Annotated in this window: 55 protein-coding genes, 2 rRNA genes, 1 pseudogene and 1 riboswitch (1 of these 59 running past the window's edge); of the genes and pseudogenes, 31 read left to right on the top strand and 27 right to left on the bottom strand. The window is 69.6% G+C overall.

Annotation, left to right across the window (positions count from 1 at the left end):
- Positions 1 to 231, top strand: partial view of an ABC transporter permease gene (locus Q7X29_RS08990; protein WP_316573784.1) — the 3' portion only. 270 nt of this gene lie to the left of the window's left edge; 231 of the gene's 501 nt are visible here — the last part of the coding sequence; its start codon lies beyond the left edge, outside the window; it ends in the stop codon at positions 229 to 231.
- Between the two features lie 51 nt (positions 232 to 282).
- On the opposite strand, the gene Q7X29_RS08985 is transcribed toward Q7X29_RS08990, so the two are convergent.
- Positions 283 to 1083 (bottom strand): alpha/beta fold hydrolase, encoded by an 801-nt coding sequence (locus tag Q7X29_RS08985; RefSeq protein ID WP_316573783.1) that lies wholly within the window; start codon positions 1081 to 1083, stop codon positions 283 to 285.
- A 232-nt stretch (positions 1084 to 1315) separates the two neighbouring features.
- On the opposite strand from Q7X29_RS08985, the gene Q7X29_RS08980 reads away from it, so the two are divergent.
- Positions 1316 to 1513 carry a three-helix bundle dimerization domain-containing protein gene (locus Q7X29_RS08980; RefSeq protein ID WP_316573782.1) on the top strand — a complete coding sequence of 66 codons (198 nt, stop codon included), beginning with the start codon at positions 1316 to 1318 and terminating at the stop codon, positions 1511 to 1513.
- Positions 1514 to 1593: 80 nt separating this feature from the next.
- The gene (locus Q7X29_RS08975) at positions 1594 to 2583 is read left to right on the top strand and encodes an Acg family FMN-binding oxidoreductase (RefSeq protein WP_316573781.1); all 990 of its coding nucleotides are present in this window, start codon (positions 1594 to 1596) and stop codon (positions 2581 to 2583) included.
- 5 nt (positions 2584 to 2588) lie between these two features.
- Here Q7X29_RS08975 and Q7X29_RS08970 read toward each other — a convergent pair whose 3' ends face one another.
- Complete coding sequence (locus tag Q7X29_RS08970; protein WP_316573780.1) at positions 2589 to 4271, bottom strand: SulP family inorganic anion transporter; 1683 nt, start codon at positions 4269 to 4271, stop codon at positions 2589 to 2591.
- A gap of 44 nt (positions 4272 to 4315) precedes the next feature.
- Positions 4316 to 4573, bottom strand: a complete 258-nt coding sequence (locus tag Q7X29_RS08965; RefSeq protein ID WP_316573779.1) for a hypothetical protein — start codon at positions 4571 to 4573, stop codon at positions 4316 to 4318.
- A 234-nt stretch (positions 4574 to 4807) separates the two neighbouring features.
- Here Q7X29_RS08965 and Q7X29_RS08960 point away from each other — a divergent pair, with 234 nt between their 5' ends.
- The gene (locus tag Q7X29_RS08960) at positions 4808 to 5665 is read left to right on the top strand and encodes a universal stress protein (RefSeq protein ID WP_316573778.1); all 858 of its coding nucleotides are present in this window, start codon (positions 4808 to 4810) and stop codon (positions 5663 to 5665) included.
- 13 nt (positions 5666 to 5678) lie between these two features.
- Here Q7X29_RS08960 and Q7X29_RS08955 read toward each other — a convergent pair whose 3' ends face one another.
- The gene (locus tag Q7X29_RS08955; protein ID WP_316573777.1) at positions 5679 to 6386 is read right to left on the bottom strand and encodes a hypothetical protein; all 708 of its coding nucleotides are present in this window, start codon (positions 6384 to 6386) and stop codon (positions 5679 to 5681) included.
- A gap of 153 nt (positions 6387 to 6539) precedes the next feature.
- A riboswitch (M-box (ykoK) riboswitch) is annotated at positions 6540 to 6721 on the top strand.
- Between the two features lie 136 nt (positions 6722 to 6857).
- Here Q7X29_RS08955 and Q7X29_RS08950 point away from each other — a divergent pair.
- Positions 6858 to 7277, top strand: a pseudogene (locus Q7X29_RS08950) (MgtC/SapB family protein); the annotation flags it as partial.
- A 76-nt stretch (positions 7278 to 7353) separates the two neighbouring features.
- Positions 7354 to 7935: a TerD family protein gene (locus Q7X29_RS08945; RefSeq protein ID WP_218717965.1), complete on the top strand. Its 582-nt coding sequence runs from the start codon at positions 7354 to 7356 to the stop codon at positions 7933 to 7935.
- On the opposite strand, the gene Q7X29_RS08940 is transcribed toward Q7X29_RS08945, so the two are convergent.
- Positions 7936 to 8790 carry an AraC family transcriptional regulator gene (locus Q7X29_RS08940; RefSeq protein ID WP_218717966.1) on the bottom strand — a complete coding sequence of 285 codons (855 nt, stop codon included), beginning with the start codon at positions 8788 to 8790 and terminating at the stop codon, positions 7936 to 7938.
- Between the two features lie 79 nt (positions 8791 to 8869).
- Between Q7X29_RS08940 and Q7X29_RS08935 the strand changes: the two genes are divergently transcribed.
- The 3 genes from Q7X29_RS08935 (at position 8870) to Q7X29_RS08925 (ending at position 10479) form a co-directional block, all read left to right on the top strand.
- On the top strand, positions 8870 to 9469 hold the full coding sequence (locus tag Q7X29_RS08935) for a carboxymuconolactone decarboxylase family protein (RefSeq protein ID WP_316573776.1): 600 nt from the start codon (positions 8870 to 8872) through the stop codon (positions 9467 to 9469).
- Positions 9470 to 9589: 120 nt separating this feature from the next.
- On the top strand, positions 9590 to 9925 hold the full coding sequence (locus Q7X29_RS08930; protein ID WP_316573775.1) for a hypothetical protein: 336 nt from the start codon (positions 9590 to 9592) through the stop codon (positions 9923 to 9925).
- A gap of 41 nt (positions 9926 to 9966) precedes the next feature.
- Entirely contained in the window at positions 9967 to 10479 is a 513-nt protein-coding gene (locus tag Q7X29_RS08925; RefSeq protein WP_218717968.1) for a DUF1990 family protein, read from the top strand.
- A 7-nt stretch (positions 10480 to 10486) separates the two neighbouring features.
- Here Q7X29_RS08925 and Q7X29_RS08920 read toward each other — a convergent pair whose 3' ends face one another.
- Positions 10487 to 11524: a beta-ketoacyl-ACP synthase 3 gene (locus tag Q7X29_RS08920; RefSeq protein WP_218717969.1), complete on the bottom strand. Its 1038-nt coding sequence runs from the start codon at positions 11522 to 11524 to the stop codon at positions 10487 to 10489.
- An 89-nt stretch (positions 11525 to 11613) separates the two neighbouring features.
- On the opposite strand from Q7X29_RS08920, the gene Q7X29_RS08915 reads away from it, so the two are divergent.
- Positions 11614 to 12195 (top strand): TetR/AcrR family transcriptional regulator, encoded by a 582-nt coding sequence (locus tag Q7X29_RS08915; RefSeq protein ID WP_218717970.1) that lies wholly within the window; start codon positions 11614 to 11616, stop codon positions 12193 to 12195.
- Here the strand turns inward: Q7X29_RS08915 and Q7X29_RS08910 are convergent.
- Together Q7X29_RS08910 and Q7X29_RS08905 are read right to left on the bottom strand one after the other, a co-directional pair.
- Complete coding sequence (locus Q7X29_RS08910) at positions 12192 to 13088, bottom strand: alpha/beta hydrolase (RefSeq protein WP_316573774.1); 897 nt, start codon at positions 13086 to 13088, stop codon at positions 12192 to 12194. The two genes, Q7X29_RS08915 and Q7X29_RS08910, sit on opposite strands and share 4 nt — an antisense overlap.
- A gap of 58 nt (positions 13089 to 13146) precedes the next feature.
- Positions 13147 to 13695 (bottom strand): YaeQ family protein, encoded by a 549-nt coding sequence (locus tag Q7X29_RS08905; protein ID WP_218717972.1) that lies wholly within the window; start codon positions 13693 to 13695, stop codon positions 13147 to 13149.
- Between the two features lie 118 nt (positions 13696 to 13813).
- Here Q7X29_RS08905 and Q7X29_RS08900 point away from each other — a divergent pair, with 118 nt between their 5' ends.
- Positions 13814 to 14185: a hypothetical protein gene (locus Q7X29_RS08900; protein WP_316573773.1), complete on the top strand. Its 372-nt coding sequence runs from the start codon at positions 13814 to 13816 to the stop codon at positions 14183 to 14185.
- Here Q7X29_RS08900 and Q7X29_RS08895 read toward each other — a convergent pair.
- The 6 genes from Q7X29_RS08895 to Q7X29_RS08870 all read right to left on the bottom strand — a co-directional run bounded on the left by Q7X29_RS08895 (position 14179) and on the right by Q7X29_RS08870 (position 18225).
- Positions 14179 to 14520, bottom strand: coding sequence for an MmcQ/YjbR family DNA-binding protein (locus Q7X29_RS08895; RefSeq protein ID WP_218717974.1), 342 nt, complete (start codon positions 14518 to 14520; stop codon positions 14179 to 14181). The genes Q7X29_RS08900 and Q7X29_RS08895 overlap by 7 nt on opposite strands.
- A gap of 39 nt (positions 14521 to 14559) precedes the next feature.
- Positions 14560 to 15078: a hypothetical protein gene (locus Q7X29_RS08890; RefSeq protein WP_316573772.1), complete on the bottom strand. Its 519-nt coding sequence runs from the start codon at positions 15076 to 15078 to the stop codon at positions 14560 to 14562.
- Positions 15079 to 15188: 110 nt separating this feature from the next.
- Positions 15189 to 16064 carry a metal ABC transporter permease gene (locus Q7X29_RS08885; protein ID WP_218717976.1) on the bottom strand — a complete coding sequence of 292 codons (876 nt, stop codon included), beginning with the start codon at positions 16062 to 16064 and terminating at the stop codon, positions 15189 to 15191.
- A gap of 10 nt (positions 16065 to 16074) precedes the next feature.
- The gene (locus Q7X29_RS08880) at positions 16075 to 16806 is read right to left on the bottom strand and encodes a metal ABC transporter ATP-binding protein (protein ID WP_218717977.1); all 732 of its coding nucleotides are present in this window, start codon (positions 16804 to 16806) and stop codon (positions 16075 to 16077) included.
- Complete coding sequence (locus tag Q7X29_RS08875) at positions 16803 to 17747, bottom strand: metal ABC transporter substrate-binding protein (RefSeq protein WP_394358670.1); 945 nt, start codon at positions 17745 to 17747, stop codon at positions 16803 to 16805. The genes Q7X29_RS08880 and Q7X29_RS08875 overlap by 4 nt, the downstream gene beginning before the upstream one ends.
- A gap of 67 nt (positions 17748 to 17814) precedes the next feature.
- Complete coding sequence (locus tag Q7X29_RS08870) at positions 17815 to 18225, bottom strand: cupin domain-containing protein (protein WP_316573771.1); 411 nt, start codon at positions 18223 to 18225, stop codon at positions 17815 to 17817.
- A gap of 37 nt (positions 18226 to 18262) precedes the next feature.
- Here Q7X29_RS08870 and Q7X29_RS08865 point away from each other — a divergent pair, with 37 nt between their 5' ends.
- Positions 18263 to 18724: a MarR family winged helix-turn-helix transcriptional regulator gene (locus Q7X29_RS08865; protein WP_218717979.1), complete on the top strand. Its 462-nt coding sequence runs from the start codon at positions 18263 to 18265 to the stop codon at positions 18722 to 18724.
- Positions 18725 to 18910: 186 nt separating this feature from the next.
- Positions 18911 to 19141 (top strand): hypothetical protein, encoded by a 231-nt coding sequence (locus tag Q7X29_RS08860; protein WP_218717980.1) that lies wholly within the window; start codon positions 18911 to 18913, stop codon positions 19139 to 19141.
- On the opposite strand, the gene Q7X29_RS08855 is transcribed toward Q7X29_RS08860, so the two are convergent.
- Entirely contained in the window at positions 19142 to 20566 is a 1425-nt protein-coding gene (locus Q7X29_RS08855; RefSeq protein WP_316573770.1) for an amidase, read from the bottom strand.
- Positions 20567 to 20667: 101 nt separating this feature from the next.
- Positions 20668 to 21363 (bottom strand): hypothetical protein, encoded by a 696-nt coding sequence (locus tag Q7X29_RS08850; protein WP_394358669.1) that lies wholly within the window; start codon positions 21361 to 21363, stop codon positions 20668 to 20670.
- A gap of 103 nt (positions 21364 to 21466) precedes the next feature.
- Between Q7X29_RS08850 and Q7X29_RS08845 the strand changes: the two genes are divergently transcribed.
- The 10 genes from Q7X29_RS08845 to Q7X29_RS08800 all read left to right on the top strand — a co-directional run bounded on the left by Q7X29_RS08845 (position 21467) and on the right by Q7X29_RS08800 (position 32187).
- Complete coding sequence (locus Q7X29_RS08845; RefSeq protein WP_316573768.1) at positions 21467 to 22732, top strand: ATP-grasp domain-containing protein; 1266 nt, start codon at positions 21467 to 21469, stop codon at positions 22730 to 22732.
- A complete protein-coding gene (locus tag Q7X29_RS08840) occupies positions 22729 to 23553 on the top strand; it encodes a hypothetical protein (protein ID WP_316573767.1) in 825 nt (274 codons plus the stop codon). Before Q7X29_RS08845 ends, Q7X29_RS08840 begins: the two co-directional genes overlap by 4 nt.
- Positions 23550 to 24590, top strand: a complete 1041-nt coding sequence (locus Q7X29_RS08835) for a PLP-dependent cysteine synthase family protein (RefSeq protein ID WP_316573766.1) — start codon at positions 23550 to 23552, stop codon at positions 24588 to 24590. Before Q7X29_RS08840 ends, Q7X29_RS08835 begins: the two co-directional genes overlap by 4 nt.
- On the top strand, positions 24587 to 26170 hold the full coding sequence (locus Q7X29_RS08830; protein ID WP_316573765.1) for an MFS transporter: 1584 nt from the start codon (positions 24587 to 24589) through the stop codon (positions 26168 to 26170). Before Q7X29_RS08835 ends, Q7X29_RS08830 begins: the two co-directional genes overlap by 4 nt.
- Positions 26171 to 26175: 5 nt before the next feature.
- Positions 26176 to 27117 (top strand): GHMP family kinase ATP-binding protein, encoded by a 942-nt coding sequence (locus Q7X29_RS08825; RefSeq protein ID WP_316573764.1) that lies wholly within the window; start codon positions 26176 to 26178, stop codon positions 27115 to 27117.
- On the top strand, positions 27114 to 28022 hold the full coding sequence (locus Q7X29_RS08820) for an ABC transporter ATP-binding protein (RefSeq protein WP_316573763.1): 909 nt from the start codon (positions 27114 to 27116) through the stop codon (positions 28020 to 28022). The genes Q7X29_RS08825 and Q7X29_RS08820 overlap by 4 nt, the downstream gene beginning before the upstream one ends.
- The gene (locus Q7X29_RS08815; protein WP_316573762.1) at positions 28019 to 29104 is read left to right on the top strand and encodes a FecCD family ABC transporter permease; all 1086 of its coding nucleotides are present in this window, start codon (positions 28019 to 28021) and stop codon (positions 29102 to 29104) included. The genes Q7X29_RS08820 and Q7X29_RS08815 overlap by 4 nt, the downstream gene beginning before the upstream one ends.
- Before the next feature lie 33 nt (positions 29105 to 29137).
- Entirely contained in the window at positions 29138 to 30115 is a 978-nt protein-coding gene (locus Q7X29_RS08810; RefSeq protein WP_218716566.1) for an ABC transporter substrate-binding protein, read from the top strand.
- A complete protein-coding gene (locus Q7X29_RS08805; RefSeq protein ID WP_316573761.1) occupies positions 30112 to 30663 on the top strand; it encodes a GNAT family N-acetyltransferase in 552 nt (183 codons plus the stop codon). The genes Q7X29_RS08810 and Q7X29_RS08805 overlap by 4 nt, the downstream gene beginning before the upstream one ends.
- A gap of 81 nt (positions 30664 to 30744) precedes the next feature.
- Positions 30745 to 32187 carry an AIM24 family protein gene (locus Q7X29_RS08800; protein ID WP_316573760.1) on the top strand — a complete coding sequence of 481 codons (1443 nt, stop codon included), beginning with the start codon at positions 30745 to 30747 and terminating at the stop codon, positions 32185 to 32187.
- Here the strand turns inward: Q7X29_RS08800 and Q7X29_RS08795 are convergent.
- The gene (locus Q7X29_RS08795) at positions 32184 to 33449 is read right to left on the bottom strand and encodes a hypothetical protein (RefSeq protein WP_316573759.1); all 1266 of its coding nucleotides are present in this window, start codon (positions 33447 to 33449) and stop codon (positions 32184 to 32186) included. The two genes, Q7X29_RS08800 and Q7X29_RS08795, sit on opposite strands and share 4 nt — an antisense overlap.
- 64 nt (positions 33450 to 33513) lie before the next feature.
- Entirely contained in the window at positions 33514 to 34812 is a 1299-nt protein-coding gene (locus Q7X29_RS08790; RefSeq protein ID WP_218716570.1) for a hypothetical protein, read from the bottom strand.
- 419 nt (positions 34813 to 35231) lie between these two features.
- Between Q7X29_RS08790 and Q7X29_RS08785 the strand changes: the two genes are divergently transcribed.
- Positions 35232 to 36377, top strand: coding sequence for an acyl-CoA dehydrogenase family protein (locus Q7X29_RS08785; protein ID WP_218716571.1), 1146 nt, complete (start codon positions 35232 to 35234; stop codon positions 36375 to 36377).
- A 235-nt stretch (positions 36378 to 36612) separates the two neighbouring features.
- Complete coding sequence (locus Q7X29_RS08780) at positions 36613 to 37068, top strand: DUF4254 domain-containing protein (RefSeq protein WP_218716572.1); 456 nt, start codon at positions 36613 to 36615, stop codon at positions 37066 to 37068.
- Between the two features lie 937 nt (positions 37069 to 38005).
- Here the strand turns inward: Q7X29_RS08780 and Q7X29_RS08775 are convergent.
- Positions 38006 to 38518 (bottom strand): Rv3235 family protein, encoded by a 513-nt coding sequence (locus Q7X29_RS08775; protein ID WP_218716573.1) that lies wholly within the window; start codon positions 38516 to 38518, stop codon positions 38006 to 38008.
- A gap of 84 nt (positions 38519 to 38602) precedes the next feature.
- Positions 38603 to 39445, bottom strand: a complete 843-nt coding sequence (locus Q7X29_RS08770; protein ID WP_316573758.1) for a DUF72 domain-containing protein — start codon at positions 39443 to 39445, stop codon at positions 38603 to 38605.
- A 104-nt stretch (positions 39446 to 39549) separates the two neighbouring features.
- Between Q7X29_RS08770 and Q7X29_RS08765 the strand changes: the two genes are divergently transcribed.
- The 5 genes from Q7X29_RS08765 to Q7X29_RS08745 all read left to right on the top strand — a co-directional run bounded on the left by Q7X29_RS08765 (position 39550) and on the right by Q7X29_RS08745 (position 44423).
- On the top strand, positions 39550 to 40779 hold the full coding sequence (locus Q7X29_RS08765; RefSeq protein WP_218716575.1) for an MFS transporter: 1230 nt from the start codon (positions 39550 to 39552) through the stop codon (positions 40777 to 40779).
- A complete protein-coding gene (locus Q7X29_RS08760) occupies positions 40776 to 40964 on the top strand; it encodes a hypothetical protein (protein ID WP_316573757.1) in 189 nt (62 codons plus the stop codon). Before Q7X29_RS08765 ends, Q7X29_RS08760 begins: the two co-directional genes overlap by 4 nt.
- Positions 40965 to 41041: 77 nt before the next feature.
- Complete coding sequence (locus tag Q7X29_RS08755; protein ID WP_316573756.1) at positions 41042 to 41587, top strand: YceI family protein; 546 nt, start codon at positions 41042 to 41044, stop codon at positions 41585 to 41587.
- Positions 41588 to 41613: 26 nt separating this feature from the next.
- Positions 41614 to 42822, top strand: a complete 1209-nt coding sequence (locus Q7X29_RS08750) for a L,D-transpeptidase (RefSeq protein WP_316573755.1) — start codon at positions 41614 to 41616, stop codon at positions 42820 to 42822.
- A complete protein-coding gene (locus tag Q7X29_RS08745; RefSeq protein ID WP_218716579.1) occupies positions 42819 to 44423 on the top strand; it encodes an LCP family protein in 1605 nt (534 codons plus the stop codon). The genes Q7X29_RS08750 and Q7X29_RS08745 overlap by 4 nt, the downstream gene beginning before the upstream one ends.
- Positions 44424 to 44473: 50 nt before the next feature.
- Here Q7X29_RS08745 and fadD32 read toward each other — a convergent pair whose 3' ends face one another.
- Both fadD32 and Q7X29_RS08735 read right to left on the bottom strand, forming a co-directional pair.
- Positions 44474 to 46357, bottom strand: a complete 1884-nt coding sequence (gene fadD32, locus Q7X29_RS08740) for a long-chain-fatty-acid--AMP ligase FadD32 (protein ID WP_218716580.1) — start codon at positions 46355 to 46357, stop codon at positions 44474 to 44476.
- A gap of 116 nt (positions 46358 to 46473) precedes the next feature.
- A complete protein-coding gene (locus Q7X29_RS08735; RefSeq protein WP_218716581.1) occupies positions 46474 to 47694 on the bottom strand; it encodes a KasA/KasB family beta-ketoacyl-ACP synthase in 1221 nt (406 codons plus the stop codon).
- Positions 47695 to 47951: 257 nt separating this feature from the next.
- On the opposite strand from Q7X29_RS08735, the gene Q7X29_RS08730 reads away from it, so the two are divergent.
- The gene (locus tag Q7X29_RS08730; protein WP_316573754.1) at positions 47952 to 48944 is read left to right on the top strand and encodes an acyl-ACP desaturase; all 993 of its coding nucleotides are present in this window, start codon (positions 47952 to 47954) and stop codon (positions 48942 to 48944) included.
- Positions 48945 to 48971: 27 nt separating this feature from the next.
- Here Q7X29_RS08730 and Q7X29_RS08725 read toward each other — a convergent pair whose 3' ends face one another.
- From Q7X29_RS08725 to Q7X29_RS08705, 5 genes are all read right to left on the bottom strand, one after another.
- A complete protein-coding gene (locus Q7X29_RS08725) occupies positions 48972 to 50252 on the bottom strand; it encodes a sensor domain-containing diguanylate cyclase (RefSeq protein WP_316573753.1) in 1281 nt (426 codons plus the stop codon).
- Positions 50253 to 50296: 44 nt separating this feature from the next.
- Positions 50297 to 51106, bottom strand: a complete 810-nt coding sequence (locus tag Q7X29_RS08720; protein WP_218716584.1) for an SAM-dependent methyltransferase — start codon at positions 51104 to 51106, stop codon at positions 50297 to 50299.
- Between the two features lie 85 nt (positions 51107 to 51191).
- Positions 51192 to 51827, bottom strand: a complete 636-nt coding sequence (locus Q7X29_RS08715; RefSeq protein ID WP_316573752.1) for a YdcF family protein — start codon at positions 51825 to 51827, stop codon at positions 51192 to 51194.
- A gap of 205 nt (positions 51828 to 52032) precedes the next feature.
- Positions 52033 to 52149: ribosomal RNA gene (rrf, locus tag Q7X29_RS08710) — 5S ribosomal RNA — on the bottom strand.
- Between the two features lie 117 nt (positions 52150 to 52266).
- Positions 52267 to 55380 (bottom strand): 23S ribosomal RNA (locus tag Q7X29_RS08705).
- Between the last annotated feature and the right edge of the window lie 23 nt (positions 55381 to 55403).

Genomic DNA, 55403 nt, shown 5'->3' with positions numbered 1-55403 from the left:
CTGCTGTGGCCCACCGGTTCGGGCCTGATCGTCGGCCTGCTCTATCTCGCCGGCGGCGCCGCCTACCGCGACGTCCTGCAATACGCGCTCGGCGCCTGGCTGGCCCTCACCTCCACGGCCGCCCTCCTCCTCGACGGCGCGAGCCCGTACTGGGTGCTGGCCGTCGCGGGCGGCGGCAGCTACCTGCTCGCCGCGGCGATCGAACCCCGGCGGCGGGCCATGGCCGCCTGACGCCACTCCCCCGACTGCCCGCCCGGCCACGCCGCGCGGGCAGTCGGCGGGTCAGCTCCCGGCGGCCCGCTCGATGACCTCGGCCACAGCCTGCGGCTGCGCGACGAGAGAGGCGTGCGAGGCGGGGATCTCGCTCGTGGTGGCGCCGATCCGGCCCGCCATGAAGCGCTGGGACGCGGGCGGGATGACCCGGTCCTCGCCGGAGACCAGATACCAGCTCGGCAGGTGCTGCCAGGCGGCGGGACCCGACAGCTCCAGGTTGGCGGCGACGGCGATCGAGCGCTGGTGGGCGATCATCTCGGCGGCGGTCGCGTCGTCGACGTCCTGGGCGAACACCTCGTGGAACGAGGCCGGATCGACGTAGCCGTCGAGGTTCTTGCCCGCGACGCCCTGGCTGTCGTCGACCAGCTCGAGTTGCAGGACCGGGGGCAGCAGCCTGCTGCCGGGGAAGCGGATCGGGTCGAGCAGGAGTTGGGTCGGTTCGCCCGGCACCGGGGCGAAGGCCGCGATGTAGACCAGGGCGGTGACATCGGGATCGTCGACATTGGTGATCACCGCACCCCCGTAGGAGTGGCCGACCAGCACGATCGGCCCGTCGATCCCGGCGATGGCGCGCTCGACGGCCGCGGCGTCGTTGGCCGGTCCGCGCAGCGGATTGTCCGGCACGACCACGCGATAGCCGTCGGCGCGCAGGGCGGTGGCGACACCGTCCCAGCTGGTGGTGTCGGCGAACGCGCCGTGCACCAGCACCACGGTCGGGTTCTCGGCGGCCAGGGCGGGCGCGGCGGTGAGCACGCAGGCGCTCAGCCCGGCGGCCAGCGCGACGGCTGTAGTCGGTCGGATTCTGCTCATGATCGGTCTACCTCTCCCGGCGATCTCGGATTCAGTTGACGTGCGGCGCGGATCCGGGCGACGTGGCGACATCGGCGATCGCCCGCCGCCCAGTATCGTCGTGCCCCGGCGGGCCCCGCGCACCGGACCACCTCCACGGTCGCCCGCGGGACCAGGTACCGCTCCGGCAACATCTGGCAAACGATCCGCGCGATCCATTGACCCCCGATCGACCCACACTGACCATGGACTCATGGCCACCGACGAAGCCCAGCAGATCGACGAAGTCGTCATCCGACTCACGCAGCGATATCCCGGCATCGCCCCCGAATACATCGCCGACACCGTCCACACGGCCTACGACCGATTCGCCGACGTGCACGTCCGCGACTTCGTTCCGCTGCTGGTCGAGCGCCGCGCCACCCGCAGCCTGTCCGCCCCACCGGCCTGAGCCGATGAGTGACTTCGGTCCCCGCCGAAAGGGCGTAACGACCGTATCGGCCGCGGGCATCGCGAATCAGGCTCGATGACATGACCGAGCAGCCGGTGCTCCCGATCCCCGACCATCCCACGGTGCGCGCGGCGATCCGGCTCGGATGCCGGGCACCGTCGGTGCACAACACCCAGCCGTGGCGCTGGGTCTTCGACGGCACCACCCTGGAGCTGTGCCGCGACACCACCCGCGGGCTGACGGCCGCGGACCCGACCGGACGCCAGGCGGTGATCAGCTGCGGGGCGGTGCTGCACCATGTGCGGACCGCGTTCGCCGCGGCCCACTGGCACACCGACGTCACCCGGCTGCCCGAGCCGGATCGCCCGGATCTGTTGGCCCGCGTCCGGTTCCAGCCGTGGCCCGATCCACCGATCGGCGAGCTGCGCCGCGCGGAGGCGATCGACCGCCGCTACACCGACCGGCTGCCGATGGCGGCACCGATCGGCTTGTCCTCGGTCATGTCCACCATCGGGGCACTCGTCGCGCCGCACGATCTGGATGTGGATCTGCTGCCGGAGGACTCGCGCCCCCGGATGACCACCGCGTCCGAGCAGGCGAGCGCACTACGCCAGTACGACAGGCAATACCAGGCCGAACTCCGCTGGTGGGCTGGACATTCCGACCAACCCGACGGCGTGCCGCCCACGGCGCTGCCCTCGGAATCCGAGCTGGCCCGGGTGGGCGTCGCGCGCGCGTTCCCGGCACCGGGGCGCTCGGCGCGTCGCGGAGATCTCGACGACGATCACGCCCGCCTGGCCGTGCTGACCACCGGCGCGGAGTCCCCGCTGGACTGGCTGCGCGCGGGTGAGGCGCTCTCGGCGGTGCTGCTCGAGTGCACCGCGTCGGGCCTGTCGACCTGCGCGCTGACCCATATCACCGAACTCGCCGCGAACCGGCGCCTGCTGGCCGGTCTGGCCGGGCGGCCCGGTGTCCCGCAGGTCGTCGTCCGGATCGGCATCGCCCCCGTCGACGTGCGCCGTCCGCCCACGCCGCGTCGACCGCTGGCCGAGGTACTCACCGAGAAGTGACACCGCTACGTGGCCTTCCGGAAGGCCTCGATCGCGGTCGGCAGGGTGGGAAACAGGCGATCGGTGCCGACGCGCTCGGTGAGACCGGCCGCGTCCAAGTCGTCGCGCAGATCCTGTTTGACCCGGGCCATCGCGAAAACCACACCGCGCGCGGCCAGTTCGTCGCGAACCTGCTCCACGGCGTCGAGGGCGGTGAGGTCGACCTCGACGTTGGCTTCGGCGTTGAGCACGAACCAGCGCACGGGTTCACCGCTGCGCTCGGCCCACCAGTCGACGGCGGCCAGCGCGCGCTTGCGGAAGTCCTCGGCGTTGGCGAAGCACAAGGGCGCGTCGTAGCGGTACACCACCAGTCCGGCAAGGGGTTTCGCCTCGGGATAGTCGTCCACGTCGTGCATGCCCTCGAGGCCGGGGACGAAACCGAGGATGGCGTCGTGCCCGCGCGCGATCCGGCGCAGCAGGTCGAACACCGACAGCGCGATCGCAACGAGCACGCCGTAGAGGACACCGAACACCAGCACCGCGACGACGGTGCCGAGCGCGAGAAGGAGTTCGCTGCGCCGGAACCGGGCGATCCGGCGGAACTCCCGCACATCGATCAGCCGCAGCGCCGCGTAGACGACCAGCGCGCCCAGCGCCGCCATCGGGAACTCGGCCAGCACCCCGGTCGCGCCGAACAGCACGATCAGCACTGCGGCGAGGGTCACCAGGGCGTAGAGCTGGCTGCGGGCGCCCATCAGGTCGGCGATGGTGGTGCGGCTACCGCTGCAGCTCACCGGGAATCCGTGGGTGAACGCGGCCGCCACATTCGTCGCGCCGAGGGCGGCGAGCTCGGTATTGGCCTGGATCCGCTCGCCGTGCCGGGCGGCGAAGGCCCGCGCGGTCAGCGCGTTGTCGGAGAAACCGACGACCGCGATGCCCGCGGCGGGTAGCACCAGGGCCGCCATATCGGCGAACGCGAGGGCGGGCAGACCCGGCGTCGGCAGGCCTGCGGGCACCTCCCCCACCACCTCGATACCGAAGTCCTGCAACGAGAACACCGACACCGCCACCGTCGCGGCCAGCACCGCCAGCAGCGGCCCCGGCGCCCGCGGCGCCCACTTCGCCAGGATCAGCAGGGCGACCAGGACGGTGCCGGCCAGCAGGGCGGTCGCCGGATGCCACGCGGCGATACCGGCCGCGAACGAACGCACCTGCTCGATCACCGAGGTGCCGGCCACCGGCACGCCGGTGACCCGCCCCAGCTGCCCGGCGATCATCAGCCCGGCGGTGCCCGCCAGGTAGCCGACCAGGACCGGCCGCGACAGCAGATCGGCCAGCACCCCGAGCCGGGCCACCGCGCCCACCAGGCACAACGCCCCGACCAGCAGGGCGAGTAGCGCGGCCAGCGCGGCATAGCGCGACGGGTCGCCCGCGGCCAGCGGCGCCAGCGCGACCGCGGTCAGCAGCGCCGTCGTCGACTCGGGGCCGACGGAGAGCTGCCGCGAGGTCGCCAGCAGCACGTACACCGCCAGCGGTGCGATCGTGGCCCACAGCCCGACCACGGGCGGCAGCCCGGCGACGGTCGCGTAGGCCATCACCTGCGGGATCAGGTACGCGGCAACGGTCACACCCGCGACCACGTCCGACCGCAGCCAGGCGCGCTGATAGTTCCGGAACTGCCGCAATCCGGGCAGTACGTGCTCCAACACAGTGCCGATATTGTGCGCCGTCGCGCGCGTGGGCGGCGGAGACGTCACCGGATCGGGACGCGAGTCTCCGATCCCCCCGACCACGAGCCGGACTTCGTCTCGATCGCGGACCTCGGGCCCGTGCTCACCCTGCCGCTGCGCGCGAACGGACCGGTCACCGGCGTCCTGACCACCGTGCTGCCGACCGCGACCGGATCGCGCGCGGGCTGGGGTACCGCGGTGAGCAACGTCGTGCGGCACGCGAAGGCGCGCACGGTCGCGGCGGAACTCGTGGTGTGCGACGAGGTGACCGACGACGGCATCGGCGTCGCCCCCCGAGGTGATCCGGCGCAGCGGGCCGGCCGATCCGGCTGCCAGGGCCGCGGCCGCGGGCGCGGGCGGTGCCTTCGCCGCGATCACACGGCCCGAGGGCGGCACCCTCCTACGCTGGTCGGCGCCGCTGGGCTGAAGGGACCGAAGTCCCTGGCGCTCAGGTCCTGCGGCCCTGTTCCGGCGCGAAGCCCGGAACGCAGGGTGAACGGGACAGAGAGGCCGTCATGTCCCTTTCCGAACACTCTTGCCGCCCGGTCGTCGTCGGTGTCGATGGTTCGGCACAGTCGCTGTTCGCGGTGCGCTGGGCCGCGGCGTACGCCGCCCACCATCGAGCGCCGCTGGTGATCGGCTACGCCGTCGAGGTCCCGATCGAGTACGGGCCCGGCCTCAGCGGTCCGCTCTTCGACGGTGCGGCGCTCTACGCTCACGGCGAATCCGTGGTCGCGGAGGCGGCGGCGCTCGTCGCCGCCGATCAGCTCGTCGTGAACACCTTCGTCGAGGTCGGTGACGCGCGCGCGGTGCTGCGGGACCGCAGCGAGCGGGCCCGGCTGGTGGTGGTCGGCAGCCGGGGACTCGGCGCCCTGCGGCGCACCCTGCTCGGCTCGGTCAGCACCGCCATCGCCCGGCACGCGTCCTGCCCGGTGGCCGTGGTGCCGGAAGCGCCGGTCGCCGGCGGCGCGGTGGTGGTGGGCGTGGCCGGTTCCGGCGCCGACGCGGACGCGATCGCGCAGGGCTTCGACGAGGCGAGCCGACGCGATGTCCGGGTGATCGCGGTGCACGCCTGGTCGGAGTTCTTCCGCTACGACTCGCGGGCGACGATGCGCGCCGAGGCCGAGGCCGAGCTCTCGGCGAGCCTGGCGGGCTATCGCGAGAAGTACCCCGACGTGCGCGTCGAGCGCATCGTCGTCGAGGACCGCCCGGCCAGAGCCATCCTCACCGCCGCCGCGGGCGCCCAGCTGATCGTCGTCGGCAGCCACGGCCGCGGTGGTGCCGCCCGCACCACCCTCGGCTCGGTCGCCCAGGCCGTCCTCCACGGCACCACCCGACCCCTCCTCATCACCCGCCCGGAGTCCCTGCGCTGACCGCGTCCCTTCCTCACCGTGACTCGGTCTGCGGGCGTGGTGTCCCGCCCGGCACGCCGGCCTCCCTGGCGAGGTCGGCGAGGAAGGATTTCCAGGTGAACAACGCGACACCCGCCGAGCAGGCCGTGTCGCGGGCGTCGGGGCCGAACCCCCTGGTCGCGGGGTTGCTCGACGCGATGGAGTCGAGGGCGAGCGTGCGGTGTTCGGCCACGAGTCCGCTCACCTCCTCGGCGGACAGTTCGGGTTCCTTCGTGATCACGACCCGCCTGGTCCGGGCGTCCGCGGCTCGGAGCACGATCTCGTACGCCCGCTTCGCGATCCGGCCGAAACTCTCCACGCCCGTATGGCCGGCGAACCCGTTCTCGACGAAGACACGTTCCTTCGTCCGCGCGCTCGCCACATCCTCGTGACGCAGCGCGAACAACAGGTCGCCGAGAGATCCGATCCCGATGCCGAGCATGTCGGCACGGTGGTAGGTCTGATGCGCGATCGGACTCGACCGCGTTCCCACCACGAAGTCGACTTCCGGGACCTGCGTACAGATCGCATCCAGATCCGCGGCGGTGAAGTCGGCGGGCGAGCGCTCCAGGCACAACACGGTGGCGGGCGAGAGACCGTGTGTCCGCTCGACGACCAGCACCTGCTCGCCCCGCAGGTGCACCTTGTAGGTGGCTTCCCTGGACTCCTCCACCTTCTCGGCAATCCACTCGCGTGTGCCCATCTCACCCCTCGAAAATCGTCTGAACCCGGCGAGGAAAGCGAAGGCTGCCCGCATCGATTGTAGATTGCGAAACATATTGGTAATCAACGTAACTCGGGAAATACACAAACTGGGTTGCGGGAATCGGTAGCCGGGGGTTTACTGGTGGGCGCAAGGTGCCGTCGTTCGCTGAGGCTCCTTCACGGATACAGGCCAGCGACCCCGAACGTCGAGAGACGCCCCGGGTCAGGACAGGTTTCCCCGGCTTAAGGGGTTGCCCCGATTGGCTCCCGGCACCGAGCGGTGCGCGGGTTCACGCCGTCGAGTGCCGAAGGTCTTACGAGGAAGTGGCAGCGGCCGGGAGGTCGCGTGAGGAGGTGGTTGTCGTGCCCGACGGAAGTCATAGAGCTGTGCTGTCCCTCGTTCACACGGTGATCGCCGCCGCGTCCGCGCGCTGAGCGACACCGCCGCACGCCGGAAGGTGTGGTCGTCATGTCGACTCTGGAAATGCTGCTCCGCCTCGGCGCGGGGATCGGTCTCGGTGCGCTGATCGGGATCGAGCGTCAGTATCGTGCCCGGATGGCCGGGCTGCGGACCAATGCGCTCGTCGCCGCCGGGTCCGCGTTGTTCGTTCTCCTGTCCGCCAACGGTTTTCACGGCGCCGATGCCGATCCGACGCGGGTGGCGGCGCAGATCGTCTCCGGCATCGGGTTTCTCGGGGCCGGGGTGATCCTGCGCGACGGCGTCAATATCCGCGGCTTGAACACCGCGGCCACGCTGTGGTGCGCGGCGGCGGTGGGCGCGCTCGCCGGCGCGGGCATGTACGCCACCGCGGCGGCGGGCACGGTCGCCGTCGTCGTCACCAACGTGGCGCTACGGGCGGCGGGACGCGCGGTGGACCGGCAGCCGGAGCCCGAAACAGCCGCGCACCGGTCGGTGTGAATTCTGTTGCCCTGCAGCCCGCTCCACCAGTCCGTAGCCTGGAATCGTGATTACGCTGAAGAAGGAAGACGGCGCGGCCGACCTCGCCGGCATCACCAAGATGAGCGTGGGGGTGAGCTGGGACCCGTCGGCCGGATCCAGCGGCGGGCTGCTCGGGATCGCGCGGCGCAAGCGCGGTGTCGACCTGGATCTGATCGCGGTCCTGTTGCAGGGTGGGGAGCCGGTCCGGTTCGCCGGATTGGATTCCCTGAACCCACTGGGCAACGGCGCGGTGGTGCACACCGGTGACGAACAGACCGGTGCGGCCGCGGGCGACGACGAGACCGTGCACGTGACCTTCGCCGATGTCCCGCCCGGCATCGACGCGATCGTGTTCGTCGCCGCCGCCTTCAAGAAGGGGTCCTCGTTCGAGAAGGCCAACAACGTCTCGTTCAAGATCTACGACGCCACCGGCGCCGACAGCCAGCCGGTCGCCGACATCTGGCCCTCCCTGCTCGGCCAGGAGAACGCCAACGCGATCGCCAGGGCGTTCCGCAACGGCCCGGTCTGGCAGCTGGAAGTACTCGACCGCAAGGGCAAGATCAAGCAGGGCGACCGCCAGGCCCTGCTGCGCTTCGCGATCCAGTAGTCAGTCACCCAGCTCGGCCAGCCAAGCCGTCGGCGACCTGCCGACCCGCTGGGTGAACACCCGCGACAGGGCCGAGCTGTTGGCGTAGCCGAGCTCGGCGGCGACGGCTTTCACCGAGTGCCCGGTCTGCAGACGCAGCTGGGCGAGCGTGAGCCGCCACGCGGTCAGATAGTCCAGCGGCGTCTGCCCGAGGACGGCCCGGAAGCGGGCGGCGAAGGCACTGCGCGACATGGCGGCGTGCCGGGCCATGCTCGCCAGCGTCCAGTTGTCGCCCGGCGCTTCGTGCATCGCGAGCAAGGTGGGGGCGAGCTGGGGATCGGCGATCCCGGTGAGCAGGCCGGGCGGCATCGCGATGTCGTCCGGGTGGTCGAGCAGCCAGCGCAGCAGTTGCAGGAGCACCACTTCGAAGAGGCGATCCGCGAGCACCCGATGTCCGCACCGATGCCGGTCGATCTCGCCGAACAGCAACTCCAGCGCCTGATCGAGCCCGTCGACCCGCGCGAGCGGAACGACCACCACCGCGGGCAGCGCCCGGGCCAGGGGATGGTTCGACCCGCCATCGAAATCGACTGTGGCACAGGCGAAATCATTATCGCCGTGGGCATCGGTATGGAAGATGTGCGCCAGCGGCCGGGGGTAGAACAGCACGCTCGGCTCGGCCACCGCCAGCCGCTGCGGCGCACCGAGCGGATCGCGATGCTCGACCGTCAGCGCGCCGGCGCGGATCAGGTGCAGGAACCCGCGCCCCTGCTCGGCACCGAATCGCGTGACGCCGCACAGCGGTCCGGTGTGCAGCACGTGCGCCCGCACCCGGAACTGTTCGAGCAGAGGTGACAGGCGATCGACCGAAGACATCCCTCAAAGTTAGACGATCCGGTAATCATCGCGGACTTTTCGTATCTATTCAGCCCGTATCGCCGACGAAGCTGGAGTCATGCCACGGCATCCGCCGGAGCCGATCGGCCCGGCGGCACCCCTGCACCACGGAGGAATCACCATGTCGCATGTCTCGCTCATCGCCCGGACCGACACCACGGGCGGCACGCGCGAGCTGCTCGATCAGATCGACGGCGCCTTCGGGACCACCCCGGCCATGTTCCGGGCGGTGGCGAATTCGCCCGCGGCGCTGCGCAGTATGTGGGGATCGTTCCAGGCACTCGGCGACGGCACCTTCGGCCCGGCACTGTCCGAACAGATCGCGGTAGCCGTGGCCAATCGCAATAGTTGCGAATACTGCCTGGCCGCGCACACCGGCCTCGGCCGCAAGGCCGGGCTGTCCACCGCGGCGCTGGCCTCGGCACAGGTCGGCGAGGCCGACGACCCCAAGACCGCGGCACTGCTCGGCCTCGCACTGGCGCTGGTCGAGCAGCGCGGAGCCGTCCACGACGAGCAGCTCGACCGAGCGCGCGCACTGGGCTGGACCGATGCCGACATCGTCGAACTCATCGCGCACGTGGCACTGAATCTGTTCACCAACTACGTGAACGTGGCGCTGCGCGTGCCGGTCGACTTCCCGGCCGTCGCCCTGCGCTAGCGCGCCCGCGATCCGCCGGGCGGACTGCCCGTCCGGCGGATCGGAGTGACTTTGCGAAGTTCGGTCAAGGGCACTCGATTTCCGTGTTCCCTGAATAGTTGCCGAGTTACCGTTTCCGGCATGGACGACATCGAGTTGGATTTGCCGAGCGTCGCTTCTGCCCATAACGCCGGACGAATTCTGGAAATCGGCGCGGTCGGTCTGCGCAACCCGCTTCCCGTCGACGGCGAGCGGACACACGCCTATGTTTCCTGCGTCGACGGCACCACCCTGCGGCTGCCGGATTCGCTGCAGAACTGGGCGATGCAGACCCTGGCGGCGAACTACGACCTACGCTCCACCGGCCTACCCTCACTGTTCCCGTGCCGGTTCGAATTCGGCATTCGCGACGGCGCCGCCTACGCGATCCCCGTCACCGAGAAGCGAGCCGGACGCACCCCGCAGCCGACCGCCTGACCACCCCACAGCGGCGGGCGCCGAGGCTTATCGTCGACCCTATGCCCGAGGCACTCACCTATCACCCGGCGGGGGCGACCTGCCCCGCCGAGCACTCCTGGACGGCGGAACTCCCCGGGTTCCGCCGGTTCGAGACATCGGTGGTGATCGGGCACGGCGATCGTGTCTGGACCGCCGCGACCGAAACCATCCTGCGCTGGGGCGTCAAGCGCCGCAGCGGCTTTCGCGTGGCGCCCGACACTCCCGTGGCGACGGGCGCCGACTACCGGATCACCGCGGGCATCGGCCCGCTCCGCGTGCACGAGCCGGTGCGGGTGGTGGCGGTCGTCGACACCGGCGACCGGTGCGGATTCGCCTACGGCACCCTGCCCGGCCACCCGGTGACCGGCGAGGAGGCCTTCGTGGTGCACCGGCGTCCCGACGGCACCGTGGTCCTCACGCTGCGGTCGCTGACCAGACCCGCGCAGGCGGGCTACTGGCGCGCGGTGTTCCCGATACTGCTACTGGCCCAGCGCTTTTACCGTCGCCGATACCTGCGCGCGCTGGTGGATTGAGCACCGCTCAGGCGAGGGGCGGCAGGTGCACGACCTGACCCGCGTAGGCCAGTCCCGCGCCGAAGCCCAGCAGCAGCGCGGTATCGCCCGGCTTCGCGCCACCGGAACGCAGCAGCTGTTCCATCGCCATCGGGATGGAGGCGGCGCTGGTGTTGCCGGTCTCGACGATGTCGCGCGCGACGGCCACCGATTCGGGCAGTCCGAGAGTGCGCACGAGCGCGTCGGTGATCCGGATGTTGGCCTGGTGCGGGACGAACGCGTCGAGGTCGGCCGCCGCCACGCCGGCGTTGTCGAGCGCGGCCCGACACGCCTTCTCCAGGAACGTCACGGCCCAGCGGAACACCTCGGTCCCGTTCATCCGGATGTACGGGCGCACCGAGGTGCCGCCGTTCGCCTCCGCTTCGGCGACCTCGGCGAAGTACTCGAGGAAGTCCTTGTCCTGCTTGATCGCCGAGGTCCGGCTGCCGTCCGAGCCCCACGCGACCGGGCCGATCCCCTCCTGCTCGGCCGCGCCGACGACCACCGCGCCCGCGCCGTCGGCGAAGATGAACGCGCAGCTGCGGTCGGAGGTGTCGAGCAGATCGGACAGGCGCTCCACGCCGATGACCAGGACCTTGCGAGCCTGACCGGAGCGCACCAGGTTCGCGGCGTCGCCGAGGGCATAGCAGAAGCCCGCGCAGCCGGCGGAGATGTCGTAGGCAGCGGTGTCGTCCATGCCGAGTTCGGTGGCGACGACGGCGCCCGCCGACGGGCCGAGCACCATCTGCGACGACGTCGCGAGCACGACGACGTCGATCTCCTCGGCCGCCACTCCGGCCGCCGTCAGCGCGTCGCGGGCGGCCGCGACGCTCATCCCGACGATGGTCTCGTCGGGCTCGGCCCAGTGCCGGGCGGCGATCCCGGAGCGGGTCTTGATCCACTCGTCGGAGGAATCGATGGCCTCGACGATCTCGGCGTTGGGCACGACCCGGCGCGGGCGATACACGCCGAGGCCGAGAATTCCCGTATGGGTGACCGGAACTGCGGTGGCGATGGGGGTGGGCATGGCATCCTCTCCATATGAACCGATCGGTTCACGCTGGAATAGGTCTAACATGGACCGATCGGTTCAATCAAGGGTTGAGAGGAGATCGGATGGCAGCCGGACCACGCGCCCGACTGATCGAACACACCATCAGCACCGTCCAGCAGCACGGCGTGCACGCCGCCGCGCTGAGTGAACTGCTCAAACGCAGCAACACCTCACGCAACTCGCTGTATCAGCACTTCCCTTCCGGCAAGGGCGAATTGGTGCAGACCGCGGGCCGGATCGTCTCGCGCCTGGTCTACTCGCACGTGAGCACCATGGCCGACGCGCTGCAGACGGCCCCTTCGGTCCAGCAGTGGCTGACCGATCTGCTCGCCTTCTGGCGCGTTCCGCTGGAGAAGTCCGACTACAGCGCGGGCTCGTTCATGATGGCCGCCGCGCTGGACGAACTCGACCCGGCGGTCCAGTCGATCGCGGGCCAGGCCTTCGCCGAATGGACCGCGCGCCTGGCCGACGGCATCGTCGCGACCGGCATCGAGCGCGCCACCGCCGTGTCGCTGGCCGGCTTCCTGCTCACCACCATCGAGGGCACGATCGTGCACAGCCGCGCGCTCAAGTCCCCGCACCCGTTCGATCAGGCGGTCACCCAGCTCACCATCCTGCTCAACCTGCACCTGTCCCAGCGTTAGAGGTGGGCGCGCAGCGTCTCGACGATGGTGCGACGCGCGGCGGCGCCCTCGGGGGTGGGGGTCAGCGGATAGACGTGAACCAGGCCGTCGACCTCGTGGTAATCGACCTCGACGCCGACCGCGCGGGCCTTGTCCACCAGCAGCCGGGTGTCGGGGTTGAGGATGTCGCAGGTGCCGCTGAACACGGTGAGCGGGCCGAGACCGGTGTGGTCGCCGAACAGCGGGCTGACCATCGGATCCTTCATCGGCAGCTCGCCGCTCCACAGTTCACCGAAGACCAGGCCGCCGTCGCGGCCCAGCCACGGATCGCGCGGCAGCACCTCGGTGATCTGCGGATTCTCCAGCGTGAGGTCCAGCGCGGGGGAGATCAGGACGGTCCGTGGCAGCGTGATCGAGCGGGTGTCGCGCAGGTGCAGGGCCGTCGACAGGGCGATCTGACCGCCCGCGGAGTCCCCGGCCAGGAAGGTGGTGCCGTGCTGCCGCACGCTCGCGGCAACGATCTCGGCGAAGCGCGGAATCACCTGCGCCGCGGTGCCGGACGGAATCAGCGGGTAGATCGGCACCGTGACGCTCAGCCGCAGCTGTGCGGCCAGCCGTGCCGCGAGCTGCCAGTGCTGCGGCGCGATCTCGCCGACCCAACCTCCACCGTGCGCGTAGACCAGGCCGCCGCGCGAGCGCCCTTCGGCCGGGGTGAGCGTGTAGACCGGCCAGCCGCGATCCTCGACCATCGACACCTCGACCCCGCGCAGGCGCTTGGGTGGGGCGTAGTCCAGCGGCGCCGCGCTCCGCTTGCGGACGTGTTCGCGCGCGGCCGCGGCGTCGATGTAGTGGCGATTGCGCCGGGTGATCCGCAGGAAGGCGGGGACCACGATCCTGCTCATGACACTGGGCACCGGCAACCTCCTGGTCAATTGTCCGAACCGAGGATAGGTCACCGGGTCCGATCGCGGGTCAGACCTGGCCGAGCCGGTGCTCGCTGATGTCGCCGCGCAGGCTGGTCCCGTTGAGATCCAGGTAGAGCACACCCTCGGTGACCGAGAGGCCGACGGTGTTGCGGCGATCGATGAGCGGCACGGCGGCGTCGATGAACGCGCGGTCGATGCCGTAGAGCGGGATGTCCTCGGCACGGTGGATCTTCTTGCCCGCGTACTGCGCCAGCACCTTCGCCGGATCGCGATGGGTGTAGACCGCCGCGCGACCGGCCAGCTTGCTGCCGCGATGCACCCGGTCGGCGTCGGGCGCGCCGACCTCGATCCAGGCGGTGACCCGGCCGGTGAGATCGCGGACCTGCACGGCGGGTTCGTCGGTGGCCGAGATGCCGCCCTCACTGAAGACGATGCCCTCCTCGTACTGCAGGCAGTAGGCGAGGATGCGGGTGAGCATGTACTCGAGGGTTTCCGAGGGATGACGGGCGACCCGCAGCTCGAGGTCCTCGTAGACGCCGCGGTCGACGTCGGCGAGCTGGACGGCGAAATGATGCAGGGTTGCGCTGAGTGCCATAGGAGTTCTGAGACTACCGCTTGCGCTCTCCCGCCCCGACGACCAGCATCGCTGCATGCGAATCACCCATGTTTCAGCAATAGCCGCCACGTTCCTGGCGCTCGGCACGGCAACCGCTGTGGCGGAACCGAATCCGGCCGACACCCCGCGCCAGGCCATCGCTCGCGCCTACATCGACGCGCTGGTCTCCCACGACGCGAGCGCGGTGCCGTTCACCCCCGACGCCACCCGGGTCGAGGTCGGCTTCCAGACCGGCTATTCGGGCCCGCAGCTGAGCGCGGACCTGGAGAACGGGCCGCAGTACCGGGTGATCCAGGGGGTGCGCGAGCTCAGCATGTCCGAAGCGGGCGACACGGTGACCACCCGCTATCTGCTCGACACCGGCATCGCGGGCGTGCGCCTGACCACCGTCGAGATCGTCGAGACCTTCGTCATCCCCGACGACGCCATCGCGACCATCGAGGCCGACATCACCCCGGTCGGCTACTGATCCGCGGCCTCGAGCAGGGCCCGCGGTGCGGCCAGCCGCCAGGAGTCGGTGACGATCGCCGTCAGTTCCGCGCGATCGTCGAGGGCGGCCAGCCGAACCCGGACCCATGGGTTGCCCGCCTCGTGCGCGGCGATCCAGAACTTGTCCGGCTCCGCGACGACCAGTTCGTCGCGGTCCACGATCGGACAGCGCACCGCCATCGAGGTCTCGTCCTCGGGCAGGGTCAGGAACAACTTGCCCGCGACCTTGAAAATCGGCATGCCCCAGGCGAACTGCTCCACCGTCTCCGGCAGTGCGGCGACGATCGCCCGGACATCCTCCCCAGTGGCTTGCATGGCCGTCATCCTGCCAGCAGGCCCCGACAGCTCGCCGGCTCACCGTTCGGCGAGCAGCGCCTTCCACCGCTGCCCCACCGGACGCGCGACCGGCACCGCCCAGGCAGGCAGCGTCGCCCGACGACAGAACGCGACCGGTTCCGCGGTACCGGAGACCCCGAACCAGGCGGTGGAGGCGGGCCGGTCCAGCAGCGTGATCACCGCGGCCGACACCACCACGGCGGGCAGGGTGAGCAGTCCGAACAACGCGACGCCGATGATCACCGCCGCCCCGTACCAGCCCAGCGCGTGCACGTATCGACTGCGATTGGCGAACCCGCTCGTGAGCACCGCCAGCAGCACCGTGGCGATCGCGGCAAGGTAGGCGAAGCCCTCGTAGCGCAGCAGCAGGGAATCGGCGGGCAGCAGTTGCGTGGCCGGGATGGTCACGAGCGCGAGACCGGTGCAGTAGACGGCCTGCCACACCGCCAGTTGCTGGGCCCGCCGGACCTCACGCGGACGCCCGTCGGGCGCGTCCAGCGAGAGGGCGACGGAATCGAGAATCCCGAGTCCGAACATCGAGCGACCTTTCCCGCGTGCCGCAGCGGCGGGTAGCCCTGGGCAACTGGAACACGTTCCAGGTCACATGGTGCGACGCGACCGGGTTCCGCGCGGCGGATTCGCCGAAATCAGCTCGCGACGCCCACCTTCGCGCGCGCCCGCGCGGCGGTCAGCCTGCGGCCGATCACGCCGTGCCGGGGCGCGAACAGGTAGACGAACGAGAAGGCCACCCCCTGGGTGACCACCACCATGCCGCCCGCGGCGGTGTCGAGGTGATAGCTCAGGTACAGACCCGTCACCGCGCACACCACCGACACCGTCGGCGCGATGAGCAGCATCCGGGAGAACCGGTCGGTCAGCAGATACGCCGTCGCGCCCGGGATGATCAGCATGGCCACCACCAGCACCACGCCGACGGCCTGCAGCGCCACCACCGAGGTCAGCGCCAGCAGCGCCAGCAACGCGGTGCCGAGCACGCGCGGGTTGAGCCCGATGGCGTGCGCGTGGGTGGCGTCGAAGGCGTAGAGGGTGAAGTCGCGGCGCTTGAGCACCAGCGCCGTCAGCACGATCGCGGCCAGGATCATGATCTGGATCATCTCGCCCCGGCTGACCCCGAGCAGATTGCCGAACACGATGTGGTTGAGGTCGGTCTGGCTCGGCGTCACCGACACCAGCACCAGACCGAACGCGAACAGCGTGGTGAACACGATGCCGATCGCGGCGTCCTCCTTCACCCGGCTGGTGTCGCGGACGACGCCGATCAGCGCGACCGCGAGGAAACCGAAGATCACCGCCCCGACCGCGAACGGCCAGCCGACGATGTAGGCCAGCACCACCCCGGGCAGCACCGCGTGCGAGACGGCGTCGCCCATCAGCGACCAGCCGATCAGCACCAGCCAGCACGACAGCACCGCGCATACCACCGCCGCGGTGACGGTCGTCGCGAGCGCGCGCACCATGAACTCGTAGCGCAGCGGATCGATGAAGAATTCTTCCAGGCTCATCAGGTCTTCCTCACGCGTCCACGTCGAGCCCGAAGGCCTTGGCCAGGTTCTCCGGTCGCAACACCACATCGGGGTCGCCGTGCTCGAGCACCCGGCGGTTGAGCAGCACCGCCTCGTCGGCCAGTTGTGGCAGGGCGTGCAGGTCGTGGGTGGAGACCAGGATCGTCGCGCCGTCGGCGGCGAGTTCGCGCAGCAACGCGGTGATGGTGGCCTCCGAGCGCTTGTCGACGCCGGCGAACGGCTCGTCGAGCAGCAGGATCGTCGCCTCCTGCGCGATGCCGCGGGCCACGAACGCTCGCTTCTTCTGACCACCGGAGAGCTGGCCGATCTGGCGATCGGCGAGCTCGGTGAGGTCCACGCGGGCCAGCGCCTCGGCGACGGCGGCGCGATCGGCCCTGCTCGCCCGGCGGGTGAAGCCCATCTTCCCGTAGCGGCCGGTCATCACGACATCGCGCACCGACAGCGGAAAGCTCCAGTCCACGTCCTCGGATTGCGGCACGTAGCCGAGGCTGCCCGCCTTGCGGGCCGCGACGGGCGCGCTGCCGTTGATCAGCACGCGGCCGCGGTCGGGGGTGACCAGGCCCATGATCGTCTTGAACAGCGTCGACTTACCCGAACCGTTCATCCCGATCAGGCCGCAGACCCGGCCGGATTTCAGGGTCAGTTCGACATTGTCGAGGGCGAGCACGTCACCGTAGTGGACGGTGACGTCCTGGATCTCGACGACAGGCGCGGTGGTCATTTCGGGGCTCCGGCGAGTGCGGTGGCGATGGTGTTCGCGTCGTGGCGGATCAGCTGGAGGTAGGTCGGCACCGGGCCGTCGGCCTCCGAGAGCGAGTCGACGTAGAGCGTGCCACCGAAGCGCGCGCCGGTGGCCTCCACCACGCGTTGCATCGGCGCGTCGGAGACGGTGGACTCGCAGAACACGGCGGGCACGCCGCGCTGGCGCACGAAGTCGATGGCCGAGCCGATCTGCTGCGGGGTCGCCTGCTGTTCGGCGTTGACCGGCCAGATGTACTTCTCGGTGAGCCCGGTGTCACGGGCCAGGTAGGAGAACGCGCCCTCGCAGGTCACCAGGGCCCGCTGGTCGGCGGGCAGGGTGTTCACGGCGGCGACCAGATCGTCGCGGACGGCGCCGAGCTGAGCTTTGTAGGCGGCGCCGTTGACCCGGTAGGCCTCGGCGTGCTCGGGGTCGAGATCGGCGAAGGCGCGGACCATGTTGTCGACGTAGATCTGCGCGTTCACCGGCGACATCCACGCGTGCGGATTCGGCTTGCCGCGGTAGGCGTCCTCGCCGATGTCCATCGGGGTCACGCCCTCGCTGACCACCGCGTGCGGCACCTTCAGATCGGCGACGAACTGGGCGAACCAGGCTTCCAGATTGAGCCCGTTGTCCAGGATCAGGTCGGCCTTGGCCGCCTTCTTGATGTCGCCGGGTGTCGGCTCGTAACCGTGGATCTCGGCGCCGACCTTGGTGATCGACTCGACCCGCAGATGCTCGCCCGCGACATTGCGCGCCATGTCGGCGAGCACGGTGAAGGTGGTGAGCACCACCTTCTTGCCGTCGTCGTCGGCGGCGACTCCACCGCACGCGGTCAGCGAGAACGCCATGACACTGAGCACAGACGCCGCGAGCAGCCGGCGCCGTGACGAACCCGGCGTGCGGTGAAACCCAACCTTCATTCCAGAATTATATTGTTCGGGTTACCGAACTTTCAAGTTCAACGCCTGGAACAGACGCTGTGACGGTTCAGGATGCCCAGGGCGGGACGAAAGTCGAACCATCGGGCAGTTCCGCGGAGAAGCCGACGGGAACCGTCACGAACAGGACCGCGGGCTCATCGGTCGTATTGGTGAGACCGATCATCGACCCGGCGGGCGCGACGGCGGCATCCCCCTGCTTCATCGACGCCACCTCGCCGTCGATGGCGATCTCGACCTCGCCCGAGAGCAGGACGAAGACCTCCTCCCGCAGGATGCGATGGGGGACGCCCACCGAGCCGGGTGCGACCTCGGTCTGCCAGACACAGAGTTCGGCACTGCCGGTGCCGGGACGGATGAACGAGGTGAATCGGGCGTTGTGGATCTCGTGGACCTGAGCGTCGGCGGAACGGATGACCGGCATGAGCGCCTCTTTCGAATAGTCAATTAACTTGTCCATATAGTCAAGTATATTGACCATCGTGTCAAGTGCCAGAATGACCGCTGTGCCCGAGAACCCGCCACCGGCATCCGATCTGCCCCTGTTACTGCTGGCCGCGGCGACCGAGGTGAGCGCGGCGATCCAGGCGGGCGTCACCGCCGCGGGCTTCACCGACATCCGCCCGGCGCACGGATTCGCCTTCGTCCGGATGGCGCCCGACGGCGCGACCGTGGGCGAGATCGCCGAGCACCTGGGCGTCACCAAGCAGGCGGCCAGCCAGCTGGTCGACGAGCTGGTCACCAAGGGCTACGCCGACCGCAACCCGCATCCGCGCGACGCGCGCGCCCGCCTGATCACCCTCACCGACCGCGGCTGGGCCTGCACCCGCGCCGCCGACGCGGCCGCCGCCGCCTTCGCCGCACACTGGGCGAACACCCTCGGTCCGACGACATTCGCGCAGACCAGGAATGCGATCGCCCGGATGGTCACACCGGGCCGGGTGCGCCCGTCGTGGTGATCATCACCGGGCGATGACGGGTAACGGTTAATCCGAAGAACAGGATTTTCAAAAGAACCCGCGTAGTGTCGCGTCGCGCGGCATACTCGGCAGCGAGCGGTGACGCGCCACCGCGGCATCCGGACCATCGAACCGGACGCGCCTCGTCACGTCAGTCACCGTTCTCACCCTCCCGACAGGATCGTCATGTCTTCCCTCGCCACCGTCGCCACGGTCGACACCATCACCCGCCACAAGTACGAGCGGTTGCAGTACACCGGCTCGGCGGGTGTCATCGACTCGCTCGAGGACCCGCGCCTGGTCGGCCGCTGGCACACCGAATTCCCCGGCTGGCACGGCGAGCACTGGGCATTCGAGGCGGGCACCGCCAGCCCCGGCCGGCTGCGCCCGATCAATGTCGCGGTGCGGCAGAGCTGATCAGGCCGCGCCCTCGGCCGCCGTCCGGTCGACGATGCGCGGGAACGGACTGGTCGCCTCCAGCTGGTAGGCCAGGTCGAGCAGCGACCGCTCGTCGCCCCGGCGGGCGGCGAGCTGGATCGAGCCGGGCAGGCCGTGCGGGAGCAGACCGTGCGGCAGCGACACCGCGGGCCCGCCGCCGACATTGTTGAGCGGCGTGAAGCCCACGTAGTCGACCAGTTTCGTGAACAGCGCGTCGAAGGGCTGCCCCGGCGCCAGCTCGCCGATCCGCGGCGCCGGATGCGACAGCACCGGGGTGAGCAGCACGTCGACATCACGGAAATGCCGGTCGTAGGTGGCGGTTCCGGAGCGCAACCGCCAGGTGGACGCGGCCACCGCGAGCGGATTGCGCTTGGCCAGCCCGATCAGGCCGCTGGTGAACGGATCGAGTTTGCCCGCGTCGAAGTGGTCGCGGTGACCGAACCGGAACGACAGCGTCATCGCGGCGGCCATCATCGCCCAGTATCGCTTGAAGTCCTCGACGAACCGTGGTTCCACGTCGAGCCGCGTCTCGACGACCTCGTGACCGAGACCGGCCAGAATCCGCGCCGCCGAGGCGAGCACGGCGGCATTGTCGGGGTGCACCGGGCGACCGAGCACGTCCTCGCTGATCAGTCCGATCCGCAGGCGCCGCGCACTGGGCCCCTCGACCAGGCCGATCGGCGCCAGCTTCGGGTTCGCGCCGAACCGCTCGACCGCGGCCAGATAGTGCGCGGTGTCGCGGACCGACCTGGTCACCACACCCTCGGCGACCAGATGCACGGGCAGTTGCCGGGCGCCGGGCTGATCGAGCAGCCGGTTGCGAGTGGGCTTCAGGCCGACCAGACCGTTGGCCGCGGCGGGGATCCGGATCGAGCCGCCGCCGTCGTTGGCGTGCGCGATCGGCACCACCCCGGCCGCGACCAGCGCGGCCGAACCGCCCGAGGACGCCCCGGCCGAATACTCGATGTTCCACGGATTGCGGGTCGGCGCCCGGCCGGTGAACTCGGTACTGGCGGTGAGCCCGAACTCCGGCAGCGTCGACTTGCCGAGCACGACCACGCCCGAATGCAGGAACTGCGCGCCGGGACCGCTGGTCACGGTGGCCGGGCGCGGGGTGAAGGCGGCCGACCCGTGGCAGCTGGGCAGTCCGGCGATATCGGTGTTGTCCTTGACGAACGCGGGCACCCCGGCGAACACGCCGGCCGTCTCCGGCGCCGAGGCCGCCCGCTCGAAGCACGCCACCTGCACCGCGTCCAGACTCGGGTCCACCCGCCGGGTCCGCGCGATGGCGGCCTCGAGCACCTCCGCCCGGCTGACCTCTCCCGCGCGCAACGCCGCGGCCACTCCGACGGCATCCAGCGTGCCGAGGGCATCATCGGTGAATCCATGGACGGTAGTGCTCATAGCCGCAGCGTAATGCGATCAGACGGCCATTTGCGGCGGTAACGAATTTCCTCGAGAAACCCTTAGAGTCCCGCGACCCCCGCGGGCCACGGGACTCCCGCCTACTTGGCGGGCGGGGTGAACGGCTGGTTGATCGTGGTGAAGTACTGGATGGCCGCGCCGAGGGCGACCGGCGCGGTCACCAGGATCTGTCCCGCCACGGTGCCGAGGGCGCCGATGGCGAGCACGCCGCCGAGGCAGCCGACCGCCGCCGCGGGCAGGAACGGGCCGAACAGGCCGACGATGGTGGCCGAGGCGACCGTCGCGCCGACGATCCCGCCGAGCACGCAGCCGACGGCGGCGCCGCCGAGTCCGCCGACCAGGGTGCCGACAGCGGCGCCGAGGGAGATGGTGCTGGTCATGCGTGACCAGGCGGCCTGTTCGCGGTCGTACTCCGACTTCCAGGGCGCTTTGTCCTCGAAGGGCAGTGCGACCGGTTTGTAGACGGCCTTGTCCATGCTCAGCTGGGGGGTGAGGGTGGCGGTGCGGCCGGTGATCTCGGCGGCGATCGGGAACTCGAAATCGTCGACGGCGAAGGTCAGCGGCGTCGCGGCGACGACGGTGCCCGCCGTGTCGCGCACCTGCAGCGCCCCGTTGTCCACCACCAGCGAGCCCTGCTCGATCTCGATGATCGACGCGGTCTCGGTGGCGTGGGCGGTGAAGGACACCGGTCGCTCCGGCGCCTGCGCGTGCGCCGCCCCGGTGGCGGCCGTCAACGCCGCCAGCGAAAGCACGGCGGGCACTACGAATTTCCTCATCAACATGCGTCTTCCTCATCATTTCCGATCGAGCGAGCGCTCGACTGTCGCATCTTAACGATAATGGTTATCATTAGCACCTTGCTCGAGGCTGGGAGGCTACGTGGGACATCTGCTGATGGTGGAGAGTTGGGTCGGCTCGATGAGCACCCTGCTCCCGGCGGGAATCAAGGACACCGGGCACAGGTTCAGCTTCCTGACCAGGGATCTCGCGCACTACCTCCGACCGGGGACACCGACCCCGCACCCCCTGCTCGCCGCGGACAACGTGTTCACCGCCGAGACCAACGACGAGGCCACGCTGCTGCCCTACGTGCGAAAACTGCACGAGGTCTTCGGTTTCGACGGCGTGCTCACCTCCTGCGACTACTACCTGCCGACGGTCGCCGCGATCGCCGCCGACCTCGGCCTGCCGGGCGCCGGGCGCACCGCCGTGGCCGACGCGTGTGACAAGTACCGGACCAGACAGCTCTGCCACGCCGCCGGTGTCGCGGGCCCCGCCTTCGAGATCGCGCAGGACTGGGACGAGATCGTCGGCGCCGCCGCGATTCTCGGCTATCCACTGGTGGTGAAGCCGGTCGATCTGTGCGGCGGGATGTTCGTGCGCCGCGTCGAGAACGAGACCGAGCTGCGTGCCGCGGTGGACCGGATCGCCGGGTTTCCGGTGAACGCGCGTGGCCAGCGCCGCTCACCACGGGTGCTGCTCGAAGAGTGTGTCGACGGACCGGAATTCAGCGTCGAGACGGTGACCGTGGGTGGCCGCACGACGGTGATCGGCGTGACCGACAAGCAGCTCACCGGGGAACCCGCGTTCATCGAAGCGGGTCACATGTTTCCCGCCGCGCTGTCGGACACCGAGACGGCGGCCGTCGTCGAACTCGCGGTGGCGGCCGTCGCCGCGCTGGGCCTGGACGCGACCGTCGCGCACACCGAGATCAAGCTGGGCGCGCGGGGCCCGCGCCTGATCGAGGTGAACCCGCGGCCCGCGGGCAACCGCATCACCGAACTCATCCGGCGGGTGACCGGAATCGACTTGGCCGCGACCTATGCCGAGGTCGCCGCGGGTGGCGTCCCGGATCTGACACCTCGCCCGACCGCGGTGGCGAGCGCGGCGGTCGCGTTCGCCGTGCCCACCGGGACCGGCGAACTCACGGGCATCGACGGCGCCGCCCACTGGGCCGAGGACCCCCGGATCGTGGAGTACACCCTCGCGACGCTCGGCACGCGGGTGCGGCCGGCGACCGACAACAACAGCTACCTCGGTCATGTCATGGTGACCGACACCGCGCCCGGTGGCGCGGGTGAGCCGGCCCGAAAACTGATCGCAGACCTGCGCTTCGAGCTCGCCGCGCCGGGTGGTCCGGCATGACCGTCGCCGCCTGTCCCCCCTCGGTCGCCGAACTCACCGAGTGGGCGCGCGCGGGCCTGCTCGGGCCCGACGCCACCTCCCTGCACGCCTCGACCGCGTTCCGCACCACCTACGGCACCCGCCACCCAGGCCGGACCCGCGGCTACCGCAACGAGGTGCTGAGCATCCGGCTCGGCGCGGCCGTCGGCTCGTGCGGGCTCGAACCCGGCACGGCCACGACCGAACTCGTCGACGACTGCGTCGCGGCCTCGATCGCGGAGTTGCTCGCGCATCCGCGCCCCGAGGTCAGGATCGCCGCGTTGGACGCCTACCTGATGCAGACGCACCCGCATCCGCACGCGGCCGGGGCGAGGGGCGAACCGGTGGTGATCGACGGGCCGACCTCCCTGACGAAGTCCCGTCGCCGGGCCACGGCGGTGGTCGACCTGCTGCCCGCCGGGGTCGGCAAGGTGCTGGTCGTCGGGGTGGTCGGCTCGCTGCTGGCCGAACTACGGGCGCGGGCGATCGAGTATCTGCCGTGTGACCTCGCGGGCGGCGTCACCGAATGGGGTGAGCCCGTGTACGAGTCCGTCGCGGCGGCCCCGCCGGACTTCGACGCGCTGCTGGTCACCGGAATGACGCTGGGTAACGGCAGTTTCGACACGCTGCGCGCTATCGCCGTCGATCGTGGTCTCCCGCTGGTGCTGTTCGCCCAGACCGGGAGCGCGGTGCTGCCGTGGTTCCTCGGCGCCGGCGTGCACGCGATCTCGGCCGAGCCGTACCCGTTCTTCTCCCTCGACGGCGGACCCAGCACCGTCGTCACCTATCGAGAGCGCTCATGACCACACCGCAGCCCGCCCTGCTCCAGCTCGTCGGCGGTACGCCCGTCGTGCCGATCGCCACCGAAAGCAGCTGGTACACGGCGAAACTCGAAGCCGCGAGCATCGCGGGCATGAAGGCTCGCGCGGCCCTGTCGATGCTGCGGGGCGCTACGGCCCGCGGCGAACTGGCGCCGGGCGCGACCATCATCGAATCCACCAGCGGCACCCTCGGTCTGGGGTTGGCGCTGGCGGGCAAGGCACTCGGGCATCCGGTCCTGCTCGTGGTCGACGACGAGCTGGAACCCGAACTGCGCTCGCTGTTCTCGGCCTTCGGGATCACCCTCGAGGTCGTCGCCACCCCGCACCCGACGGGCGGGTGGCAGCGCGCCCGGCTGGACCGGCTCGCCGAGCTGCTCGCCGCGACACCGGGCGCCTATTGGCCCGACCAGTACGACAACCCCGACAACGCGGGCGGCTACCGGGCGATGGGTGCGGAAATCCTCGACCAGGTCGACACCGTCGATGTGCTCGTCGCCTCGATCGGCTCGGGCGGACATTGCGCCGGGCTCACCCGGGTACTGCGCACCCGGTGGCCCCACCTGCGCGTGATCGGGGTGGACGCGGTCGGTTCCCGCATCTTCGGCCAGCCCGACCGGCGCAGACTCATGCGCGGTCTGGGCAGCAGCATCCTGCCCCGCAATGTGGCCTACGCCGATTTCGACGAGGTGCACTGGGTGGGTGCCAGTGAGGCGGTCGCGTCGTGCCGTCGGCTCGCGGCCTCGACCGGGATCGCCGGCGGCTGGAGCACGGGCGCCGCCGCCCTGGTCGCGGGCTGGGCCGCCGACCGCGCACCGGAAGCCCGGGTGCTCACCGTGTTTCCCGACGGGCCGCACCGTTACCTGCGCACCATCTACGACGACGACTGGTGCCACGCCAACAACCTGCTCGGCCCGCACGCTCACGCACCGGCAGAGCTCCAATCGCCCACGGGGTCAGAGGTGACCGGCTGGGGCCGCTGCGCGATCGTGCGCGATCCCGCCGCGGAGGTGACGGCGTGATCCGGCTCGCCGGCAGCCGCGCCGGGTTCGCGGTCGCGCGGCGGGGCCGCCGGATGAGCGGGCCGGCCACGTTCCGCGCGATGCCGGGTGCGGTGCGGCTGCTGCTGGTGAATCACCTTGTCGGACATATCGGCTTCTACCTGCTGGTGCCCTTCCTGGCGGAGTACCTCCTCGACGACCTCGCCCTGTCGGCGGCGGTGGTCGGTGTGGTGCTCGGGGTCCGCAATCTCAGCCAGCAGGGACTGTTCCTGGTCGGCGGCTCGGCGGCGGACCGGCTCGGCGCCCGCGGCGTGATCATGACCGGACTCGCCGTCCGGGCGCTCGGCTTCGCGCTGTTCGCCGTGGGCGGGTCGCTGCCGGTGGTGCTGGCGGCCTCGGTGCTCACCGGTTTCGCGGGGGCACTGTTCAATCCGGCGGTCCGGGCCTTCATCGCCCGCGACAGCGGTGCCCGTTCCGCGCAGGCGTTCGCGCTGTTCAACGTGTTCGGCAACGCGGGCTCGGCGATCGGTCCGGTGCTCGGCACCGTCCTGATCGCGGCGGGCTTCCGGATATCCGCGCTGGTCGCGGCCGCGATCTTCGCGGTGCTCGCGGTGGTGCAGTGGCTGCTGCTGCCCGCCCGTCCGGTGCCCCGGCACGACGGCGGCGTCGGGGCCGACTTCGCGACGGTGTTCACCGATCGCCGGTTCTGGGCCTTCACCCTCGCCCTGATGCCGATGTTCGCGCTGCAGAGCCAGATCTACTTCGTGTTCACCCTGCAGGCACAGGACAGCGCGGGGCCGGGGCACGGTCCCGCCGCGGTGGCCGCGCTGTTCGTGGTGGAGACGATCGCGGTGGTGGCGTTGCAGGTGCGGGTCACCACGGTGCTGGCGCGCCGATCGCGGCGGGGGCCCGCGATGGCGCTCGGGATGGCGATCATGGGTCTGTCGTTCCTGCTGCCACCCGCCCTGGCGGGGCTGGTCGCGGCGGCGGGTGATGGTCTGGTGGGCACCGTGATCCGCGTCGCGCCTGTGGTGGCGGCCGCGGTGCTGCTGGCTCTCGGTGTGACGGCGGTGCAACCGTTCGTGAACGAGGCGATCGGCCGCTTCGCCGGGAATCGGCTGACCGGAACGTATTTCGGCGCGTTCTATCTGGCATCGGGGGTGTTCACGGTCGTGGCCACCTCGGTGATCGGCGCGGTGCTCGATCGCGCGGGCGGACCACTCACCTGGCCGCCCGCCCTGCTCTGCGCCGCGGCGGGACTGCTGTCGGCGTTCGCCCTGCTACGCCTGCACCACCACGACGTGCTGCCCGGCCCCGGCCCCAGCCCCGAGACCATCGACACCGACGCCCCGCCGGCTCCCCCAGCGCACATGCCCGGCGCCACCGATGCCGTCGCCCCTGCGACTTCCCCCACGCGCAAGCCCGGCGCCACCGGTAGCGATGCCCCTCCTGCTCCCCCGGGCCGCATTCCCAGCTCCACCGGCATCGGCGGAACTCCCGATCTCGCGGCCCGCGCGCCCGGCGCCACCCGTAGCGGTGCCTCTCGCGGGGCGTCGGCGGCCACGGTACCCAGCGGCGACTCTCCCGGCGAACGGCGGTGACACCGATGACCACCGACCTCACCGCCGGGATCGGCGTCGGGCGCGCCTACGGCAGCTGCGGGGAACTGCTGCAAGGCGTCACCGCGCGTGATCGGCACTTCCTGGTCACCCTGCCCATCCGGCGCGGCTCCGTGGCCGTCTTCGAGCCCGGCGGCGACGGCATCACCGTGGTGCCGGAACAGAAGTCGAAGGCGCGCAGGCTGGCGAGCGCGATGGTCGCCCGGTCCCGGGTGCTGCGGGGCGGACGGCTGACCCTGCACAGCGAACTGCCCGAGGGCAAGGGCCTGGCCAGTTCCACCGCCGACCTCGTCGCCACCGCCCGCGCGGTCGCCGACGCCGAGGGCCGCACCGTGCCCGTCGACGAACTCGAGGCCGACCTGCGCGCCATCGAACCCTCCGACGGCGTCATGTATCCGGGCACCGTCGCCTACTTCCATCGCGAGGTCAGGCTGCTCGCCCGGCTCGGCACGCTGCCGCCGCTGACCATCGTCACCGGCGACGAGGGCGGTGCGGTCGACACCGTCGAATTCAACCGCGCCGGGCCGTGTTTCGGCCCGGCCGACAAGCGCGAATACGACCGGCTGCTGAGCGAACTGACGGTCGCGGTCGCACGCGGCGACCTCGCCGGGGTCGGGGCGGTCGCCACCCGCAGCGCGGTGCTCAGCGCGACGCTGCGGGACCGGCCGCATCTGGACGCGACGATCCGCGCGGCGCGCGCGATCGGCGCGCTCGGCGTCGTCGTCGCGCACAGCGGCACCACGACGGGGATCCTGCTGGCCGACAGCGATTCCCGGCTGCGCGAGCAGGTTCTCGCCGCGCGGCGCATCTGCGACGGCTTCGCCTGCTCGGTCACGGTGCACCACTCGTGGCGGCCCGCCGTCGACACGCCGCCGCGCGAGCGCGCCCACCTGTCGTCCCACCCCCGAGCAGAGAGCACACCGCGATGATCACCGTCGACCAGATCCGCTTCACCTACGACGGCCGAACGACCCTCGACGACATCACCTTCCAGGTCGAGCAGGGCAGCACGATCGGGCTGATCGGGCCGAACGGGTCCGGCAAGTCCACCCTGCTGCGGTTGATGTATCGCGCGCTGCGCCCGGCGGGCGGCACCGTCGTGATCGATACGACGCCGGTCGACCAGCTGCGCGGCCGGGCGCTCGCGAGCCGGCTGGCCGTGGTCGCCCAGGAATCCCCGCCGGACACCCCGGTCACCGTCGCCGAGACGGTGCTGCTCGGCCGGTCGCCGTGGGTCGGTGCGTTCCAAGGGTATGCACGCGCCGACCGGATCGCCGCCGCGGCCGCGCTCGACCACGTCGGGGCGCGAGCGCTGGCCGAACGCCGGTTCGCGACCCTGTCCGGCGGCGAACGGCAGCGCGTCCTGATCGCCAGGGCGCTGGCCCAGCAGGCCGACCACCTGCTGCTCGACGAACCGACCAACCACCTCGACATCCGCTACCAACACGAACTGCTCGGCCTGGTCCGCGGCCTCACCGCGACCACCACCATCGTGGTGCTGCACGAGCTGAACCTGGCCGCGCGCTACTGCGACCGGCTCGTCCTGCTCGACGGCGGCCGGGTCGCCGCCGCGGGCACCGTGTCCGACGTCCTGACCCCGGAAGTCCTCGAGCCCGTCTACGGCATCCCGGTCCGCCGGACCACCGCCTTCGGCGCGATCCAACTCCTCTTCGGCCCCACCGACGAACCGACAGCCGCCCGGGCCAACCAACCGGCGGCCGCCCCGGCCGACCGATCGGTGCAGGCGCGAGCATCCACCGCGGACCCCGGCGATCCCGACCCACCGAGCGACGACGCACCGTCGCCCGCGAACCGAGAGGCGGTTGCGCGATGACCGCGACGCTCACGATCCCACCCACGGTCGACGATCTCGACCACGCCCGGCACCGGCGGCGCGCGCTCCTGCCGGCCGGTGTACTGGGTGTCGCGCTCGTGGTGACCCTGCTGGTGGCCGCGGGGCTGGGGCCGGTGGCGGTGCCGCCGGGCACGGTCGCGCGGATCATCGGCCACCACACCCTCGGGCACCCGGTGACGGCCGACTGGACCTCCGCGCAGGACTCCATCGTCTGGCTGGTGCGGGTGCCCCGGGTGCTGCTCGGCGCGCTCGTCGGGGCGGCACTGGCGATCACCGGTGCGGTGCTGCAGACCGTGGTGCGCAATGTGCTCGCCGACCCGCACATCCTCGGCGTCACCTCCGGCGCCTCGACCGGCGCCGCGGTGTATCTGCTGTTCGGGATCACCGCGGCGACGACGGCGACGGCCCTGGCGGCGAGCGCGTTCGTCGGCGCGCTGGCCGCCACCGCGCTGCTGTTCGTCATCGCGCGGATCAACGGACAGCTCACCTCGCTGCGGCTACTGCTGGGCGGGGTCACGATCGGCTACATCTTCGCCGCGGCGACCAGCTTCCTGATCTTCGCCTCCGACCGGCCCGAAGGCGCCCGGACGGTGCTGTTCTGGCTGCTCGGTTCGCTGGCACCCGCCGCGTGGTCCTCGGTGGCGACCACGGTGGCCGTCGTCGCGGTGACCACGGTCGCGGTGCTGCTGCTGGCTCCGCGCCTGGACGCGCTGGCCGCGGGCGACGACACCGCGCGCACGCTCGGCGTCGCCCCGAACCGGATCCGGTTGTGGGCGTTGCTGCTCGTCGCGCTGGCCGTCGGCGCGGTGGTGGCCGTGGCCGGTGCCATCGGCTTCGTCGGGCTGATCGTGCCGCACGTCGCCCGGCTCTGCGCCGGTGCGGCGCACCGACAGCTGCTGGTGGTCAGCGGGCTGCTCGGGGCGCTGTTCCTGGTGGTCGCCGATGTGGCCGCGCGGACGGTGTTCGCGCCGCGCGAGCTGCCCATCGGCATCGTCACCGCAGCCGTCGGCGCGCCCCTGCTGCTGATCCTGATCCGGCGCTTCCAGGCCCCGGCCTCCTGAATTCTTCGCTCCACGAAAGGAAACCCGATCACCGTGTTCTCAGGTGTCTCCGCGTCGCGCCGTGCGACGTTGCCCGTTCTCGCCCTGCTCACCAGTGCCGTCGTCGCCGGGTGCGGCACGCCCGCCCCGGCCACCACCCCGGCTGCCGACGGCTTCCCGATGACGATCTCGAGCTGCGGTCGCGAGGTCACCTTCACCGCGCCGCCGCAGCGCGTCGTCACCGTCGGGTCCATCGCCGCTCCGCTGATCGCCGCGGCGGGCGCGGCCGATCGCATCGTCACCCGCACCTTCGAAGCCGCCGCCTTCCCCGGCGAATACGGCGATCGGCTGAAAGGCATCGAAATCACCGCGCCGACCGCGGAACTCGCGCGCGAGGAGATCATCAGCCGCGCCCCCGACCTGGTGGTGAGCGTCGAAGGACTCTCGGTGACCCCCGACGACCTCGCCCAGGTGAACATCCCGCTGATCGTGACCCGCGGCTACTGCCGCGACGCGGCGGGCACCTTCGAGGACGTGTTCGCCGACATCTCCCTCTACGGCAAGCTCTTCGGCACCGCGAGTGCCGCCGACGCCGAGGTCACCGCATTACAGCGCCGCGTCGACGCCGTCACCCAGCGGCATCCGGCCGGCGCCGCCCGCATTCCGGCCGCGGCGCTGATCATCTCCCGCGACGGCGCCCAACTGAAGGCCTACGGGGCCAAGAGCACCGTCGACGCCCAGATGAAGATCCTGGGCCTGGACAACATCTACGGCGGCATCGACAAGCGCAACTTCGAAGCCAATACCGAGACCCTCATCGCCCGCGATCCGGCGGTGATCATCCTGCTCACCCAGGGCGATCAGACGCCCGAGGCGGTCCGCACCGCGCTGCGTCAGCGACCCGAACTCGCCGGGCTGCGCGCGATCCGCGACGACCGGATCATCGTGGCGCCCTTCGGTTACACCGGGCCGGGACCGGTCGCGGTCGAGGGACTGGAAGTGCTCGACCGGGAACTGGAGCGGGTGCGATGACCACCGCCACCACCGACTATCTCGTCCGGCCCGCCGGACTCGAGGATCTGCCGGGCGCGCGCAGCGTCATGCTCGACACCTTCTATCGCGTGTTCGGCATCGGCTACCTGCCCGAATACCACCAGGACGTGATCGATCCGGAGAACGCGTACCTGCGCGAGCCCCGCCATCGGCTCTGGGTCGCCGAACACGACGGCGCGATCGTCGCGACCACCGCGGTCCGGGCGCAGGGGCCCGCGCACCCACCGCATCCGGCCGAGCTCGCCCTGGCCTATCCGGACGCGACCACCGCGCAGCTGTTCCGGGTCTACGTCCGGCCCGAACACCACCGGCGCGGCCTGGCCACCCGGCTGGTCGCGGCGGCGATCGAGCACGTGCGCGCCACGCCGTCGTTCGAGAAGCTGTACCTGCACACCGACGCGCGGACACCCGGCGCCCTGGAGTTCTGGCTCACCTTCGGCCGGGTCGTGCACGACGCGCGCGGCCCCCACGACGGATTCCAGACCGTGCATCTGGAAATCCCGCTGGACCGGGAACAGCCGCGCTGACAGGGGCAGCTGGCGCGGCGGCGGCACACACGGCACTATCGAGGCCGTGGAACGATTTCGAATCGGACAAACCACCCAGTCATGGGACGTGGTGTCGTGACCGCGCTGGCTCCCGGCGAGAACCGCCCCGCCCCCGGTGACGAGCTGACCGTCACCGTGGCGAGTTCGGCCTCGGTCGACGTCTCGGCCCTGTTGCTGAACACAGCCGGAGTCGTGCGTTCCGACGCCGACTTCGTCTTCTTCAATCAGCCGACCGGGCCCGGCGTCGTCTACCGGCACGGCAACGGCGGACCGGACGTGGTGCAGGTGCGGACCTCCGCGCTGCCCGCCGACGTGGACAAGGTGGTGGTGACCGCGAGCCTGGACGGGCGCGGTCCCACCACCTTCGCCGCCGTCGGCGAGCTGACCACCACCATCGGATCGACCTCGGGGACACTGACTTTCCCGATCCCCCGGCTCACCACCGAGAGCGGTGTCGTGTGTGTCGAGATCTACCGGCGTGGTGACGCGTGGAAGGTCAGGGCGATCGGGCAGGGCTACGACGACGGCCTGGCCGGGATCGCCTCGGCGTTCGGCGTGAACCTCGACGACGAGCCGGAACCGCCCGCGCCCACCCCGCCGCCCGCCTACCCGCCGAGCACCCCGCCCGCCACTCCACCGGGCCCGCCCCTCGCCTACCCACCGAGCGCGCCGACCGTGGCCTTCCCGCCCGGCCAGGCCGCGCCCGTCCCACCTCCGCCGTATCCGGGAGCTCCCGCCCCGCAGTCTCCGTTCCCTTCCCAGCAAGGAGCCCAGCCCGTGCACAGCGACCTGTTCGACCCCTCGCACGCCGAGGTCAACGGCCTCGGGATCCAGAAGCAGGGCGGCAAGATGATCAAGGTCGGCCTCAACGGCGAGGTGATGGCCAGGGCCGGTTCGATGGTGGCCTACCAGGGCGACCTCCAGTTCCAGGCGCTCGGCTCCGGCGGCATCGGCCGCGCCATCCGGCAGCACCTGACCGGGGAGGGCGTGCCGCTGATGAAGGTGACCGGCCGCGGCGACCTGTTCGTCGCCAACAGTGCCGCCGACGTGCACATCATCGACCTCGACGGGACCGACGGCCTCACCATCAACGGCGCCAACGTGCTGGCCTTCGACTCGACCCTGCGCTACGACATCGGCCGGGTCCAGGGCGCCGCGGGCTACGCCTCCAACGCGGGCCTGTTCAACTGTGTGTTCACCGGCCGCGGCCGCATCGCCATCACCACCCACGGCACCCCGGTGGTCCTCACCGTCGACCAGCCCACCTTCGCCGACCCCAACGCCGCGGTCGCGTGGTCGTCGAGCCTGCAGACCGGGATCAAGCGCAACGACTCGTTCGGCCTGGGCAGGCTGATGGGCCGCAGCACCGGTGAGGCGAGCACGCTGTCGTTCACCGGGCGCGGCTTCGTCATCGTGCAGCCCTCGGAGATGCCGCCCGGCGGCTTCATCGGCGGCACCGGCGGCGGCCAGCAGGCGGGTCATTCCGGCGGCATCTTCGGCTAGATCACGGGCTGTCCCTGGTCGGCGCCGTCACGCTGCCGCCACCGCACCAACCCCGCGCAGCCCAGGATCACCACGGTGGCCACCGCCAGCGGTAGCGCGGTGCGCGTGGCGACGGTATAGGTGTCGGGCGTGTACGCGGTCCAGCCCAGCTCGAGCTCGGACCCCCGGCCGGCCCGGCTGTTCTCGAACAGCCGGGCCAGCACGGGCAGCACCGACACGCCGATCACCGTCATCGGCGAGACCGGCAGGCAGGCGCCGACCGCGAGGCCGATGGCGGCGGGCAGGACGAATCGAAAGGCCAGTTCGGCGATCACCGCGCCGCCGCTCAGCACCGACACCAGGCCGCTCAGCGTCACCAGCGCGCACAGCCCGATCCCGGCCACCGGAACCCGCCACCACACCGTGCCGACCAGCGCGCCCAGCGCCAGCGCGCCGATCTGGATCGACAGGCCGATCCGGTCCGGCCCGACGCCGACCACCGGATCGACCGCGATCGCGGCCGAGATCGCCAGGATCGTCAGCACATAGACGGCCTCGACGGGCGGCAACCACAGGCTCACCGCGACCACACCGGCGACCGCCACCACCGCGACCGTCACCGACGGATTGCCCGGCAGCACGCCCAGCACCCAGATCAGCGCACCGGCTGCCAGCGGAGCCCCGGCACCGACGGCCACCGCGCGCCCTGACGACACCGGCGCGATCCGCTCCCGCCCGACCACGAAACCCGCCGCCAGCAACGCGATCACGGCGGCGACGAGCAACGGCCAGCTGTCGGGCAGGTCTGGCACGGTGCGCGTGGTCAGGTAGTCGGCGTAACGCCGTGACAGTTCGACACTGTCGTCGATGCGCGCGCCGTACAGCACCGCGATCATCGATCCGACGACGAACCAGGTCTGTCCGCCGGGCCGCAGCACCGCGGCCGCGATCAGCAGCCCGGCACCGATACTGCCGAGAACCCATTGCTCGGACCAGGTCCCGGCGGACTGCAACGCCGCGATCGCGACCACCATCGCCAGCCCGGCCATCCCCGCCGCCACCGCGACCAGATATCGCGCCCGGAACCGGCCGAGCAGCACGACCACGGCCACCGCGACGACGGCCGCGATCACCGCGGCCGACCCCGGCCCCGACCCGAACCAGCTCGCCCGCCCGTCGCGCGCGACGACGGCGAAGTTGGTTCGCGTGTGGCCGATGACGTACCCGCTGAGGTAGCCACACAGCAGACCGACCGCCCCGATGACGAACGCACGCCCGTTCATTCGCAGCACGATAGCCGCCGACCGTGCTCAGCGAGCACGAATCAGCGGCGCGGTCAAGCGGTGATCAGGAGCCCGCGCGCTCCTTGCGGGCCTGACGGCGGGCCTCCCGCATCGCGTTGAGTTCCTGCTCCAGGCTCTCGGCGATGCGGAATTGGCCGGTGTCGTAGACGTTGACCGGCTCGATCGCCTCATAGCCGAAGTTGGCTTCGGCGAAGGCCTTTTCGACGCGCGCCTCGATGTCGGAGATGGTGCTCTTGCGGGCCGCGGGGACCGAGTCGGTGGACTTCACGGTCTCGGCGGGCTTGGCCGCTTCGGCGGGCTCGGGCGCGACCGACGGCGGCGCGACGGTCTTCTTGGCCGCGGTCTTGTCCGACCCCGGCTTGCCGATGCCGAACCGCTTGCGCTTCTCGGCGGGCTTACCGTTGCCGGTGGCGATCGGCTCGGTGGGCGCCCAGGCGGGTTCACGGCTGATCGGCGCGGTGGCGGCGGCCTGGTCGGCGGCGAACGCCTCGGCACGGGCCTGACCGGTCATCGGCGGCGTGTAGGTGAGGCGCACCCCCTCGGTGGCGTGCCGGTTGAGCATGCTCTCGGCCGGGTCGGGCATGTCCCTGACCTGGCTGGTCGCCCGGGTGATGGCCAGGCCGTACCTCGCGCTGGCGGCGTCGTGGATGAGCAGCGCGACACCGATCATCACCGGCGCGACGGCGTGCACCGCGGCGTCGTACCACCGGCCATCGCGCACATACGGGTAGGTGTTGAGGGTGACGGTGAGGCCGAGCAGCGCGATCTCGGCCATGGCGACCTGGCGCCGGTTGTCGATGACGCCCCACTCGGCGACTTTGTTCGTGCCGACCATGATGATGATCAGACAGACGCTGATCATCGCCTCGAGCAGGTAGCTGAACCAGTACAGCGGATCGCTCGGGCCGCCGGGAGCGATGTTGTGCTGCACGTTCACGGCCGACCACAACATGCCGGCGCCGACGACGCCCGCCAGCGCCTTGAGCGACCACGACCGATGCCGGTACAGCGAAGCCAGCTTCGCGTGCGGGCTCGATTCGCGCCGCTGGGCGGCCATCGCCTTCCTGGCGAGCAGCAGATCTCGCATGTCGGCCTTCTCGATCGCTTCGGTGGTGCTCCTGGCCCGGTCGGAGGCCTGCGCCATCGCTTGGGTGTGCTTCCAGCGCTGTTCGCGATCCTGTTCACGGATGCGTTCGGCGAGTTCCCGCTCCGCGCGCAGCTCGTCCTCGGACAGCGCGTCGGTCAGCGCGGGATCGAATTGATAGGCGAGGCGCCCACGCGCCCGTTCGACGCGCTGGGCGAGCTGGCTGACATCGTCCTCGACGGGAGACTCGATGGTCATGCCTGACCACCGCCCCGGCATCGCGAAGGCAGACGGGTGACCACACGTGTGAACGGCACACGCCATTAATAGTCCATACACCCTCCGGTGCGAAACCGATGCTCCGACACCGCTGCCCATTCTCGGCGCGCCGCGAGCGACACGCGCAGGCGATACCGGTCGGTAGCGCGACCCCGAAAGATAATCGCCGACCTCCGCGCGGACCACTGTTTTCGCACCTTCGGTGCGGATCCGTTGTCGAACAATGTTCGCGGACAACGCGAATCGGGCACGCGTTTTACGCCGTCAAGGTAGCGTCCGCACACCGGCCCACGCCGGCGAGAATTCATTATTGCCACTTCGCCAATAGTGGTCCACACTGTATCTGTAACCACTGGTCACCCCTGGACCAGTGCTGTGCCGAGCCGTAAGGAGACTCGATGGCCGTGAACCGGTCCAGCTGGATGAACGAGGACCTGGACGCCCTGCGCGACCTCGCCCGTGCCTTCATGGCCAAGGAACTCGTCCCCAATATCGACAAGTACCGCGAGCAGCACCACGTGGACCGCGACCTGTGGAACAAAGCGGGTGAAGTGGGTCTGCTGTGTCTGTCGATCCCGGAGGAGTACGGCGGCGGTGGCGGCACCTTCGCGCACGAGGCCGTCCTCATGGAGGAGCAGGCCCGCGCCGTCGACACCTCGTGGGGCGTCAGCCTGCACAACGGCATCGTCGCCCACTACCTGCTCGCCTACGGCACCGAGGAGCAGAAGAAGCAGTGGCTGCCGAAGATGGCCAGCGGTGAGGTCGTCGGCGCGATCGCCATGACCGAGCCCGGCACCGGCTCCGACCTGCAGAGCGTCAAGGCCAAGGCCATCCGCGACGGCGACGAGTACGTCATCAACGGGTCGAAGACCTTCATCACCAACGGCGCGCAGGCCGACCTGATCATCCTGGTCGCCAAGACCGACCCCACCCAGGGCGCCTCGGGCGTGTCGCTGGTGCTGGTCGAGGCCGACCGCCCCGGCTTCCGCCGCGGCCGCGTGCTCGACAAGATCGGCCAGAAGGGCCAGGACACCTCCGAGCTGTTCTTCGAGGACGTGCGCGTCCCGGTGACCAACCTGCTCGGCACCCAGGAGGGCCAGGGCTTCATCCAGCTGATGCAGCAGCTGCCGCAGGAGCGCCTGATCGTGGCCATGGGCGCGGTCGCGGGCATGGAGATCGCCCTCGAGCACACCCTGCGCTACACCAAGGAGCGCGAGGCGTTCGGCCGCCCGGTCTTCGGATTCCAGAACACCAAGTTCAAGCTGGCCGAGGTCGCCACCGAGGCCCGCATCGCGCGCGTGTTCATCGACGACTGCGTCGAGAAGCACATCCGTGGCGAGCTCGACATCCCCACCGTCGCCATGGCGAAGTGGTGGACCACCGACCGCGCCATGCAGGTGGCCGACACCTGCCTGCAGCTGTTCGGCGGCTACGGCTACATGAACGAGTACCCGATCGCACGGATGTGGGTCGACAACCGCGTCCAGCTGATCTACGCGGGCACCAACGAGATCATGAAGGAGATCATCGCCAGGAGCCTGTAACACTCCTGCGCACAGGGGGTCTCGACCGGCCGCGAGCCGCAGCGACGCTGCTGCTCGCGGCCGGTTTTCGTGGTTGAGCTGCCATTTCGTGACCTATCCGGACCTGCGGTGGAGACGAATGTCCTTCGGAAGCGGTGCAAACGCGGGCGACGAGGACGGTGCGGCAACAGTGGACACGGACGGCGGTTCATCGGGTGCACCCGGACAGGAACCGGTACTGCCGGACCGTGAACACATGATGCAGGCGGTCTGCGGGTTCGCCGGCGACGGTGATCCCGTCCTGCGCGCCGCGCACGAACTGGCCGGTCTGCACGAACGCCGCGAACAGCTCGTACCGGGCGATACCAGCGAGATCGACTGGGAGCGGGCACGTCTGGTCTGCGAGATCGACCGGTGGGTGGTCATCCGCTCCCCCCGGCCCGCGACGACGGCGCCGATGCACACCGAGAGCATCGGCGCCGTCGTCGATCGAATGGCCCACTTCGCCGCGCTCACCTATCGCGCGCTGGCCTGCGGCGCCGAATCCGAACTGCGCGCGGCCCAGCTGCGCCTGCACGAACTGGCTTGCGGCTACGACGATCTCATCGTCGAGGTGGCCAACGGCGCGCGCCGACTGCCCGACGGCCCCGAAGGCGACAGCCCGGAAAGCGGTGGCGCGCAACCAAGCCGGAACCGCCCGCGCACCGAATAACAGTCGGTGCGCTGCCCGAACCGGCCACGGAACCGGCGCACCACCGCTCCACGGCCGCGCCCGGGTTCACACCCACCCTCCCCCAGGTCCGGCGCGGCAGGCGGACCCCGTTCTTCGGGCGGCGGGGCCCGTTCACTACGCCGATATCGCCACGACCACGTCGGCCACACCCCCCCATCCACCTTCGCCCAGCCGACACCCGAACCGTCTCGGCAGGCGGCGAACGGAGCTCGGCCCGAGATACCCGTCTGCCAACCGCACCGCTCGTCAACGCAGCTTCGGTCCTCTCCGAGCGCCCACCGGCATCGGGCGCACCGCGGCCCCCGGTCCGCTGCGAACCATCGCGCCAGCCGACGACCCGCCCTCGCGAGGGCCGCAGCGCCACGCCACCGCAGGCAGGCGAGCGGATCGCCACCGCACAGCTGACGCACCCGCGCGTCGACGCATCCGTGCAAGACCCTGCCGCCGCACAGCTCACACACCCACGCAAGACCCAGCCACCGCGCAGCTGACACACCCACGCAAGACCATCCGCCGCGCAGCTGACAGACCCGTGCGAAACCCTGCCGCGCAGCTCACGCACCCACGCAAGACCCAGCCACCGCGCGGCGACGCAAGCGCGCGAGACCCAGCCACCGCGCGTTGACGCACCCGCACGAGACCCAGCCACCGCGCGGCGATGCAAGCGCGGGTTGACGCACCTGTGCGAAACCCTGCCGCCGCGCGTTGACGTGCCCGCACGAGCCCCAGCCACCGCGCTGCTGGAGCACCCGCCCGTTGACGCAACGGTGCGAGTCCCAGCCGCCAGGCGATGACGCACTCCAAGTTCCAGCCACTCGCAGCTGACACACACGCAAGGTTCTCGGCCGCCGCGCCCGAGCAGCCGACGCGCGCTGGGCAATCCGGGTGGCCCCGGAGCCCAGCGCGCGCCGGGGACTCAGAACAATCGAAGGGCCACCAATCGCCAACGGTCCCTGGTCGATTCGATGCGGCCCGCGACGGCGAAGGTGCGGTCGCCGCGCTGGTAGGAGGCGAAGATCTCGGCGCCACCGGGATCGGTGGCGGTCACGCGCACGCGCGTCAGGGAGGCGGCACCGAGCGCGCGGCCGGGCGCGAGGTTCTGGGTGAGCATCGTGCGCACCGCGGACAGCACCAGCGGGTCGGTCATGGAGCGCAAGTGGTCGACCGGCCTGCGCCGGTCGACGACCTCGAGCACCAGTCGCACCACCTGCTCGGCGAAACGCGCTGCCCCGGTGTCGGATTCGGCGCGGCTCCGGGCGCCCTGCACACAGGACGCGCGCACCGCCCGGCGCACCCCGTACGGCGCGCCGCCGGCATCGCGGCGGCGCGGAACGGAAACCCGATGCGGCACACCAGCGTCCGCCCGCTGATCGGCGAGACCCGGCTCGCAGTGCGGCGCCCGCGACAACGACAGTCGATCCGTAGACATCACTCGTCCCCTTCGAGTCCGCCCACCCACTCCCCAGTGCTGGCGCACAGCATGCCACGAGGGTCCGACAGGTGTGCGCGGAATTCAGAACAGGGTCATCGGCCCGTCGGGCGCGGGCGTCGGCTGCGGCGGCAGGCCGGGCACCACGGCGGCGACCGCGTCGTGGAAGCGCCGGGCCAGCGCGCGGGCGGCGGCGTTGTCGGGGGTGTGCACGAAGACCGTCGGCGAGCGGCCCTCCCGCAGCCACTGCGCCACGGTCTCGACCCACGGCCGCCAGCCCGCGACGGTGCGCGCTTCGTCGGCGCGGCCGTGATAGCGCACGATCGGATACTCCGTCAGCGCCCGCATCCGCCGCGGCACCCGCGGCTTCTTGGCGCGCGCCTCGTACTCCGACGGGTCGCCCGCCGGTCCGTCGAACAGCACGGTGGTGTCGAAGGGCACCCACTCCGCGCCGATCCGGCCCAGCACCCGTTCCAGCTGCACCGCCGCCCGCTCGTCGGTGAAGAACGCTGGATGCCGCACCTCCACCGCGCAGCGCAGCCCGTCGGGCAGCTCCCGCTGGAACCGCGCCAGCGCGCCCAGATCGGTGGGCCCGAACGACGCGGGCAACTGGATCCACAGCGCGTGCACCCGCGACGCCAGCGGCGCCATCACGTCGAGGAAGGCCCACAGCTCGCCCCGCGCGTCGACGAGTCTGCGCTCGTGGGTAACGGCGCGCGGTGGCTTGAGCACGAACCGGAAGTCCGGCGCGGTCTGGCGAACCCAGGACTCGACCGTCGCGGCCGACGGAGTCGCGTAGAAGGTGGTGTTGCCCTCGACGGCGCCGCAGTACCCCGCGTAGGTCCGCAGCCGCTCCCCCGGCGCTACCTGGCGCTGCTGCCACTGTGGGTGCTGCCACATCGCACACCCGACCCGCAGCTCCCGCACAGGCCGACCGTAGTACAGCGATCGGCCCCGCCTAAAATGAGACCGGTTGCCACCATTCGCCCCGTGAGCGTGCCCCGGTGCGCGCACGACGGAAAGGGCCTGTGATGGCGATTCTCACCAGCGAACGGCCCGGTGCTGTCACCGGCACGCGCACGCGCGCCTGGCTCGGCGTTTCCGCGGCGATGGTCGCGATCGCATGGGGCGGCAACGAGTTCACGCCGCTGTTGGTGATGTACAAGAACCACGGCCTGCCGCTGACGGCGGTCGATCTGCTGCTGTTCTACTACGTCCTCGGCATCGTGCCCGCGCTGCTCATCGGCGGCCCGCTCTCGGACCGGTTCGGCCGTCGCCCGCTGATGCTGCCCGCCCCGCTGATCGCGGCCGCCGGATCGCTGCTGCTCGCGGCGGGCGCCGCCTCGGTTCCGATGCTGGCGGCGGGCCGGATGCTGTGCGGCGTCGCGCTCGGCCTGGCCATGGCGGTCGGCGGCAGCTGGCTCAAGGAACTGTCCCAGCCGCCCTACGCCGCGGCCGCCGCCGGCGTCGGCGCGCGCCGCTCGGCGATGAGCCTGACCGCGGGTTTCGCGCTCGGGGCCGGCGTGGCCGGGGTGCTGGCGCAGTGGGGCCCGCTGCCCGATTCCACCGCCTATCTCGTCAACGCGGTGCTGTGCGTCGCGACCTCGCTCTGGCTGGCCAGGTCACCGGAAACGGTCACCCGACAGCCGAATCCGGGCAGGCTGCGCGACGATCTGAGGATTCCCGCCGCGGGCCATCGCCGGTTCCTGCGGGTCGCGGTGCCGATCGCGCTGTGGCTGTTCACCGCCAACGCGACCGCCTACGCCGTGCTGCCGACGCTCATGCTGCCCCGCGTGCAGGACGCCCCGATCGCCTTCTCCGCGCTGGTCACCATGGTGACGCTGGGCTGCGGTTTCACCATCCAGTCGGTCGCACGCCGGATCGACCGGCCGGGCACCGCGCGGGCCGCGGTCGTCGCCCTGGTGCTGCTCACCGCGGGCATGGTGCTGGCGTCCTGGACCGCGGCCACCCTGAGCATCCCGGTAACGCTGCTGACCGCCGTCGTGCTCGGCAGCGGCTACGGCATCGGCCTGGTCGCCGGGCTCCAGCAGATCGAGCGGATCGCGGGCCCCGGCGACCTGGCCGGTCTGAACGCGGTGTTCTACTCGGTGAGCTATCTCGGCTTCGGCGTGCCCGCCGTCCTGTCGGCCCTGCACGGCGGCTTCGGCTTCGGCTATCCGGCCATGTATCTGGTGGTCGCGCTGATCGCCGCGGCCTGCCTGGCGCTGGTCGCCGCGAACTACCGCGAGCCACGGGCGTGAACCCGATCGAGACTCTGCGGCGCTGGACGGATTCCGGCGCGATCTGGCGGGTGCTGGCCCGTCGCACCGGCTCGGTGACCATCGGCCTGTTCGAGTGCACGGGCGGTCAGGAAGTCGACCGATTCACCTCCACCGACCCGGCGCTGCTGCGGTTCCTCGGCGATCGCACCAGCAGCGAGGACTGACGCGGGGTTAGGCTGGGTGCCGTCATCGCTTCACGTCACGTCGGCCGTCGGGCCGGTCCGCTCAGTGAGGAGAGATCATGTCGGCACCTACCAAGGGACTGTCCGCGGGGACCTGGGTCATCGACCCCAGCCACTCAGCCCTGGAATTCTCCGTACGGCATCTGATGGTGAGCAAGGTGCGCGGCCGATTCACGATCTTCGCCGGCACGCTCGTCATCCATCCCGACGGTGCCGCCGACGCCGACGTCGAGATCCAGGTCGACTCGGTCACCACCGACAACCCGCAGCGTGACGCCCACTTGGCCACCGCCGACTTCTTCGACGTAGCGCACTACCCGCTCGCCACCTTCAAGGCCACCGGCTTCCGGCCCAGCGGCACCGAATTCGACGTCACCGGCGACTTCACCATCCGCGGCACCACCCGCCCGGTCACCCTGTCCGTGGAGTTCCTCGGCGCCGGCCCCGGCATGACCGAGGCTCCGGTCGCCGGCTTCACCGCGACCACCACCATCAACCGCCGCGACTTCGGCATCACCACCGAGATGCCGATGGCCAACGGCGGCGCCGTGATCGGCGACAAGATCACGATCTCACTCGACGTCGAGGTCGGCTTGCAGGGCTGATCGGGCACCGGGCACAGGGAGGGCGAATGTCAGGACGTCGTTTCCGGGCCGGGCTCGCTGCCGGGCTCGCGCTGCTCGTCGCGGCGTGTAGCGGCACGGCCACCGACTCGGGAACCGAGTCCACCGCCCCGCCCGACCCGGTCATCACCGTCGCCCCAGCGGCGGGCGCGACCGAGGTCGACCCGCTCGCGCCGGTGCGGGTCAGCACCAGCGACGGCAAGCTGACCTCGGTCACCATGACCAACGAGCAGGGCCGCGCCGTCGAGGGCATCTTCACCCCTGATCAGACCGCGTGGAAGCCCGCCGAGCCACTCGGCTACGGCCACACCTATACCGTCGGCGCCGAAGCGCTCACCGTCACGGGCACGGTGGGACCGATCACCTCGTCGTTCTCGACCCTCGCGCCCAACAACCAGACGAAGGTGTATTTCCGGACCACCGGCGGCGCCGCGCTCGCCCCCTCGGGCAGCTACGGCGTCGGCACCGTCGTCGTCGCGCACTTCGACGAGGACGTCCCCGACCGGGCCACCGCGCAGCAGCATCTCAGCGTCACCACCGACCCGCCGGTCACCGGCTCCTGGTACTGGCTCGACGACCGCAACGCGCACTGGCGGCCACAGAACTACTACGCCCCCGGCACCAAGGTCACCCTCGCCGCCGACATCTACGGCAAGGACCTCGGCGGCGGCTTGTACGGCCAGGAGGACACCGAGACCAGCTTCACCATCGGCCCCTCGCACGTCTCGATCGTCGACGACAACGACAAGCAGGTGCGGGTCTACGAGAACGGCACGCTGATCCGCACCATGCCCACCTCGATGGGAATGGGCGGCAGTGAGGTGGTCGCGGGCAAGACCATCACCTTCTGGACCCAGCCGGGCACCTACACCGTGATGGACAAGGCCAATCCGGTGATCATGGATTCCTCCACCTACGGCCTTCCGGTCAACTCCCGGCTGGGCTACAAGGAGAGCATCGGCTGGGCGACCAGGATCAGCACCGACGGCATCTACCTGCATCAACTCGACGACACCGTCTGGGCGCAGGGCAACACCAACGTCTCGCACGGCTGCCTCAACCTCAGCGGCGAGAACGCGAAATGGTTCTACGACTTCGCCCAGCCCGGCGACGTGGTGGAGATCCGCAACACCGGCGGCGCCCCGCTCGAGGTGTGGCAGAACGGCGACTGGAGCGTTCCGTGGGAACAGTGGCAGGCAGGTAGCGCACTGCGGTGAACCGAAGACACGACACCCCGGCACGTCCACCGCGCCGGGACACCCCCGGATATGGACCACAGCGAATCGGCAGGCAGACCCGCCACGCCGACCCCAGCGCCCGTCGCGGCGGCTTCCGTCGCGCCGCGCTGATCATGGCCAGGATGCTCGGGGCGACGACCGCGCTGGCCGTGCTCACCGGCACCGGCCTGGCCTGGTCGGCCAAGCAGGACTTCGACTCCGGCTTCACCCATTCCACCGCTCTCGGCGAGGACGCGCCGCGCTCGCGCGGTGGTGACGTCAACATCCTGCTGATCGGCCTGGACACCCGCAAGGACCTCGACGGCAACGACCTGCCCAAGGAGATCCTCGACCAGCTGCACGCCGGCGACGGCACCGACGGCGGCTACAACGCGAACTCGCTGATCCTGCTGCACATCCCGGCCGATCTGCGCAAGATCGTCGCGTTCTCCATCCCGCGCGACGACTACGTCCCGGTCTCGGGCATCCCGGGCTATTCACAGGTCAAGATCAAGGAGGCCTACGGCCTGAAGAAGGCCGCGGTCCAGGCGAAGTTGATCGAACAGGGCGAGAAGGACCCGGTGGTGCTGGAGCGGCGCGGCCGGGAGGCGGGCCGCGCCTCGATCGTGTCGACCGTGCGCAATCTGGTCGGCGTGCCGATCGATCGGTTCGCCGAGATCTCGCTGGCCGGGTTCTACGACCTGGCGACCGCGGTCGGCGGCGTGGACGTGTGTCTGAACAACGCGGTCGACGACAGCGCGTTCTCCGGCGCGGTGTTCCCGGCGGGCCGTCAGCATCTGGACGGCTCCGACGCGCTCGCGTTCGTCCGGCAGCGCCACGGGCTGCGCAACGGCGACCTCGATCGCACGCACCGCCAGCAGGCCTTCCTGACCTCGGTGGCCAAGTCGCTCAAGGACTCCGGCACGCTCGGCAATCTGAGCAGGCTCTCGGCGCTGATGGATGTCGCGCACAAGGACGTGGTGCTCTCCGACGGCTGGAATCTGTTCGACTTCGCCCGTGAGCTGGGCGCCGCGGAGTCGCTGCCGGTGGAGTTCCGCACGCTGCCGGTGGTGCGCTACGACGTGATCGACGGCCAGGATGTCAATATCGTCGACCCGGCCGCGATCAAACGGGAGGTCCAGGCCGCCTTCGGGCAGGAAGCACCGAAAACCACCACCACGGCGCCGATCCCGGCCAGCGTCGTCGATGTGCACAATGTCGGTGGCGTCGCTGGCCAAGCCGCGACCCTGTCGGCCGCACTGACCGCCCGCGGCTACCGGGCCGGCGAGATCGGCAACGGGACCGCCGACGACAGCCCCACCTCGTCTGTCACCTATGGCCCCGGTGCGGCCGCCGATGCCGAAACGCTCGCCGAAACCCTGGGCGGGCTACCGGTTTCCGCGTCCACCACGCTCGCGGCCGGCCACGTCCGCGTGGTCGTCGGCGCCGACTTCACCCTGCCCACCGAACTGACACCGACCACCACGACAACGTCCGCGACCCCGACGACCACCGTTCCCGGCGGCTCGACCACACCGCTGCCCGACGCGGGAAAGCCGGTCACCACCACCATCGGCAGCACCATCCCCTGCGTCAACTGACCACGGTGGCACCGCGGTTCGGCCACCGGCACCCCGGTGGCCGAACCGGCTCACTCCTCCGGCGCGTCCGGGTAGGCGTCCTGCCGGTGCCCACCGCGCAGCGTGCCGTCCAGATAGGCCGCCTTGCAGGCCCGCCGGGCGATCTTGCCGCTCGATGTGCGCGGGATCGAGCCCGCGGGCACCAGCAGCAGGTCGCGCACCGTCACACCGTGCCTGCGCGCGATCGCCGCCCGCACCGTGTCCACGATCGGCCCCGGGTCGAGTTTGGCCGCGCCCGTGCCACGTTCGGCGACGACGACCAGCGCCTCGGCCATCTCGTCGGTGATCCCGCCCGCCGCGAGCACGGCCGCGGGCAACTGCCCCGCCTGCACCGAGAACGCCGCGATGAACCCGGGCCGCAACGCGGTGCTCGCCTCCTGGGCCGAGTACTCGAGATCCTGCGGATAGTGATTGCGGCCGTCGACGATCACCAGGTCCTTGACCCGGCCGGTGATGAACAGCTCGCCGTCGTGGTACGCGCCGAAGTCGCCGGTGCGCATCCACCGCGCGTCGTCGGGCGCGCCCTCGGCCCGGCTGCCGACGGGCGTACGGGCGATCACCCGGTTGTGGAAGGTCTCGGCGGTCTCCCCCGGCCTGCCCCAGTACCCGATGCCCATGTTGTCGCCGTGCAGCCAGATCTCACCGACCTCGCCCTCGCGGCGTTCGATGCCGGTCTCCGGGTCGACGATCACCGCCCACTGCGACCGCGCGACATACCCGCACGACACCTGCGCGACCGCGTCGGCGGCGTGCTCGTCGACCTCCACCATCCGGCCCGCGTTGAGCTGTCCGCGATCGACGTAGACCACCCGCGCCTGGTCGTCGCGCCGGGTCGCCGAGACGAACAGCGTCGCCTCGGCCATGCCGTAGCACGGCTTGATCGCGGTCTTGGACAGCCCGTACGGCGCGAACGCCTCGTTGAACTTGCGCATCGAGGCCACCGACACCGGCTCGCTGCCGTTGATCAGACCGATCACATTCGACAGGTCCAGCGATTCGTCGCCCTTGGGCAGCCCGCGCACCGCCGCGTGCTCGAACGCGAAGTTCGGTGCCGCCGAGTAGATCTCGGCACCGTCGGCCTGGGCGGCCAGCTCCTTGATCCAGCGCGACGGCCTGCGCACGAACGCGCTCGGCGACATGATGGTGATGAACTTGCCGCCGATCGTCGGCAGGATCACCGTCAGCAGCCCCATGTCGTGGAACAGCGGCAGCCAGGTGACCCCGCGCGCGTTCTCGGTGATGCCGATGGCGTCGATCATCTGCAGCAGATTGGTGCCGACGGCGCGGTGGGTGATCTCCACGCCGGCGGGCACCCGGGTCGAACCCGAGGTGTACTGCAGATAGGCGACGCTGTCGATATTGATGTCGGGCCTGCGCCACCGCGTGCCGACCGTGTCCGGGATCGCCTCGACCGCGATGATCCTGGGCCGTTGCGCGGCAGGCTGCTCGCGGAAGAAGTTGCGGACCCCGGCGGCCGCGCTGCCGACGGTGAGTACCGCCGCCGGCTCGCAGTCGCCGAGCACCGCGTGCAGGCGGTCGCTGTGCCCCTGCTCCTCCGGATCGAACAGCGGCACAGCCACATTCCCCGCGTACACCGCCGCGAACAGCGCGACGACGTAGTCCAGGCCCTGTGGCGCCAGCACCGCGACCCGGTCACCGGGCTCGGTCACCTGCTGCAACCGCGCGGCCACCGCCCGCAGCCGGACGCCGAATTCCCGCCAGGTCAGCTCCTGGTATTCGCCCTCCCGCTCCCGCGAATAGTCGATGAAGCGGTAGGCCAGATCGTCGCCGTTGGCCTCGCTGTGTTTGTCGACGAAGTCGATCAGGGTCTGGTCACCGGGAATCCGGATATTGCCCAGTTCGTCCACATAGTCGTCGAAAGTCTCGCCGATCATTCCCTATCCTTTTCAACGCACAATGCCTCGCCGAGAGGCTGCACTCGTGCAATGACGCCGAACAAAGAAGAACTCGCAAGCGCCCGGCACAGTACCGGGCGCGCGCGTGGCAATCGTCAATACCGCCCGAAGGCGACGGCGACGTTGTGCCCGCCGAATCCGAAGGAGTTGTTCACCGCGTAGTCGATCCGGCCACGCCTGGCCTCGCCGGAGACCACGTCCAGATCGATCTCGGGGTCCTGGTTGTCCAGGTTCAGGGTGGGCGGCACGATGCCGTCGCGCACGCTGAGCACGGTCAGCACCGCCTCGAGCGCGCCGACCGCGCCGATCGAGTGCCCGAGCGCCGACTTGGGCGCGTACACCGACGCGTGCGAGCCGATCGCCTTGCCGATCGCGTTGGCCTCGGCGGTGTCGCCGATGGGCGTCGCGGTCGCGTGCGCGTTGATGTGGGTGACGTCGGTGCGGCTGATCCCGCCGGTCTGCATGGCCCGCGTCATCGCGCGCGCCGCCCCGGTGCCCTCGGGATCCGGTGCGACGAGGTGGAATCCGTCGGAGGTGACCCCGGCACCGAGCAGCCGCGCGTGGATGGTCGCGCCGCGCGCCTTGGCGTGCTCCTCGGTCTCGATCACCATCATCGCGCCGGCCTCGCCGAAGACGAACCCGTCGCGGTCCTTGTCGAACGGCCGCGAGGCCGCCTTGGGATCGCTGTTGCGCGTGCTCATCGCGCGCATCTGGGTGAAGGCCGCGATCGGCACCGCCTGGATCGAGCCCTCGACCCCGCCGGTCACCACCATGTCGGCATCGCCCATCACGATCATCCGCCACGCGTTGGCGATCGCCTCCGAGCCCGACGAACAGGCCGACACCGGCGTGGAAACACCGGCGCGCGCGCCCAATTCGATGCCGACGCAGGCCGCGGGACCGTTGGGCATGATGGCCTGCACGGTCAGCGGCGAGACCTTGCGGTAGCCGCCGTTGCCGAGCTTGTCGCGGGCGTAGATCAGGGATTCCGCGCCGCCGAGCCCGGTGCCGACCGAGACACCGAGCCGGTCGCGGTCCACTTCGGGGCTGCCCGCGTTGCGCCACACCTCGCGACCGAGGACCACGGCCATCTGCTCGACATAGGACAGCCTGCGCGCCTCCTCGCGGGTGAGCGAGGCAGCCGGGGAGACCTTCAGGTGGCCACCGATCCGCACCGGCAACTCGAAATCGTCGATGAAGGAGTCCTCCAGGACGTCGATACCGCTTTCGCCGTTGAGCAGACCCTTCCAGGTCGAGTCGACGTCGCCCGCGATCGACGTGGTCGCCGCCAGGCTCGTGACCACGATGTCCGTCATATTTTTCGCTCACTCTCTCTAGCTATGCCACGACTGATCGGGAACCGCTGATGGAGCTGAACTGGTGGAGCGTATATGCAGGCGCCGCGACGCGCCCAAATTCAGAAACAGGCGCTGCCGCACCGTGTCGTTCGGAGGCGCGATGCGCCGGGTCTATTGTCGGTGGGTCGCATTCGACCCAGAGCACCCGGCGACGACGGGCAACACTACCGGACCAGCGCAACTCTTGCTTTTCACTTCATGGAAAGGGCACGAGCGTGGCCAGGAACCTCACCCAACTGGAACTGCTCATCGAACTCGAACCGGTCGCCGCGAGCAACGTCGACCGCCACCTGTCGATGGCGAAGGACTGGCATCCCCACGACTATGTCCCGTGGGAGCAGGGCCGCAACTTCGCCGCGATGGGCGGAATCGATTGGGACCCCGAACAATCCCAGCTCAGTGAACTCGCCAAGGCGGCGATGATCACCAATCTGCTCACCGAGGACAATCTCCCGTCCTACCACCGGGAGATCGCCGAGAACTTCTCCAAGGACGGCGCCTGGGGCACCTGGGTGGGCCGGTGGACCGCCGAGGAGAACCGGCACGGCATCGTGCTCCGCGACTATCTGGTCGTCACCCGTGGCGTCGACCCGGTCGCTCTGGAGCAGGCCAGGATGATCCATATGACCAACGGATACTCGGCGATGGCCGTCGTCGAGGCCAAGGCGGGCGATGTCGATCTGCGCTCCGCGTCCGTGGCGGGCCTGCTGTACTCGGTCGCCTACGTGACCTTCCAGGAACTGGCCACCCGGGTCAGCCACCGCAACACCGGTCGCGTCTGCGACGACCCGATCGCCGACCGCATGCTCGCCCGCATCGCGACCGACGAGAACCTGCACATGATCTTCTATCGCAACCTCTGCGAGGCCGCGCTCGACCTGGCACCCGATCAGGCCATCGAGGCGATCAACACCATCGTGCAGGGCTTCCAGATGCCCGGCGCGGGCATGCCGGGCTGGCGCCGCAACGGCGTCCTGATGGCCAAGCACGGCATCTACGATCTGCGCCAGCACCTCGAGGAGGTCCTGCTTCCGGTGCTGCGCAAGTGGAACATCTTCGAACGCACCGATTTCGGCGCGCGCGGCGAGCGGGCCCGCGAGGACCTCGCGGCCTTCCTGGACCGGCTGCGCGAGGACGTCGTGCGCTTCGAGGAACAGCGCGACCGCTCACTGGCCCGCGCGGCGAACCGGGAACGCCAGCTCACCTGAGCGGGGCCCGGCTGTCCGGCCCGGCCGCTACCGGGCCGGATAGCGGCGGGTGTCGTGCTTGTGCCGGTACATCGCGGCGTCGGCCGCGTGCACCAATTCGTCGACCGCGCCGGGGAGTTCGTCGAAGTAGGCCGCGCCGACGCTCACGCCCACCGCGAGCATGTGCCCGTCCACCTCGAGCGGCGCGGTCAGCACCGACATCAGATCGTCGGCCAGCACCGACAATTGCTCGGAGCCCGAGCACTGCTCCACCAGCACCAGGAACTCGTCACCGCCGATCCGGGCGGCCATCGCCTCCAGCGGACGGACGGTGTCGCGCATCCGGTCGGCGACCACCCGCAGCACCCGGTCCCCGACCGTGTGCCCCCACAGATCGTTGATCTCCTTGAAGCCGTCCAGGTCCAGATAGCAGACCCCGATCGGCGGTTCGGCGTCGGCGAGCCGGTTGAACAGGTGCGGCCGGTTGGGCAGGCCGGTCAGCGCGTCGTGATTGGCGTCGTGCCACAGCCGGTCGGCGAGCTGTTTGCGCTCGGTGACGTCGACGGCCACCCCGATCAGGAACTGGATATTGCGGTCGGCGTCGCGCACCGCCGACATCGACAGATCGATGACGGTGATCTCGCCGTCGTCGTGCAGATGCTCGGTCTCGGTGCGGAAGCTCTCGGATTCACCGCTGACCATCCGCTGCAGCTCGACGAAGGCCTCGTTGAGATTCTGCGGGCCGAGGATATCGGCGACCGTCCGGCCCGGCATCGTCTCCGGGGTGTGGCCGAGCATCTCGGCCATGGTGGCGTTGCAGTTCACCACCCGCCCGGTCATGTCGACGGTGCCGATACCGACCAGGGCGCCGTCGAACACGGCCTCGAAGCGTGCCTCCGACAGCGCGCGACGGCTCTCGGCCTCGCTGGCCGCCGCGAGCACGGCGGCCAGCGTCGCCTCCTGCTCGGCCAGGGCCGCGGCGCGCAAGGCCGCGGTGAAGCCCGCCGCGAAATCGGCGGCGAGGCCGATCGCGCGCTCCCTGATCTCCGGCAGCAGCGGATCGTCCGGCCCGTCGGCCGCGATCTCGACCAGGTCCACACAGATCACCCGGACCGAACGGCTCACCGCCGCCGGATCACGGTAGTTGGCGGCGACCAGCATCCGCGCCGTACGGCGGGCCACATCGGGATCCTCGCCACCGCGCGCCGCCTCGATCAGACCGATGCACAGCGCCGCCAGCATCTCCTCGATCTGGGAGCGGTTGAGTGTGGGAGCGACAACGCCGTCGAGGGCATCGGCCCACCGTTGCGCCAGCTCCCACGACCCCACTACGCGTCCACCCTGTCATCTCGCAGCACCGCCGGATCGACGGCTCATTCCTTCCGCGCGACTCCGGCCAACCCGAGCGAACGCCCAGGCTTCTCGTGCTGATCCCGCTCGGACTCCGGCCGCCACGACGGCAGCTCGACAACCCCGGGGGAAACCATGCCCCAACCCTCGAACATCTCCACGATCGCGTCCCTGGACCGGAACTGGATCCCGACCCTGGTCTCGTTCGCCGAGTGCGCTCCCAGCTTACCGGCATCCTCCGGCCGCATCTCCGAGGTGAGATGTGAAATGGCTATGAAACTGCCGGGCGCGACCGCCTCCCGCAGCGCGGCGACCTTGCCGACCGGATCGTCGGCGTCCTGCACCAGATGCAGCACCGCGATCAGCAGCAGCCCGACGGGCTCATCGAAGTCGATCAGTCCGGTCTCCCGCACCTCGGCGATCAGATCGTCGGACTTGCGCAGATCGGCCTCGATCGCGTCGGCCCGCTCCCGGCCCGCCAGAATCGTCCGGGAGTGGACGACGGCGACCGGATCGATATCGACATAGAGCACCCGCGCCTCGGGAGCGATGTCGTGCACGATCTCGTGGACATTGCCCGCGGTGGGGATGCCCGAACCGATGTCGAGGAACTGCCGAATCCCGGCGTCGAGCATGAACCGCACCGCCCGGCGCAGGAAGGCCCGATTGCTCAGCGCGAGGCGGGGCAGATCGGGCACCAGCTCGATCGCCATTTCCGCCGCCATCCGGTCGACGGCGAAGTTGTGCGAGCCGCCGAGCAGCGCGTCATACATCCGAGCCGGGCTCGGCTGCTGCATATCGACGCCGTCCGGTGCCCACGCAGGCCTGTCCATCACATACCCCTGTCCGCTCGAGGCGTCATCACACCCCGCGACAGCGCCAGACGCATCGTAGTGCGCGCCACCGACTTCGGCGCGCCTATCGCTCACCCCCGGCACCGAACGGCTGCGCCCACAGCGGCGCGACCTCCGGTGTCATCGTCGCGACCACCGGAATGCCCGCCGCCATGAAGTTGTCCAGCGCGCGGCGCATATGGTCGGCGGAGGTGATGAGCACGGCCTTGTGCACGCCGAGCGCTTCCATCAACTTCGCGGAGAACTCCGCGTTCTGCACCGTCGACCCCGCCTGGGTCTCGGTGTAGATCCGGTGCCGGGCGACCCCGCGGATATTGAGCCAGTCCGCCATCACCTGCGCCTCGGTGACCCCGTTGCGCGGGTTGCCGCCGGTGACGATCACCGGGGAGGAGGGCGACATGAACGCCTGGACCAGGGCGGCGTGCAGCCGGTTGCACAGTTCGGCGCGCATGGTGCCGTCCGGCTGCAGACCGTAGCCGAGCACCACGATCGCGGTCTCCGGGCCGTAAGTGTCGGGCAAGTCGATACCGGCAACGCCCGCAATCGAATTCGCCGCGCCCGCGATGCCGTCGGCGACGCCGGCGAGCGGGTCGGGGGCGGGTGCGGCGATCGCGGGTGCGGCGGTGGCTATCGCGCCGATCAGGGCGGCGGGCAACACGAGGGCGGCCGCGCCGCGTCGCAGAGACTTGTGAGTGAACAACCAATCCATGGTGACCTCCCGAAGCAACGTCGCACCATGGTGGCTGACCGGCGCCCGCTGCGGGACCGTTTTGTGAAACATCGTTGCCTCGGAATGCAATCCCCCGATTCCGGGGGCACGCTCCGGGCCGGCCTGCTACCGAGAGGTCTTGTCCGGGAACGCAAAAAGGCCCTCCAGCAATGCTGGAGGGCCTTTCGCAATGATGTTCCGGCGGTGTCCTACTCTCCCACACCCTGTCGAGTGCAGTACCATCGGCGCAGGTGGCCTTAGCTTCCGGGTTCGGAATGGGACCGGGCGTTTCCCCACCGCTATAACCGCCGTAACTCTATGAAACTGTCACACAGAGAGCCACAACCAACCACCCCCAAGGGCAGATAATTGTTGTCTCGGTGATCTGTGTGTTGTTTCAGATACCGCACAGTGGACGCGTAACACCTTCGATAGTAAGCCCTCGGCCTATTAGTACCAGTCACCTACACCAGTTACCTGGCTTCCAGTTCCGGCCTATCAACCCCATGGTCTGTAGGGGGCCTTAACCCATCAAGTGGGAGAGAAACCTCATCTTGGAACAGGCTTCCCGCTTAGATGCTTTCAGCGGTTATCCCTTCCGAACGTAGCCAACCAGCAGTGCTCCTGGCGGAACAACTGGCACACCAGAGGTTCGTCCGTCCCGGTCCTCTCGTACTAGGGACAGCCTTCCTCAAGTTTCTAACGCGCGCGGCGGATAGAGACCGAACTGTCTCACGACGTTCTAAACCCAGCTCGCGTGCCGCTTTAATGGGCGAACAGCCCAACCCTTGGGACCTACTCCAGCCCCAGGATGCGACGAGCCGACATCGAGGTGCCAAACCATCCCGTCGATATGGACTCTTGGGGAAGATCAGCCTGTTATCCCCGGGGTACCTTTTATCCGTTGAGCGACACCGCTTCCACTTGCCGGTGCCGGATCACTAGTCCCGACTTTCGTCCCTGCTCGAGCTGTCACTCTCACAGTCAAGCTCCCTTGTGCACTTGCACTCGACACCTGATTGCCAACCAGGCTGAGGGAACCTTTGGGCGCCTCCGTTACATTTTGGGAGGCAACCGCCCCAGTTAAACTACCCACCAGGCACTGTCCCTGAACCAGATCATGGTCCGAGGTTAGAAGTCCAATACGATCAGAGTGGTATTTCAACGACGACTCCACCTGAACTGGCGTCCAAGCTTCACAGTCTCCCACCTATCCTACACAAACCGTACCGAACACCAATACCAAGCTATAGTGAAGGTCCCGGGGTCTTTTCGTCCTGCCGCGCGTAACGAGCATCTTTACTCGTAATGCAATTTCGCCGAGTCTGTGGTTGAGACAGCAGAGAAGTCGTTACGCCATTCGTGCAGGTCGGAACTTACCCGACAAGGAATTTCGCTACCTTAGGATGGTTATAGTTACCACCGCCGTTTACCGGGGCTTAAATTCTCAGCTTCGCGCCGAAGCGCTAACCGGTCCTCTTAACCTTCCGGCACCGGGCAGGCGTCAGTCCGTATACATCGTCTTACGACTTCGCACGGACCTGTGTTTTTAGTAAACAGTCGCTTCTCTCTGGTCTCTGCGACCTTCCCCAGCTCTGAGTGCAAGACTCGTCACCAGGGCAGGTCCCCCTTCTCCCGAAGTTACGGGGGCATTTTGCCGAGTTCCTTAACCACAGTTCTCTCGATCGCCTTAGTATTCTCTACCTGACCACCTGTGTCGGTTTGGGGTACGGGCCGTGTACCAACTCACTAGAGGCTTTTCTCGGCAGCATAGGATCACTGAATTCACCACAACGGCTACGCATCACCTCTCAGGCTATATGTTGTGCGGATTTGCCTACACAACGCCCTACAGGCTTACACCAGGTATTCCATCACCTGGCCCAGCTACCTTCCTGCGTCACCCCATCGCTTACCTACTACAGCCAGGGTCGTATGCAGCCACATCCGGCCTCCCGAAGGAGGTCCATCCGCTTTTGGATACTTAGCACAACTGATTCGATATTTGGCGCGGATACACGGGTACGGGAATATCAACCCGTTGTCCATCGACTACGCCTGTCGGCCTCGCCTTAGGTCCCGACTCACCCTGGGCGGATTAACCTGGCCCAGGAACCCTTGGTCATTCGGCGGACGAGTTTCTCACTCGTCTTTCGCTACTCATGCCTGCATTCTCACTCCCGTGGCCTCCACAGCTGGATCACTCCGCTGCTTCCACGGCCACAGGACGCTCCCCTACCCATCCCAGCTCCTGGCTCGAAAGCAGGATAATGCTGAAATGCCGCGGCTTCGGCGGTGTACTTGAGCCCCGCTACATTGTCGGCGCAGGATCACTTGACCAGTGAGCTATTACGCACTCTTTCAAGGGTGGCTGCTTCTAAGCCAACCTCCTGGTTGTCTAAGCGACCCCACATCCTTTTCCACTTAGTACACGCTTAGGGGCCTTAGCCGGCGATCTGGGCTGTTTCCCTCTCGACTACGAAGCTTATCCCCCGCAGTCTCACTGCCACGCTCTCACACACCGGCATTCGGAGTTTGGCTGACTTCGGTAAGCTTGTGGGCCCCCTAGGCCATCCAGTAGCTCTACCTCCGGCGTGAAACACGTGACGCTGCACCTAAATGCATTTCGGGGAGAACCAGCTATCACGGAGTTTGATTGGCCTTTCACCCCTACCCACAGCTCATCCCCTCAGTTTTCAACCTAAGTGGGTTCGGGCCTCCACGACGTCTTACCGTCGCTTCACCCTGGCCATGGGTAGATCACTCCGCTTCGGGTCCATAATGTGCGACTAAAGGGCGCCCTATTCGGACTCGCTTTCGCTACGGCTACCCCACACGGGTTAACCTCGCCACACACCGATGACTCGCAGGCTCATTCTTCAAAAGGCACGCCATCACCCCACGCACAAGTACGAAGGCTCTGACGGATTGTAAGCGCACGGTTTCAGGTACTATTTCACTCCCCTCCCGGGGTACTTTTCACCTTTCCCTCACGGTACTAGTCCGCTATCGGTCACCAGGGAGTATTCAGGCTTACCGGGTGGTCCCGGCAGATTCACAGCAGATTTCACGGGCCCGCTGCTACTCGGGTATCACTCACGAGAGCCAACATGTTTTCGTCTACCGGACTATCACCGTCTATGGCAGGCCGTTCCAGACCACTTCGACTAACACATTGGTTTCTTACTCTCGCTTGATCCGGCAGAATCAAGAAGAATGACCCCACAACACCCCAAACGCAACCCCTGCCGGGTATCACACGCTTGAGGTTTAGCCTCATCCGCTTTCGCTCGCCACTACTCACGGAATCACTGTTGTTTTCTCTTCCTGTGGGTACTGAGATGTTTCACTTCCCCACGTTCCCTCCACACACCCTATATATTCAGATGCGGGTAACACGACATCACTCGTGCTGGGTTTCCCCATTCGGAAATCCTCGGATCTCAGCTCGGTTGACAGCTCCCCGAGGCTTATCGCAGCCTCCTACGTCCTTCATCGGCTCCTGGTGCCAAGGCATCCACCGTACGCTCTTAAACACTTACTAACAAAGATGCTCGCGTCCACTGT

Source organism: Nocardia canadensis (genome assembly GCF_032656385.1).
In the GTDB taxonomy this organism is placed as follows: domain Bacteria; phylum Actinomycetota; class Actinomycetes; order Mycobacteriales; family Mycobacteriaceae; genus Nocardia; species Nocardia canadensis.
This window is presented reverse-complemented; position numbering and strand designations above follow the sequence as displayed.

What these genes read in the sequence shown, in the direction of transcription:
- Q7X29_RS08905 (WP_218717972.1), bottom strand. Translation starts at nt 13,695, where the DNA reads ATGGCACTCAGCGCAACCCTGCATCATTTCGCCGTCCAGCTCGCCGAC.
- Q7X29_RS08960 (WP_316573778.1), top strand. Translation starts at nt 4,808, where the DNA reads ATGTCCCTTTCCGAACACTCTTGCCGCCCGGTCGTCGTCGGTGTCGAT.
- Q7X29_RS08735 (WP_218716581.1), bottom strand. Translation starts at nt 47,694, where the DNA reads ATGACGGACATCGTGGTCACGAGCCTGGCGGCGACCACGTCGATCGCG.
- Q7X29_RS08955 (WP_316573777.1), bottom strand. Translation starts at nt 6,386, where the DNA reads ATGGGCACACGCGAGTGGATTGCCGAGAAGGTGGAGGAGTCCAGGGAA.
- Q7X29_RS08940 (WP_218717966.1), bottom strand. Translation starts at nt 8,790, where the DNA reads ATGTCTTCGGTCGATCGCCTGTCACCTCTGCTCGAACAGTTCCGGGTG.
- Q7X29_RS08800 (WP_316573760.1), top strand. Translation starts at nt 30,745, where the DNA reads ATGGGACGTGGTGTCGTGACCGCGCTGGCTCCCGGCGAGAACCGCCCC.
- Q7X29_RS08925 (WP_218717968.1), top strand. Translation starts at nt 9,967, where the DNA reads ATGCCCGAGGCACTCACCTATCACCCGGCGGGGGCGACCTGCCCCGCC.
- Q7X29_RS08780 (WP_218716572.1), top strand. Translation starts at nt 36,613, where the DNA reads ATGATGCAGGCGGTCTGCGGGTTCGCCGGCGACGGTGATCCCGTCCTG.
- Q7X29_RS08875 (WP_394358670.1), bottom strand. Translation starts at nt 17,747, where the DNA reads ATGAAGGTTGGGTTTCACCGCACGCCGGGTTCGTCACGGCGCCGGCTG.
- Q7X29_RS08775 (WP_218716573.1), bottom strand. Translation starts at nt 38,518, where the DNA reads ATGTCTACGGATCGACTGTCGTTGTCGCGGGCGCCGCACTGCGAGCCG.
- Q7X29_RS08930 (WP_316573775.1), top strand. Translation starts at nt 9,590, where the DNA reads ATGGACGACATCGAGTTGGATTTGCCGAGCGTCGCTTCTGCCCATAAC.
- Q7X29_RS08935 (WP_316573776.1), top strand. Translation starts at nt 8,870, where the DNA reads ATGCCACGGCATCCGCCGGAGCCGATCGGCCCGGCGGCACCCCTGCAC.
- Q7X29_RS08865 (WP_218717979.1), top strand. Translation starts at nt 18,263, where the DNA reads ATGACCGCTGTGCCCGAGAACCCGCCACCGGCATCCGATCTGCCCCTG.
- Q7X29_RS08895 (WP_218717974.1), bottom strand. Translation starts at nt 14,520, where the DNA reads ATGCAAGCCACTGGGGAGGATGTCCGGGCGATCGTCGCCGCACTGCCG.
- Q7X29_RS08885 (WP_218717976.1), bottom strand. Translation starts at nt 16,064, where the DNA reads ATGAGCCTGGAAGAATTCTTCATCGATCCGCTGCGCTACGAGTTCATG.
- Q7X29_RS08755 (WP_316573756.1), top strand. Translation starts at nt 41,042, where the DNA reads ATGTCGGCACCTACCAAGGGACTGTCCGCGGGGACCTGGGTCATCGAC.
- Q7X29_RS08750 (WP_316573755.1), top strand. Translation starts at nt 41,614, where the DNA reads ATGTCAGGACGTCGTTTCCGGGCCGGGCTCGCTGCCGGGCTCGCGCTG.
- Q7X29_RS08890 (WP_316573772.1), bottom strand. Translation starts at nt 15,078, where the DNA reads ATGTTCGGACTCGGGATTCTCGATTCCGTCGCCCTCTCGCTGGACGCG.
- fadD32 (WP_218716580.1), bottom strand. Translation starts at nt 46,357, where the DNA reads ATGATCGGCGAGACTTTCGACGACTATGTGGACGAACTGGGCAATATC.
- Q7X29_RS08835 (WP_316573766.1), top strand. Translation starts at nt 23,550, where the DNA reads ATGACCACACCGCAGCCCGCCCTGCTCCAGCTCGTCGGCGGTACGCCC.
- Q7X29_RS08720 (WP_218716584.1), bottom strand. Translation starts at nt 51,106, where the DNA reads ATGGACAGGCCTGCGTGGGCACCGGACGGCGTCGATATGCAGCAGCCG.
- Q7X29_RS08850 (WP_394358669.1), bottom strand. Translation starts at nt 21,363, where the DNA reads ATGAGGAAATTCGTAGTGCCCGCCGTGCTTTCGCTGGCGGCGTTGACG.
- Q7X29_RS08840 (WP_316573767.1), top strand. Translation starts at nt 22,729, where the DNA reads ATGACCGTCGCCGCCTGTCCCCCCTCGGTCGCCGAACTCACCGAGTGG.
- Q7X29_RS08785 (WP_218716571.1), top strand. Translation starts at nt 35,232, where the DNA reads ATGGCCGTGAACCGGTCCAGCTGGATGAACGAGGACCTGGACGCCCTG.
- Q7X29_RS08975 (WP_316573781.1), top strand. Translation starts at nt 1,594, where the DNA reads ATGACCGAGCAGCCGGTGCTCCCGATCCCCGACCATCCCACGGTGCGC.
- Q7X29_RS08815 (WP_316573762.1), top strand. Translation starts at nt 28,019, where the DNA reads ATGACCGCGACGCTCACGATCCCACCCACGGTCGACGATCTCGACCAC.
- Q7X29_RS08870 (WP_316573771.1), bottom strand. Translation starts at nt 18,225, where the DNA reads ATGGACAAGTTAATTGACTATTCGAAAGAGGCGCTCATGCCGGTCATC.
- Q7X29_RS08985 (WP_316573783.1), bottom strand. Translation starts at nt 1,083, where the DNA reads ATGAGCAGAATCCGACCGACTACAGCCGTCGCGCTGGCCGCCGGGCTG.
- Q7X29_RS08765 (WP_218716575.1), top strand. Translation starts at nt 39,550, where the DNA reads ATGGCGATTCTCACCAGCGAACGGCCCGGTGCTGTCACCGGCACGCGC.
- Q7X29_RS08820 (WP_316573763.1), top strand. Translation starts at nt 27,114, where the DNA reads ATGATCACCGTCGACCAGATCCGCTTCACCTACGACGGCCGAACGACC.
- Q7X29_RS08805 (WP_316573761.1), top strand. Translation starts at nt 30,112, where the DNA reads ATGACCACCGCCACCACCGACTATCTCGTCCGGCCCGCCGGACTCGAG.
- Q7X29_RS08980 (WP_316573782.1), top strand. Translation starts at nt 1,316, where the DNA reads ATGGCCACCGACGAAGCCCAGCAGATCGACGAAGTCGTCATCCGACTC.
- Q7X29_RS08790 (WP_218716570.1), bottom strand. Translation starts at nt 34,812, where the DNA reads ATGACCATCGAGTCTCCCGTCGAGGACGATGTCAGCCAGCTCGCCCAG.
- Q7X29_RS08825 (WP_316573764.1), top strand. Translation starts at nt 26,176, where the DNA reads ATGACCACCGACCTCACCGCCGGGATCGGCGTCGGGCGCGCCTACGGC.
- Q7X29_RS08795 (WP_316573759.1), bottom strand. Translation starts at nt 33,449, where the DNA reads ATGAACGGGCGTGCGTTCGTCATCGGGGCGGTCGGTCTGCTGTGTGGC.
- Q7X29_RS08915 (WP_218717970.1), top strand. Translation starts at nt 11,614, where the DNA reads ATGGCAGCCGGACCACGCGCCCGACTGATCGAACACACCATCAGCACC.
- Q7X29_RS08880 (WP_218717977.1), bottom strand. Translation starts at nt 16,806, where the DNA reads ATGACCACCGCGCCTGTCGTCGAGATCCAGGACGTCACCGTCCACTAC.
- Q7X29_RS08860 (WP_218717980.1), top strand. Translation starts at nt 18,911, where the DNA reads ATGTCTTCCCTCGCCACCGTCGCCACGGTCGACACCATCACCCGCCAC.
- Q7X29_RS08965 (WP_316573779.1), bottom strand. Translation starts at nt 4,573, where the DNA reads ATGCCGTCGTCGGTCACCTCGTCGCACACCACGAGTTCCGCCGCGACC.
- Q7X29_RS08920 (WP_218717969.1), bottom strand. Translation starts at nt 11,524, where the DNA reads ATGCCCACCCCCATCGCCACCGCAGTTCCGGTCACCCATACGGGAATT.
- Q7X29_RS08855 (WP_316573770.1), bottom strand. Translation starts at nt 20,566, where the DNA reads ATGAGCACTACCGTCCATGGATTCACCGATGATGCCCTCGGCACGCTG.